44 protein-coding genes, 2 tRNA genes and 4 rRNA genes (1 of these 50 cut by a window edge) are annotated in these 57,469 nt (G+C 67.2%); 17 read left to right on the top strand and 33 right to left on the bottom strand.

Features of this window, described 5'->3' with window-relative positions:
* The 6 genes from AC3A6R_RS22085 to AC3A6R_RS22060 form a co-directional block, all read right to left on the bottom strand.
* Window positions 1–1,223 (bottom strand): 16S ribosomal RNA (locus AC3A6R_RS22085) (it extends 312 nt beyond the left edge of the window).
* A 553-nt stretch (window positions 1,224–1,776) separates the two neighbouring features.
* Window positions 1,777–1,889 (bottom strand): 5S ribosomal RNA (rrf, locus tag AC3A6R_RS22080).
* 127 nt (window positions 1,890–2,016) lie between these two features.
* Window positions 2,017–4,892, bottom strand: a 23S ribosomal RNA gene (locus AC3A6R_RS22075).
* A 321-nt stretch (window positions 4,893–5,213) separates the two neighbouring features.
* A tRNA-Ala gene (locus AC3A6R_RS22070) sits at window positions 5,214–5,289 on the bottom strand.
* Between the two features lie 28 nt (window positions 5,290–5,317).
* Window positions 5,318–5,394: transfer RNA gene (locus AC3A6R_RS22065), tRNA-Ile, on the bottom strand.
* Window positions 5,395–5,473: 79 nt separating this feature from the next.
* A 16S ribosomal RNA gene (locus AC3A6R_RS22060) occupies window positions 5,474–7,008 on the bottom strand.
* Together the 16S, 23S and 5S rRNA genes with 2 tRNA genes alongside form the textbook arrangement of a ribosomal RNA operon.
* A 588-nt stretch (window positions 7,009–7,596) precedes the next feature.
* Here AC3A6R_RS22060 and AC3A6R_RS22055 point away from each other — a divergent pair.
* Window positions 7,597–9,498 (top strand): ATP-binding cassette domain-containing protein, encoded by a 1,902-nt coding sequence (locus tag AC3A6R_RS22055; RefSeq protein WP_487865633.1) that lies wholly within the window; start codon window positions 7,597–7,599, stop codon window positions 9,496–9,498.
* Between the two features lie 84 nt (window positions 9,499–9,582).
* Window positions 9,583–11,331 (top strand): phospholipase D family protein, encoded by a 1,749-nt coding sequence (locus tag AC3A6R_RS22050; RefSeq protein ID WP_487865588.1) that lies wholly within the window; start codon window positions 9,583–9,585, stop codon window positions 11,329–11,331.
* 7 nt (window positions 11,332–11,338) lie between these two features.
* On the opposite strand, the gene AC3A6R_RS22045 is transcribed toward AC3A6R_RS22050, so the two are convergent.
* The 3 genes from AC3A6R_RS22045 to AC3A6R_RS22035 all read right to left on the bottom strand — a co-directional run bounded on the left by AC3A6R_RS22045 (window position 11,339) and on the right by AC3A6R_RS22035 (window position 13,979).
* Window positions 11,339–12,241 carry a copper chaperone PCu(A)C domain-containing protein gene (locus AC3A6R_RS22045; RefSeq protein WP_487865587.1) on the bottom strand — a complete coding sequence of 301 codons (903 nt, stop codon included), beginning with the start codon at window positions 12,239–12,241 and terminating at the stop codon, window positions 11,339–11,341.
* Between the two features lie 134 nt (window positions 12,242–12,375).
* Complete coding sequence (locus AC3A6R_RS22040) at window positions 12,376–12,741, bottom strand: DUF2946 family protein (RefSeq protein ID WP_487865586.1); 366 nt, start codon at window positions 12,739–12,741, stop codon at window positions 12,376–12,378.
* Between the two features lie 11 nt (window positions 12,742–12,752).
* On the bottom strand, window positions 12,753–13,979 hold the full coding sequence (locus AC3A6R_RS22035) for a TraB/GumN family protein (RefSeq protein WP_487865585.1): 1,227 nt from the start codon (window positions 13,977–13,979) through the stop codon (window positions 12,753–12,755).
* 94 nt (window positions 13,980–14,073) lie between these two features.
* Between AC3A6R_RS22035 and AC3A6R_RS22030 the strand changes: the two genes are divergently transcribed.
* A complete protein-coding gene (locus tag AC3A6R_RS22030) occupies window positions 14,074–14,487 on the top strand; it encodes a VOC family protein (protein WP_487863242.1) in 414 nt (137 codons plus the stop codon).
* Window positions 14,484–15,671, top strand: a complete 1,188-nt coding sequence (locus AC3A6R_RS22025) for a toxin-antitoxin system YwqK family antitoxin (protein WP_487865584.1) — start codon at window positions 14,484–14,486, stop codon at window positions 15,669–15,671. Before AC3A6R_RS22030 ends, AC3A6R_RS22025 begins: the two co-directional genes overlap by 4 nt.
* A 22-nt stretch (window positions 15,672–15,693) precedes the next feature.
* On the opposite strand, the gene AC3A6R_RS22020 is transcribed toward AC3A6R_RS22025, so the two are convergent.
* Genes AC3A6R_RS22020 through AC3A6R_RS22010 form a run of 3 tightly spaced genes read right to left on the bottom strand, consistent with a single transcriptional unit; the run spans window position 15,694 to window position 18,635 of the window.
* Window positions 15,694–16,668 carry a Bug family tripartite tricarboxylate transporter substrate binding protein gene (locus AC3A6R_RS22020; RefSeq protein ID WP_487865583.1) on the bottom strand — a complete coding sequence of 325 codons (975 nt, stop codon included), beginning with the start codon at window positions 16,666–16,668 and terminating at the stop codon, window positions 15,694–15,696.
* Between the two features lie 24 nt (window positions 16,669–16,692).
* Complete coding sequence (locus AC3A6R_RS22015) at window positions 16,693–16,926, bottom strand: hypothetical protein (protein WP_487865582.1); 234 nt, start codon at window positions 16,924–16,926, stop codon at window positions 16,693–16,695.
* The gene (locus AC3A6R_RS22010; protein ID WP_487865581.1) at window positions 16,923–18,635 is read right to left on the bottom strand and encodes an FAD-dependent monooxygenase; all 1,713 of its coding nucleotides are present in this window, start codon (window positions 18,633–18,635) and stop codon (window positions 16,923–16,925) included. The genes AC3A6R_RS22015 and AC3A6R_RS22010 overlap by 4 nt, the downstream gene beginning before the upstream one ends.
* A gap of 83 nt (window positions 18,636–18,718) precedes the next feature.
* On the opposite strand from AC3A6R_RS22010, the gene AC3A6R_RS22005 reads away from it, so the two are divergent.
* Window positions 18,719–19,510, top strand: a complete 792-nt coding sequence (locus tag AC3A6R_RS22005) for a helix-turn-helix transcriptional regulator (protein WP_487865580.1) — start codon at window positions 18,719–18,721, stop codon at window positions 19,508–19,510.
* Between the two features lie 18 nt (window positions 19,511–19,528).
* Here the strand turns inward: AC3A6R_RS22005 and loiP are convergent, their stop codons facing one another.
* Entirely contained in the window at window positions 19,529–20,293 is a 765-nt protein-coding gene (gene loiP, locus AC3A6R_RS22000) for a metalloprotease LoiP (RefSeq protein WP_487862543.1), read from the bottom strand.
* Window positions 20,294–20,385: 92 nt separating this feature from the next.
* Window positions 20,386–21,456 carry a fumarylacetoacetate hydrolase family protein gene (locus AC3A6R_RS21995; RefSeq protein WP_487865579.1) on the bottom strand — a complete coding sequence of 357 codons (1,071 nt, stop codon included), beginning with the start codon at window positions 21,454–21,456 and terminating at the stop codon, window positions 20,386–20,388.
* A 123-nt stretch (window positions 21,457–21,579) separates the two neighbouring features.
* Here AC3A6R_RS21995 and AC3A6R_RS21990 point away from each other — a divergent pair, with 123 nt between their 5' ends.
* Together AC3A6R_RS21990 and AC3A6R_RS21985 are read left to right on the top strand one after the other, a co-directional pair.
* Window positions 21,580–22,782 carry a DUF3108 domain-containing protein gene (locus tag AC3A6R_RS21990; RefSeq protein WP_487865578.1) on the top strand — a complete coding sequence of 401 codons (1,203 nt, stop codon included), beginning with the start codon at window positions 21,580–21,582 and terminating at the stop codon, window positions 22,780–22,782.
* 141 nt (window positions 22,783–22,923) lie between these two features.
* A complete protein-coding gene (locus tag AC3A6R_RS21985; protein WP_487862555.1) occupies window positions 22,924–23,202 on the top strand; it encodes a BTH_I0359 family protein in 279 nt (92 codons plus the stop codon).
* Between the two features lie 67 nt (window positions 23,203–23,269).
* On the opposite strand, the gene AC3A6R_RS21980 is transcribed toward AC3A6R_RS21985, so the two are convergent.
* Window positions 23,270–24,334, bottom strand: a complete 1,065-nt coding sequence (locus tag AC3A6R_RS21980; protein ID WP_487865577.1) for an AbrB family transcriptional regulator — start codon at window positions 24,332–24,334, stop codon at window positions 23,270–23,272.
* 58 nt (window positions 24,335–24,392) lie between these two features.
* Between AC3A6R_RS21980 and AC3A6R_RS21975 the strand changes: the two genes are divergently transcribed.
* On the top strand, window positions 24,393–25,238 hold the full coding sequence (locus AC3A6R_RS21975; RefSeq protein WP_487865576.1) for a ChaN family lipoprotein: 846 nt from the start codon (window positions 24,393–24,395) through the stop codon (window positions 25,236–25,238).
* 16 nt (window positions 25,239–25,254) lie between these two features.
* On the opposite strand, the gene aptA is transcribed toward AC3A6R_RS21975, so the two are convergent.
* Window positions 25,255–26,589, bottom strand: coding sequence for an omega-aminotransferase AptA (gene aptA / locus AC3A6R_RS21970; protein ID WP_487865575.1), 1,335 nt, complete (start codon window positions 26,587–26,589; stop codon window positions 25,255–25,257).
* A 70-nt stretch (window positions 26,590–26,659) separates the two neighbouring features.
* On the opposite strand from aptA, the gene purU reads away from it, so the two are divergent.
* Window positions 26,660–27,535: a formyltetrahydrofolate deformylase gene (purU, locus tag AC3A6R_RS21965; protein WP_487865574.1), complete on the top strand. Its 876-nt coding sequence runs from the start codon at window positions 26,660–26,662 to the stop codon at window positions 27,533–27,535.
* A gap of 24 nt (window positions 27,536–27,559) precedes the next feature.
* On the opposite strand, the gene AC3A6R_RS21960 is transcribed toward purU, so the two are convergent.
* From AC3A6R_RS21960 to AC3A6R_RS21945, 4 genes are all read right to left on the bottom strand, one after another.
* Window positions 27,560–27,937, bottom strand: a complete 378-nt coding sequence (locus tag AC3A6R_RS21960; protein ID WP_487865573.1) for a YXWGXW repeat-containing protein — start codon at window positions 27,935–27,937, stop codon at window positions 27,560–27,562.
* 119 nt (window positions 27,938–28,056) lie between these two features.
* The gene (locus AC3A6R_RS21955) at window positions 28,057–29,328 is read right to left on the bottom strand and encodes an SGNH/GDSL hydrolase family protein (RefSeq protein ID WP_487865572.1); all 1,272 of its coding nucleotides are present in this window, start codon (window positions 29,326–29,328) and stop codon (window positions 28,057–28,059) included.
* 125 nt (window positions 29,329–29,453) lie between these two features.
* The gene (locus AC3A6R_RS21950; protein WP_487865571.1) at window positions 29,454–32,759 is read right to left on the bottom strand and encodes an acetyl-CoA carboxylase family protein; all 3,306 of its coding nucleotides are present in this window, start codon (window positions 32,757–32,759) and stop codon (window positions 29,454–29,456) included.
* Window positions 32,760–32,770: 11 nt separating this feature from the next.
* Complete coding sequence (locus tag AC3A6R_RS21945; protein WP_487865632.1) at window positions 32,771–34,384, bottom strand: AMP-binding protein; 1,614 nt, start codon at window positions 34,382–34,384, stop codon at window positions 32,771–32,773.
* 118 nt (window positions 34,385–34,502) lie between these two features.
* Between AC3A6R_RS21945 and AC3A6R_RS21940 the strand changes: the two genes are divergently transcribed.
* The 4 genes from AC3A6R_RS21940 to rocF all read left to right on the top strand — a co-directional run bounded on the left by AC3A6R_RS21940 (window position 34,503) and on the right by rocF (window position 39,579).
* Window positions 34,503–35,216, top strand: coding sequence for a TetR/AcrR family transcriptional regulator (locus AC3A6R_RS21940; protein WP_487862534.1), 714 nt, complete (start codon window positions 34,503–34,505; stop codon window positions 35,214–35,216).
* 65 nt (window positions 35,217–35,281) lie between these two features.
* Window positions 35,282–36,544, top strand: a complete 1,263-nt coding sequence (locus tag AC3A6R_RS21935; RefSeq protein ID WP_487862533.1) for a branched-chain amino acid ABC transporter substrate-binding protein — start codon at window positions 35,282–35,284, stop codon at window positions 36,542–36,544.
* Window positions 36,545–36,592: 48 nt separating this feature from the next.
* Entirely contained in the window at window positions 36,593–38,650 is a 2,058-nt protein-coding gene (locus AC3A6R_RS21930) for a prolyl oligopeptidase family serine peptidase (RefSeq protein ID WP_487862532.1), read from the top strand.
* Window positions 38,647–39,579 (top strand): arginase, encoded by a 933-nt coding sequence (gene rocF, locus AC3A6R_RS21925; protein WP_487862531.1) that lies wholly within the window; start codon window positions 38,647–38,649, stop codon window positions 39,577–39,579. Before AC3A6R_RS21930 ends, rocF begins: the two co-directional genes overlap by 4 nt.
* A 12-nt stretch (window positions 39,580–39,591) precedes the next feature.
* Here rocF and AC3A6R_RS21920 read toward each other — a convergent pair whose 3' ends face one another.
* The 12 genes from AC3A6R_RS21920 to AC3A6R_RS21865 form a co-directional block, all read right to left on the bottom strand.
* On the bottom strand, window positions 39,592–40,149 hold the full coding sequence (locus AC3A6R_RS21920; protein WP_487862530.1) for a DUF805 domain-containing protein: 558 nt from the start codon (window positions 40,147–40,149) through the stop codon (window positions 39,592–39,594).
* A gap of 44 nt (window positions 40,150–40,193) precedes the next feature.
* The gene (locus AC3A6R_RS21915) at window positions 40,194–41,558 is read right to left on the bottom strand and encodes a DUF58 domain-containing protein (RefSeq protein ID WP_487862529.1); all 1,365 of its coding nucleotides are present in this window, start codon (window positions 41,556–41,558) and stop codon (window positions 40,194–40,196) included.
* Between the two features lie 13 nt (window positions 41,559–41,571).
* Window positions 41,572–42,567: an AAA family ATPase gene (locus tag AC3A6R_RS21910; protein WP_487862528.1), complete on the bottom strand. Its 996-nt coding sequence runs from the start codon at window positions 42,565–42,567 to the stop codon at window positions 41,572–41,574.
* 19 nt (window positions 42,568–42,586) lie between these two features.
* Window positions 42,587–43,867, bottom strand: a complete 1,281-nt coding sequence (locus AC3A6R_RS21905; RefSeq protein ID WP_487865570.1) for a DUF4350 domain-containing protein — start codon at window positions 43,865–43,867, stop codon at window positions 42,587–42,589.
* Window positions 43,864–44,658, bottom strand: coding sequence for a DUF4129 domain-containing protein (locus tag AC3A6R_RS21900; RefSeq protein WP_487865569.1), 795 nt, complete (start codon window positions 44,656–44,658; stop codon window positions 43,864–43,866). The genes AC3A6R_RS21905 and AC3A6R_RS21900 overlap by 4 nt, the downstream gene beginning before the upstream one ends.
* Window positions 44,645–45,376, bottom strand: a complete 732-nt coding sequence (locus AC3A6R_RS21895) for a hypothetical protein (RefSeq protein ID WP_487865568.1) — start codon at window positions 45,374–45,376, stop codon at window positions 44,645–44,647. The genes AC3A6R_RS21900 and AC3A6R_RS21895 overlap by 14 nt, the downstream gene beginning before the upstream one ends.
* Complete coding sequence (locus tag AC3A6R_RS21890; RefSeq protein WP_487865567.1) at window positions 45,366–46,355, bottom strand: stage II sporulation protein M; 990 nt, start codon at window positions 46,353–46,355, stop codon at window positions 45,366–45,368. The genes AC3A6R_RS21895 and AC3A6R_RS21890 overlap by 11 nt, the downstream gene beginning before the upstream one ends.
* Entirely contained in the window at window positions 46,352–47,062 is a 711-nt protein-coding gene (locus tag AC3A6R_RS21885) for an RDD family protein (protein WP_487862523.1), read from the bottom strand. Before AC3A6R_RS21885 ends, AC3A6R_RS21890 begins: the two co-directional genes overlap by 4 nt.
* A gap of 9 nt (window positions 47,063–47,071) precedes the next feature.
* Window positions 47,072–47,590 carry an RDD family protein gene (locus AC3A6R_RS21880; RefSeq protein ID WP_487862522.1) on the bottom strand — a complete coding sequence of 173 codons (519 nt, stop codon included), beginning with the start codon at window positions 47,588–47,590 and terminating at the stop codon, window positions 47,072–47,074.
* Between the two features lie 85 nt (window positions 47,591–47,675).
* Entirely contained in the window at window positions 47,676–48,362 is a 687-nt protein-coding gene (locus AC3A6R_RS21875) for a DUF2242 domain-containing protein (RefSeq protein ID WP_487862521.1), read from the bottom strand.
* Window positions 48,363–48,504: 142 nt separating this feature from the next.
* On the bottom strand, window positions 48,505–49,779 hold the full coding sequence (locus AC3A6R_RS21870; RefSeq protein WP_487865566.1) for a Glu/Leu/Phe/Val family dehydrogenase: 1,275 nt from the start codon (window positions 49,777–49,779) through the stop codon (window positions 48,505–48,507).
* A gap of 109 nt (window positions 49,780–49,888) precedes the next feature.
* Complete coding sequence (locus AC3A6R_RS21865; RefSeq protein ID WP_487865565.1) at window positions 49,889–52,879, bottom strand: L-glutamate gamma-semialdehyde dehydrogenase; 2,991 nt, start codon at window positions 52,877–52,879, stop codon at window positions 49,889–49,891.
* Between the two features lie 88 nt (window positions 52,880–52,967).
* Here AC3A6R_RS21865 and AC3A6R_RS21860 point away from each other — a divergent pair, with 88 nt between their 5' ends.
* Window positions 52,968–53,435 (top strand): Lrp/AsnC ligand binding domain-containing protein, encoded by a 468-nt coding sequence (locus tag AC3A6R_RS21860; protein WP_487862518.1) that lies wholly within the window; start codon window positions 52,968–52,970, stop codon window positions 53,433–53,435.
* Between the two features lie 13 nt (window positions 53,436–53,448).
* On the opposite strand, the gene AC3A6R_RS21855 is transcribed toward AC3A6R_RS21860, so the two are convergent.
* A complete protein-coding gene (locus AC3A6R_RS21855) occupies window positions 53,449–54,150 on the bottom strand; it encodes a YggS family pyridoxal phosphate-dependent enzyme (RefSeq protein ID WP_487865564.1) in 702 nt (233 codons plus the stop codon).
* Between the two features lie 53 nt (window positions 54,151–54,203).
* On the opposite strand from AC3A6R_RS21855, the gene AC3A6R_RS21850 reads away from it, so the two are divergent.
* The 3 genes from AC3A6R_RS21850 to AC3A6R_RS21840 are packed head-to-tail and all read left to right on the top strand — an operon-like array spanning window position 54,204 to window position 57,357.
* Complete coding sequence (locus AC3A6R_RS21850; protein ID WP_487862516.1) at window positions 54,204–55,247, top strand: type IV pilus twitching motility protein PilT; 1,044 nt, start codon at window positions 54,204–54,206, stop codon at window positions 55,245–55,247.
* A 14-nt stretch (window positions 55,248–55,261) separates the two neighbouring features.
* Window positions 55,262–56,398: a PilT/PilU family type 4a pilus ATPase gene (locus AC3A6R_RS21845; protein ID WP_487862515.1), complete on the top strand. Its 1,137-nt coding sequence runs from the start codon at window positions 55,262–55,264 to the stop codon at window positions 56,396–56,398.
* A 50-nt stretch (window positions 56,399–56,448) separates the two neighbouring features.
* A complete protein-coding gene (locus AC3A6R_RS21840; RefSeq protein ID WP_487865563.1) occupies window positions 56,449–57,357 on the top strand; it encodes an NAD(P)-dependent oxidoreductase in 909 nt (302 codons plus the stop codon).
* Window positions 57,358–57,469 lie beyond the last annotated feature (112 nt).

Genomic DNA, 57,469 nt, shown 5'->3' with positions numbered 1-57,469 from the left:
GTGTGTAGCCCCACCTATAAGGGCCATGAGGACTTGACGTCATCCCCACCTTCCTCCGGTTTGTCACCGGCAGTCTCATTAGAGTGCCCAACTAAATGTAGCAACTAATGACAAGGGTTGCGCTCGTTGCGGGACTTAACCCAACATCTCACGACACGAGCTGACGACAGCCATGCAGCACCTGTGTTACGGTTCTCTTTCGAGCACCCCTCTATCTCTAAAGGATTCCGTACATGTCAAAGGTGGGTAAGGTTTTTCGCGTTGCATCGAATTAAACCACATCATCCACCGCTTGTGCGGGTCCCCGTCAATTCCTTTGAGTTTCAACCTTGCGGCCGTACTCCCCAGGCGGTCAACTTCACGCGTTAGCTTCGTTACTGAGTCAGTGAAGACCCAACAACCAGTTGACATCGTTTAGGGCGTGGACTACCAGGGTATCTAATCCTGTTTGCTCCCCACGCTTTCGTGCATGAGCGTCAGTGCAGGCCCAGGGGATTGCCTTCGCCATCGGTGTTCCTCCGCATATCTACGCATTTCACTGCTACACGCGGAATTCCATCCCCCTCTGCCGCACTCCAGCGATGCAGTCACAGATGCAGTTCCCAGGTTGAGCCCGGGGATTTCACAACTGTCTTACATCACCGCCTGCGCACGCTTTACGCCCAGTAATTCCGATTAACGCTTGCACCCTACGTATTACCGCGGCTGCTGGCACGTAGTTAGCCGGTGCTTATTCTTACGGTACCGTCATTAGCCCTCTGTATTAGAAAGAGCCGTTTCGTTCCGTACAAAAGCAGTTTACAACCCGAAGGCCTTCATCCTGCACGCGGCATGGCTGGATCAGGCTTTCGCCCATTGTCCAAAATTCCCCACTGCTGCCTCCCGTAGGAGTCTGGGCCGTGTCTCAGTCCCAGTGTGGCTGGTCGTCCTCTCAGACCAGCTACAGATCGAAGGCTTGGTGAGCCTTTACCCCACCAACTACCTAATCTGCCATCGGCCGCTCCATTCGCGCAAGGTCTTGCGATCCCCTGCTTTCATCCGTAGATCTTATGCGGTATTAGCACAGCTTTCGCTGCGTTATCCCCCACGATTGGGCACGTTCCGATGTATTACTCACCCGTTCGCCACTCGCCGCCAGGATTGCTCCCGCGCTGCCGTTCGACTTGCATGTGTAAGGCATGCCGCCAGCGTTCAATCTCAGCCAGGATCAAACTCTATAGTTCGATCTTGATTTGCGCCTGATCTCGCGACCAGGCAAAACTCACAAAAACGGAATTGAAGTGAACTTCACTTCTATTCTCATGAGCGTTTTTAAGTCTTGCGACTTGTTCCGAAGAACTTACGCAATTACCTTCAAACGCCCACGCTTATCGGCTGTAGATTTTTAATGAACCCCGAAGCAACTTATCGTTTACTTCGTCTTGCTTTGCTGCGATCAGCGAAGCCTTGTAGTCTAACACGGTTTTTGAAGAACCGTCAAACTTTTTTCGCTGCCACTTCTTCTTTTCCGCACTCCGCAACTTCTGTCACAGGGCGCTGAAGTCGTTCAGCGAAGCCTTCGATTATGCACTGCTTTTTCAAACCGCGTCAACTTCGAAGGAAGTTTTTTCTTGGGGCTTTCAAGGCACTCACTCGCAGAGAGCGAATGCCTCGAAGCTTGCTCGCAGCGCCTCGAGAGACACTGTTTGCTTGCCCTTTTGTGTGAGCACCTTCTGGGTGCTCACACAAAAAGGAAAGCCCAACCCTTTCGGGGCTGGGCTTTTCTTGGCTGTAAGAGCCTGACGATGACCTACTTTCACACGGGAACCCGCACTATCATCGGCGCTGACGCGTTTCACTGTCCTGTTCGGGATGGGAAGGAGTGGTACCACGTCGCTATGGTCATCAGGCATAACTTGTTGTCGTACTGATCACATGATCAATACAACGAATTCATAGAGTTTGGAATCAGCTTTGGCGAATTATTTTGAATGCGTCAACTTGGCATAACACCTTGATCTGACCGATCAAAGTTATAGGGTCAAGCCGCACGAGCAATTAGTATCAGTTAGCTTAACGCATTACTGCGCTTCCACACCTGACCTATCAACGTCCTGGTCTTGAACGACTCTTTAGGGGGCTCAAGGCCCCGGCAGATCTCATCTTGAAACGAGTTTCCCGCTTAGATGCTTTCAGCGGTTATCTCTTCCACACTTAGCTACGCGGCAATGCCACTGGCGTGACAACCGATACACCAGAGGTGTGTCCACTCCGGTCCTCTCGTACTAGGAGCAGGCTTCCTCAAATCTGCAGCGCCCACGGAAGATAGGGACCAAACTGTCTCACGACGTTTTAAACCCAGCTCACGTACCTCTTTAAATGGCGAACAGCCATACCCTTGGGACCGGCTACAGCCCCAGGATGAGATGAGCCGACATCGAGGTGCCAAACACCGCCGTCGATATGAACTCTTGGGCGGTATCAGCCTGTTATCCCCAGAGTACCTTTTATCCGTTGAGCGATGGCCCTTCCATACAGAACCACCGGATCACTATGTCCTGCTTTCGCATCTGCTCGACTTGTCAGTCTCGCAGTTAAGCACGCTTATGCCATTGCACTATCGTCACGATGTCCGACCGTAACTAGCGTACCTTCGAACTCCTCCGTTACGCTTTGGGAGGAGACCGCCCCAGTCAAACTGCCTACCATGCACTGTCCCCGATCCAGATAATGGACCTAGGTTAGAACCTCAAACACACCAGGGTGGTATTTCAACGTTGGCTCCACAAGATCTAGCGACCCTGCTTCAAAGCCTCCCACCTATCCTACACAGATCTGTTCAAAGTCCAATACAAAGCTACAGTAAAGGTTCATGGGGTCTTTCCGTCTTTCCGCGGGGAGATTGCATCATCACAAACATTTCAACTTCGCTGAGTCTCAGGAGGAGACAGTGTGGCCATCGTTACGCCATTCGTGCAGGTCGGAACTTACCCGACAAGGAATTTCGCTACCTTAGGACCGTTATAGTTACGGCCGCCGTTTACTGGGACTTCAATCAAGAGCTTGCACCCCATCATTTAATCTTCCAGCACCGGGCAGGCGTCACACCCTATACGTCCACTTTCGTGTTTGCAGAGTGCTGTGTTTTTAATAAACAGTCGCAGCCACCGATTTTTTGCAACCCATTCATGCTTCGTTGTTCACTACACACTAATAGGGCACACCTTCTTCCGAAGTTACGGTGTCAATTTGCCGAGTTCCTTCTCCTGAGTTCTCTCAAGCGCCTTAGAATACTCATCTCGCGCACCAGTGTCGGTTTGCGGTACGGTCGTTGTTAGCTGAAGCTTAGTGGCTTTTCCTGGAACCTCGTTCAGTCACTTCACGGACAAGTCCGCTCGATCGTTGGCCTCGGTATATGTGCACCGGATTTGCCTAATGCACGCCTACATCCAACTAAACCAGAATAATCCAATAACTGGATGACCTATTAAGATCCGTCCCCACATCGCACTAACAATCGGTACAGGAATATTGACCTGTTTCCCATCAGCTACGCATCTCTGCCTCGCCTTAGGGGCCGACTCACTCTACGCCGATGAACGTTGCGTAGAAAACCTTGCGCTTACGGCGAGGGGGCTTTTCACCCCCTTTAACGCTACTCATGTCAGCATTCGCACTTCTGATACCTCCAGCACGCTTTACAACGCACCTTCACAGGCTTACAGAACGCTCTCCTACCACTTGCAATAAATTGCAAATCCGCAGCTTCGGTAACTGGCTTAGCCCCGTTACATCTTCCGCGCAGGACGACTCGATCAGTGAGCTATTACGCTTTCTTTAAATGATGGCTGCTTCTAAGCCAACATCCTGACTGTTTTAGCCTTCCCACTTCGTTTCCCACTTAGCCAATTTTAGGGACCTTAGCTGGCGGTCTGGGTTGTTTCCCTCTTGAGTCCGGACGTTAGCACCCGGTGCTCTGTCTCCCAAGCTGTACTCATCGGTATTCGGAGTTTGCCTTGGTTTGGTAAGTCGCCATGACCCCCTAGCCAAAACAGTGCTCTACCCCCGATGGTAATACTTGAGGCACTACCTAAATAGTTTTCGGAGAGAACCAGCTATTTCCAAGTTTGTTTAGCCTTTCACCCCTATCCACAGCTCATCCGCTAGTTTTGCAACACTAGTCGGTTCGGACCTCCAGTACCTGTTACGGCACCTTCATCCTGGCCATGGATAGATCACTTGGTTTCGGGTCTACACCCAGCGACTGATCGCCCTATTCGGACTCGATTTCTCTACGGCTTCCCTATTCGGTTAACCTTGCCACTGAATGTAAGTCGCTGACCCATTATACAAAAGGTACGCAGTCACCCCTTACGAGGCTCCTACTTTTTGTAAGCACGCGGTTTCAGGATCTATTTCACTCCCCTCCCGGGGTTCTTTTCGCCTTTCCCTCACGGTACTAGTTCACTATCGGTCAATGATGAGTATTTAGCCTTGGAGGATGGTCCCCCCATATTCAGACAGGATTTCTCGTGTCCCGCCCTACTTGTCGTTAGCTCAGTACCACACAGGTCATTTCACGTACGGGGCTATCACCCGCTATGGCCAGTCTTTCCAAACTGTTCCGTTATGTCTTGTGCTATCACTAACAGGCTCTTCCGATTTCGCTCGCCACTACTTTCGGAATCTCGGTTGATGTCTTTTCCTCGAGCTACTGAGATGTTTCAGTTCACCCGGTTCGCCTCGCATGACTATGTATTCATCATGCGATACCTTTGCAGGTGGGTTTCCCCATTCGGAAATCTCCGGATCAAAGCTAATTTGCCAGCTCCCCGAAGCTTATCGCAGGCTATCACGTCCTTCGTCGCCTATCATTGCCAAGGCATCCACCACGTGCTCTTATTCACTTGACCCTATAACTTTGATGTCTCTTGCGAAACTACAAAATCATTTCAAGGAATATGTCAGGTCTTTCACCTGACGCGTTATGCCGTACATTCAATTCGATTTGATTCGAAATTGAAGTTTCTTTTGACGCAATCAAAAATTCTATGTTGCTGATGGCACGGTCTGCACTAAACCTTTACGAATGTGCAGTTTCCATCAGCAACGCTGATTCGACTCTATGAATTTTTAAAGAACAGCCGATTGATCAAGAGATCTCGATCAACAACAAAGAAGCCTCATGCTCGCGCACAAAGCTGCTTTGGTGTTGAATTTAAGTATCGATTTATTGGTGGAGGATGACGGGATCGAACCGACGACCCCCTGCTTGCAAAGCAGGTGCTCTCCCAGCTGAGCTAATCCCCCAAACTCTCACACGAGAAATCAGAAGATTTGGTGGGTCTAGTTGGGCTCGAACCAACGACCCCCGCCTTATCAAGACGGTGCTCTAACCAGCTGAGCTACAGACCCAATCGAGAATCAATGAAGATTTCGACTTCTTCCAACAACCGATAAGTGTGGGCGTTTAAATTAAATTGCTTGTTTCCAGAAAGGAGGTGATCCAGCCGCACCTTCCGATACGGCTACCTTGTTACGACTTCACCCCAGTCACGAACCCTGCCGTGGTAATCGCCCTCCTTGCGGTTAGGCTAACTACTTCTGGCAGAACCCGCTCCCATGGTGTGACGGGCGGTGTGTACAAGACCCGGGAACGTATTCACCGTGACATTCTGATCCACGATTACTAGCGATTCCGACTTCACGCAGTCGAGTTGCAGACTGCGATCCGGACTACGACTGGTTTTATGGGATTAGCTCCCCCTCGCGGGTTGGCAACCCTTTGTACCAGCCATTGTATGACGTGTGTAGCCCCACCTATAAGGGCCATGAGGACTTGACGTCATCCCCACCTTCCTCCGGTTTGTCACCGGCAGTCTCATTAGAGTGCCCAACTAAATGTAGCAACTAATGACAAGGGTTGCGCTCGTTGCGGGACTTAACCCAACATCTCACGACACGAGCTGACGACAGCCATGCAGCACCTGTGTTACGGTTCTCTTTCGAGCACCCCTCTATCTCTAAAGGATTCCGTACATGTCAAAGGTGGGTAAGGTTTTTCGCGTTGCATCGAATTAAACCACATCATCCACCGCTTGTGCGGGTCCCCGTCAATTCCTTTGAGTTTCAACCTTGCGGCCGTACTCCCCAGGCGGTCAACTTCACGCGTTAGCTTCGTTACTGAGTCAGTGAAGACCCAACAACCAGTTGACATCGTTTAGGGCGTGGACTACCAGGGTATCTAATCCTGTTTGCTCCCCACGCTTTCGTGCATGAGCGTCAGTGCAGGCCCAGGGGATTGCCTTCGCCATCGGTGTTCCTCCGCATATCTACGCATTTCACTGCTACACGCGGAATTCCATCCCCCTCTGCCGCACTCCAGCGATGCAGTCACAGATGCAGTTCCCAGGTTGAGCCCGGGGATTTCACAACTGTCTTACATCACCGCCTGCGCACGCTTTACGCCCAGTAATTCCGATTAACGCTTGCACCCTACGTATTACCGCGGCTGCTGGCACGTAGTTAGCCGGTGCTTATTCTTACGGTACCGTCATTAGCCCTCTGTATTAGAAAGAGCCGTTTCGTTCCGTACAAAAGCAGTTTACAACCCGAAGGCCTTCATCCTGCACGCGGCATGGCTGGATCAGGCTTTCGCCCATTGTCCAAAATTCCCCACTGCTGCCTCCCGTAGGAGTCTGGGCCGTGTCTCAGTCCCAGTGTGGCTGGTCGTCCTCTCAGACCAGCTACAGATCGAAGGCTTGGTGAGCCTTTACCCCACCAACTACCTAATCTGCCATCGGCCGCTCCATTCGCGCAAGGTCTTGCGATCCCCTGCTTTCATCCGTAGATCTTATGCGGTATTAGCACAGCTTTCGCTGCGTTATCCCCCACGATTGGGCACGTTCCGATGTATTACTCACCCGTTCGCCACTCGCCGCCAGGATTGCTCCCGCGCTGCCGTTCGACTTGCATGTGTAAGGCATGCCGCCAGCGTTCAATCTGAGCCAGGATCAAACTCTATAGTTCGATCTTGATTTGCGCCTGATCTCGCGACCAGGCAAAACTCACAAAAACGGAATTGAAGTGAACTTCACTTCTATTCTCATGAGCGTTTTTAAGTCTTGCGACTTGTTCCGAAGAACTTACGCAATTACCTTCAAACGCCCACGCTTATCGGCTGTAGATTTTTAATGAACCCCGAAGCAACTTATCGTTTACTTCGTCTTGCTTTGCTGCGATCAGCGAAGCCTTGTAGTCTAACACGGTTTTTGAAGAACCGTCAAACTTTTTTCGCTGCCACTTCTTCTTTTCCGCACTCCGCAACTTCTGTCACAGGGCGCTGAAGTCGTTCAGCGAAGCCTTCGATTATGCACTGCTTTTTCAAACCGCGTCAACTTCGAAGGAAGTTTTTTTCGACCTCTACCTTCTTGCCGCCACCCCTTGAGGGCAGTCGCTTGAAGTGCCGTGAGGCAGTATCAGTCGAGCCCACGAGTATATGCCAAATCTTGTGTGTTGCAAGACTGCCGCCAACAAAATCACCGCAGGCTTTCCGTACCGGGCAGCGCTGCGCGCTGCCCGGTACGGAAAGGAGGCTGCTCCGATAATCCGTGCCACATGGCACTCATCACACTCCTTGACGCCCAACTCGCGTTCGGCCACGTTCCGCTGCTCGACCATGCGGACTTCTCTCTTCTGGAATCTGAACGCATCGGCCTGATCGGCCGCAATGGTGCAGGCAAGTCGTCCCTGCTCAAGATACTGGGCGGGCTCGAGAAAACCGACGACGGCACGCTGCAACTGCAGCAAAACCTGCGGATCGCCTATGTGGCCCAGGAGCCGCAGCTCGATCCGGAGGCCGACGTCTTTACCGCCGCCAGCCAAGGGCTGGCATCTGTCATTGCCGTGCGCGATCTCTATTTGTCGGGCGCCGAGGGTCTCGACCTGGACGCGCTGCAGTCGCAGATCGAGGCCTTTGACGCCTGGAACTGGGAACAGCGCGTCGAGGAAACGCTGCACCGGCTCCACCTGGACCGCGATGCGCGCGTCGGCTCGCTCTCCGGCGGTACGCGCAAACGCGTGGCCCTGGCGCAGGCACTGGTCGCCGCACCGGACGTGCTCCTGTTGGATGAGCCGACCAATCACCTTGACCTGGATTCCATTGAATGGCTGGAGCAGTTGCTGATCGATTTCAAGGGAAGCGTGGTCACCGTCACCCATGACCGCAGCTTCCTGAACCGTGTCGCCACCCGCATCGTGGAGCTGGACCGTGGCAAGCTGCATTCCTATCCAGGCAACTTCGAACAGTACCTGCTGCAAAAAGAGGAACAGCTCGCCCAGGAAGCGGTGATCAACGCCAAGGCCGACAAGCTGCTGGCCCAGGAGGAAATCTGGATCCGCAAGGGGGTGGAAGCTCGCCGAACGCGCAGCCAGAGCCGCATCAGCCGGCTCGAAACACTGCGGGCAAGCCGCGGGGCACGCCGCGACGTGCAAGGCAGCGTCAACATGGACGTGGCGGCGGGCCAATCGAGCGGAAAGATCGTCGCCGAACTCACCGAAGCCAGCAAATCCTTCGGCGACAAGACGATCGTGCGGAAATTCACCGGCACCATCCTGCGCGGCGACAAGGTGGGCCTGTTGGGCCCCAACGGCGCCGGCAAGACCACGTTGCTCAAGCTCATCCTGGGTGAACTCGAACCCGACAGCGGCAAGATCCGCCGCGGCACCAACCTGCAGGTGGCGTACTTCGACCAGATGCGCGACAAGCTCGACCTCGACGCCACGCTCGAGGACTTCATCAGTCCCGGCAGCGAATGGATCGAGATCGGCAGCCAACGCAAGCACGTGAAGAGCTACCTTTCCGACTTCCTGTTCTCGCCGGCGCGGGCCAACTCGCCGGTCCGCTCGCTCAGCGGCGGTGAACGCAACCGCCTGCTGCTGGCCCGGCTGTTCGCGCGGCCCGCCAACGTGCTGGTGCTGGACGAACCGACCAACGACCTCGACATCGACACACTGGAACTGCTCGAAGGCCTGCTGCAGGACTACGACGGCACCGTGTTCCTGGTCAGCCATGACCGCACCTTCCTCGACAACGTGGTGACCAGCACGATCGCCTTCGAAGGCGATGGCCACTGGCGCGAGTACGAGGGCAGCGTGCAGGACTGGCTTATCCAGTCGAAGCGTGCGCGGGAGATCGCCGAGCAGCGCCAGCCCACGAGCCCCGCCGCGCCAGCACCCGCCGCTGCGTCGGCGCCGGCATCCACGCCCTCCCCTGTGCCCACCGCTGCGCGCAAGAAACTCAGCTACAAGGAACAGCGCGAGCTCGACGCACTGCCGGCGCAGATCCAAGCGCTCGAGGCGGAGCAGAAGCGCATCGCCGAAATGCTGGCACTCGATGGCGGCGCGATCTACGCCACCGACGCGTCGCGCGCCGCCGAGCTGAGCCAGCGCCATGCCCAGATCGACGACGAACTGCTGGCGGCGCTGGAGCGCCAGGAAGAGCTCACGGTCAAGCGATAGCACCCTACCGGCCGCTCCCGCTGTCCGACGCGGGTCTACTGCAGAGTAGGCTATATATGCAGTTTCCAAGCTCCGGGAAGCAGCATGCCATCCATTTACACGTTCGTCGGCCGGTCCATCGCTCTGCTGATGCTGGTGCTGCAAGGCGCCTGCGCAGAGCTGCCGAAGCACGTGGAGCGTCCGGTTTCGACGGCGATCGCCTCGCCAGGCGGCACAGCGCTCGAGGCCCTGGTCCAGCAGCGGCGCAAGGCCGATGGCGCGCGCTTTGAATCGGGCTTCCTGTTGCTGGGCGGCCCGCCCGCGGCCTACGGCAGCCGGCTGGCCTTGATCCAGGGCGCGCAGAAGACGCTTGACCTGCAGTACTACGCCATCCACGCCGACGCGAGCACCGCGCGCCTGCTGCGCGGCATCCGGTCGGCGGCCGAGCGAGGGGTGCGGGTGCGCATCCTGCTCGACGATTTCCACAGCACCGGCAAGGACGCGCTGGTCCTGGGCCTGGCCTTCGTTCCCAACATCGAGATGCGGCTGTTCAACCCGCTGGCCGGAAAGCGCGACTCGTCGCTCGCGCGCATGGTCAACTCGATCGGCGATGTCTCGCGCATCCAGCAGCGGATGCACAACAAGCTCTTCCTGGCCGACAACGTGCTCGGCGTGACCGGCGGGCGCAACCTCGGCGACGCGTATTTCGGCAACGCGCTCAACGGCAACTTCATCGATCTCGACATCCTTGCGGCGGGACCGATCGTGCGCGACCTTTCGCGCAGCTTCGACAGCTACTGGAACAACGAGCGCGCCTACCCCGTCCAATCGCTGATCCAGCGCGAAGAACTGCAGGCCATCCGCGCGCGCGCCGAGAAGGCGGAGCGGGAGCTGACCGAAGAGAAGGCGGCCTCCGCGGAGAACACAGCGCCGGCACCAGCCCCGGCACCGCCCAATGGCGAACAGAAACCCGGCGCCGCGCCCACGCCCGCGCAGCTGGCCCGCGCCTGGGACGAAAAGCCGCTCGACCTCAGAACCGCGCGCTTCGTCTGGGCGCCCGCGGTGATGCTCGCCGACCAGCCGGAAAAGATCCCCGCCGAACGCGGCGCCGACAAGGCGCCGGGCCTCGTAGTGAGCCAACCGGGCGATGCGGCCGGATCGTCACGGCGCGCCGCGTCACTCGAGGCCTCGTCCGACATAGCGGCCGGCAGCGAGACCGTGGTCGAGGGCCTGCTTCAGCTGATCGGCCAGGCGCGCAGCGATCTGCTCATCATCTCGCCCTATTTCGTGCCCGGTCCGGACATGAAGCAGGCATTCGCCGCCGCCAAGCAGCGCGGGGTGCGCATCCGCGTGCTGACCAACTCGCTGGCATCGAACGACGCGCCGGTAGCGCACGTCGGCTACGCGCGGCACCGCGAGGATTTGCTCAGGATCGGTGTCGAGCTCTTCGAACTGCGCAGCGAGCAGGCAACGGTCAGCAACGCCTTCGGCTCGTCGGGCAGCGGCGCCCCCGGGGCATCGCGTTCGATGCTGCATTCGAAGGTGCTGGTGATGGACGGCCAGTTGCTCGTGGTGGGCTCCATGAACCTCGACCTGCGCTCGCAACTGCAGAACACCGAGATCGCGCTCCTGGTGCGAAGCGGCGAACTCTCGCGCGCGGCCTCGGCGCAGATCGAGCGCGGCATGCGCGAAGGCTCGTGGCGCGTCGAACTCGACAAGGACAAGCGCTCGCTGGTCTGGCACGCGCCCGAAGGCAGCGGCCTCAAGGACACCTCGACCGAGCCCGATGCGAGCCTCACGCTGCGCCTGCTGCTGAAGCTGTTCGGCCCGCTGGCGCCCGACGCGTTGCTGTAAGCGGCGTTCAGTGCTTGTGCTGGTGGGCCGGTGCTGCGGTGCCCGCCGGCGCGCCCACCGGCAGCTTCAGCTCGAGCGAGGTCTTCTGGCCCTTCGCGTCCTCGAACTTCAGCGTGACCGGCACGGTCGCTCCTTTCGCGAGCGCCTGCTTCAGATCCATCATCATCACGTGGTAGCCGCCGGGCTTGAGTTCCACGGTCTGCCCCGGCGGCAGCTCGAGGCCGCGCGGCAGCTCTCGCATCCGCATGGTGTCGCCTTCCATCTTCATTTCGTGGATCTCGGCGACGCCCGCGGCCGGCGTCGAGATGCCGACCAGCCTGCCGCCAGCCGGTGCGGTCAGCTTCATGAAGGCGCCGGTGCCGCTCTGTCCCGGCACCGACGGCCGCACCCAGGCATCGCGCACATCGACCGTGGCGACGCCCTGCGCCACCACCTCGAGCCTGGCCGCTGGGCTCTTGAGCCCGGCAGTCGACGTGCCCGACGCCGGCACCTCGGCCCAGTCGATGCTGCCGACGTCGCAGGTCTGCTGCACCTTGAACCACAGCGTCCCCGGCGTGCTCGGCACCTTGCCGCGCAGCACGAACTCGGCGCGTTCGCCGGCTGGCAGCGCCGCCTGCGGGTTTTCGGCGGTCCAGCGCACTTCGCCGTCGCCAGTGTTCTTCTGTACGTCGAGCTTCCAGCCCTTGCGTGCCTGCGCGTCGCTCAGGATGAAGCCCTTGGGCAGGCGGACCGCCAGGCCCGTCGTGGCCTTGGCGCCCTCGCAGGCATGGCCGACACGGAAGGCGGCGTTGTAGTCGCTGCCGACCGTCGCGCCGCCGCCCGGCAGCGTGACGTGGGCACAGGCGGCTGCCGCGCCGGCGAGCAACGCAGCGGCCGCGGCCGCCTTGCGTGGAAGGTGCAGTGGGTTCATGGGAACTCCTAGAAAGGAAGGCAAAAAATGGTTCGCCGCCCGCGGTCGCATTCGGACGCGCAGGGCAGCAGGCGGACAGGCAATTTGCGCCGGGTGCGGCACTGGGGCACTGCGTGCGCCCCGGGGCGGCGGCGTCAGGCGGCTGGAGGCCCGCGTGCCGGAAGCGGTGCCGCGCTGGCGGCGGCAGTGCGCGAAGGCGCCGACCGGAGCGCGCGCTCCGGCGGCAACGCAAAGGCCGAGGCCTGCGCCACCCGCGACGGCGGCGGCGCCCCCGTCAGCACGCACAGCGGGCAGTCCAGGTGCGCGGCGCCCAGTTCCTGCACACCGTCGTCGGTCTGGACCACGGCCTTGACCGCGCCGGCGCTGGAGCACACCAGTTCCACGGCCTGCGGATGGACCAGCGGCGAGGCCGCTGCCGCGCCGAGCGAGAGCACGAACCACAGCAGCACCCCGCGGCCGAGAAGGCCGAAGAAGCGGGAGCGGTTTCGCAGCAGTTGCATGGCGCTGGTGATTATCGGCGCTGTTTGCCCTTGGCCGCCGGGGCGGCCCGCGTCGCGGGCTTGGCGCTCGCCGCCTTGCGGCTGCCGGTCTTCGCGGCGGTCTTTGCGCCCGACGATCTGGTCGTGGCCGTCTTGCCACCCCGCGCAGCGCGAGACGATGGCGCGGCCCGTGCGCCGCGTGCACTGCGTGCGGCCGGTTCCGCACGGGCCGCCTTGGGGGCCGGCGCGGCCGGCAAGGCCGCCGCCGGCTGGGCCACCAGCGGCACCGCCGTCACCTTGAACCCGCGCGATGCCAGGATCGCCGGCAGGCTCTGCGGCCCGACCATGTGCAGCGCGCCGACCGCCGCGAACACGCGTTTGCCCCCGACGTGCATGCGCTCGATGCCGTCCGCGAGGCCCGGGTTGCGGTCGTCCAGCAAGCGCTTCATGAGCCGCTGCTCGGCGGGCGTGTTGAGGCAGTTGCACCACTCCGGGTAGCGGCCGAGCTTTTCGGCATCGCCGCGTGACCAGATGTCGGCGAGCTCCTTCATCTGCGCTCGCAGCTGGCCCGATTCGAGTTCGCCGAGCGCGGCGTCGATCTGCTCGGCCTGCTCGGCTTCGGAGCCGCCGGTCAGCGCGTTCAGCTGCGCGGCGGCGGTCTCGAGCGCGAACACCGGGGTGCCGTTGTTCCGGGCCGCAACCGCCATCGACTCGTCCACGCCGAATTCGGGATACAGCCCGTCGGCGCGGGCCACCAGCCCGGCCAACGCCATCACCTGCAGGATCGGCTGCAGCCCGGCCGTCTTTCCCGGCTCCATGCAGGCGGCCTCGTTCTGGCGCGCGAGCCGGCGGGCGCGCTCGCCGTTGAGAATGCGCCCGACCACGGCGGGGTCCGCAGGCTGCGTCAGTGGGCGCATCGCGGCCTGGTCGCGCACGTCCAGCTCAAGCGCGAGCGCATCGCTTTGCTCGAGCGCCTTCTGCACCGTCGGCCCGGGCCGCACCCACTCGGCGCGGCCAACGTGGAGGGTGCCGTAGAGCCAGGAGGTCCGGCCGTCGCGATCGGCGCGCCACAGCAGCCCGCGGTCCACGGCATTCCACTGGCCGACGGCCCCGCCCTTGCCGAGGCTCGCAATGGCCGAAGGCGGGCAGGCCGCGTGCGCCGCGACCGCCAGCACGGCACAGGCGCCCGCCAGCAGCAGGCGCGGTAGCCCGAAGAAAAAGGAGGGGCGCAGGCGCCGCTGGTGATCGGTGTCGCGCATCCGCGCAACCAGGATCCGGAGTATCCGCAAGGCTTGCTCCATAAATGTAAACAAGTCCGGCATTCTCACAGCACCGCTCTCCATAATCCGGAACATGCACAGCATCTTCCATCTCGCCTTCCACGTCCGAGATCTCGACGCGGCGCGCCGTTTCTATGGCGACGTCCTGGGCTGCGCCGAAGGCCGCAGCACCGACACCTGGGTCGATTTCGACTTCTTCGGCCACCAGATCTCGTTGCACCTCGGCGAGCCCTTCGCCACCACGCGCACCGGCCAGGTGGGCAGCGCGCTGGTGCCCATGCCGCATTTCGGTGTCGTGCTCGAACTGCCCGACTGGCAGGCGCTGGCCGCGCGGCTCGAGGCAGCGGCCACCGAGTTCGTGCTGCGGCCGCAGGTGCGCTTCGAGGGCGAGCCCGGAGAGCAATGGACCATGTTCTTCCTCGATCCGTTCGGCAATCCGATCGAGGCCAAGGGCTTCCGGTCGCTCGCCTCGCTTTACGACAAATGAGCCTGCTGCGCCGCGCCACCTCGCGAGCCGGTGCGGTCGCGGCCGCAATCGCCCTGGCGTTGCTTTGTTGGGGCGGCGCGGCGCATGCCGCCGTGCTCGACTGTGAGCTCAACGGCCGCAGCGTGAACCCGTCGGACGGCGGCAGCACGGCGGGCAAGACCGGCCTCATGCGCTGCAAGCACCGCGACAGCGGCGAACTCCAGCGCGAGCAGCAACTGCAGAACGGCGTCTTCATGGGCCTGGTGCGCTTCTACGAGAAGGGCAAGCTCGCGCGGGAGCACATCCTCAACGCCGCGGGCAACATCCACGGCCTGGCGCGTGAGTTCGCGCCCAACGGGCAGGTGTTGCGCGAAGCGGTCTACGACGACGGCCAGGAGCGCGGGCTGGTGCGCAGCTTCCATCCAGGAGGCCAACTGCGCCGCGCCACCTTCTATCCGACCATCGGCACCGACCGGGCTTTCGCCGAATTCACCGAGCGCGGGCAGTTGTCGGCGCTGCGCTGCGGCGAAACCCCGATGCTCGCGCCGGCCGTGGACGACGCCAAGCTCTGCGGCTTTATCGGCGGGCCGTCGCAGGTCGAGCTCTTCGATGCGCGCGGGGTGCTGCGCTCGCGGCTGTCGTTTGCCATGGGCAAGCGGGTGCGTTCACAGAGCTTCTACGACAACGGCAAGCCCGCAGTGCTGGACGAGACCATCGGCAACCAGCGCATCGAGCGCCAGTTCTCGTCCGAAGGCGTGAAGCGGCGTGAAACCGCCTGGCTGCTGCTCGAGCGGAGCGCGGTCAAGCAGCGCGAGCAGGCGTTCTCCGAGAAAGGCACGCTGATCCGCGACCAGCGCTGGAACAGCGCGGGCGTGCCGATCGGGGACGACAGCTACTACCTCAACGGCCAGCCGCGGGGCCGCTCGGCCTTCAGCGGCAGCGGCGAGGCACGCACCGTCGAGATCACCGAGTTCTACGACACCGGCCAGCGCGCTGCCCAGGGCCGCTTCAAGGCGGCGGTTCGCGGGCGACAGGTGCCGATCGGCACGCACCGCCGCTTCAGCGAAACCGGCGTCCTGCTCGCCGAATCGAGCTTCGATGCCAAGGGCCGCGTGACGCGCGAGCGCAGCTGGGACGAGAACGGCGAGCCGCTTTCCGACGACGAGGTCTTCGAGGACGGCTCGCGCAAGGCCTACGCGCGCTGAAACACGCGCGGCATCTAGTCATCTAGTCCAGCTTGATGCCGGCCTGCTTGATGATCGGCCCCCAGCGCCGCGATTCGGCGCGCGACAGCGCCGCGAACTGCTCGGGCGTGCCGGGCATCGCCTCCATGCCGAAATCGTCGAAGCGCTTCTGCACCTGGGGCTGGCTGAAGGCGCGGTTGAGCTCGCTGTTGAGTCTGGCCACCACCGCTGCAGGCATGCCGGCCGGCCCGAGCACGCCCTGGAAGGCGAACACCTCCGAATTGGAGACACCCACCTCGGCCAGCGTCGGCACCTCGGGCAGCTGCTTGCTGCGCGCGCCCGAACCGATCGCCATCACGCGCACCTTGTTGCCCTTCATGATCGGCAGGCCCGAGGCCAGGTCGAGGAACATGCACGGCACCTGGCCGCCCATCACGTCGGCCATGGCCGGCGCGGCGCCGCGGTAGGGAATGTGGGTGATGAAGGTGCCGGTGCGCACCTTGAACATTTCCATCGCCAGGTGGTGCGGCGAGCCGTTGCCGGGCGACGCGTAGTTGACCTTGCCCGGATTGGCCTTCACGTAGGCAAGGAACTCCTTGAAGTTCTTGGCCGGAAAGTCCGGGTGCACCACCAGCGCGAGCGGAAACTTGCCGATCGCGCCGATGTAGCTGAAGTCCTTCTCCGGGCTGAACGGCAGCTTGCCGAACAGGTGCTCGTTGAACGCCAGCACGGCGTTGTCGGCCGACAGCACGGTGTAGCCGTCGGGCTTGCTCTTGGCGACCAGGTCGGCGCCGATGTTGGTCGATGCGCCGGGCCGGTTGTCGACCACGATCTGCTGGCCCAGCGCCGGGCGCATGGCCTCGGCGAGCGAGCGCGCGATCACGTCGGTGCCGCCGCCCGCCGGGTAGGGAACGACCCAGCGGATCAGTTGCGAGGGATAGTCCTGCGCGCGGGCGAGCGGCGCGGCGGCCACGGCGGCGCCCGAGGCGAGCGTGGCAAGAAGGGTACGGCGGTCCATGAAGGTCATCTCCAGGTTTGTTATTTATTCGGGCGCGGACAGCGATGGTACGGGCAGTGCATGCAATGCGTCGGCCAGCGCGGTGCGGCAGCGCGCCTCGTCGCCGACCTGCTCGAACAGCAGCAGCGCCAGCCGCGCCAAAAACAGCGATTCGCGCTCGGGGCCCGCCTCGCTGATCGCGCGCGCGCACTCGGCATAGAGCCGGTCGCGGGCCTCGGGCGGCAGTGATGCGGGGATGGGCGTCGTCGTCGTGGTCATGCGGTGGTTTCCTTCGAAAGAGCGGCAGCGGCGCGTGCGAGCGCCTGCGCCAGCGCGCCGGCCGGCAGGCGAGGCCAGCGCGCGGCCACATGGCCGTCGGGGCGCAGCAGGTAGACGGCGCCGCCGCCAGCGCCGAGCGCCTCGAACACGGCCGGGCCCGCCTGCGCATCGGCGCCCTCGACGGCCATTCCGCCGATGGTGCGAACCACGAACGGCCAGGCGCCTTGGCGGCTCGCCTGCGCGAGCTCGTTCGCCGGCGGCGCATCCGCTGCGCCGTCGGGCCGCAGCACGAGCAGCGTGAAAGCCGGGCCGATCCAGTCGGTCAGGTGGCCCTGGGCGAGCGGCTGTTCGGGCATCACCTCGCCGGCAAGCGGCCCTGCCGGCAGCGCATCGCCCTCGCTCGACAGCGGCGAATCGGCATAGCGCACCGCCTGCGTCTGGCGCGGATTGATCAGCTGCGCAATGCCGCGATGCCGCTGCGACAGCGACAGCGCCGCCTCGCGCAGCAGGTCGAAGCCGCGCGACGGCGGCGACATGAACTCGGTGCTGCGCATCGCGTTTTCGGCATTCACGTGGAAGGCGCCGATGCGCTCTTGCGAGTACGAATCCATCAGCGCGGCATCCGACCATCCGCGCGCCACGAAGGCCAGCTTCCAGGCCAGGTTGTCCGCATCGTCGAAACCCGAGTTGAGGCCGCGCACACCGAAGATCGGCATCGCATGCGCCGCATTGCCGGCGAACAGCACGCGGCCGTGGCGGTAGTTCGCCAGCGTCATCGCACCGGCGCGGTAGACCGAGGTCCAGACCGTCTTCCACGGCAGGTGGCCTTCGCCGATCGCGTCGAGGTGGCGCTGCACGAACGTGGCCACCGCCGCCGGCTCGAGCGCCTCCTCGGTGCTCTGCCCCGCGCGGAGCTGGTAGTCGATGCGCCAGATGTCGTCGGGCTGGCGGTGCATCAGCACGGTCGAGCCCGGATTCCACGGCGGGTCGAACCACGCGCGGCGCTCGGTCGGGTGCGTGCTGTGCAGTTCGATGTCGATGATGACGTAGCGCCCCTCGTAGGCCGTGCCCTCCAGCGCGAGCCCCAGCGCCTTGCGCACGAAGCTCTGGCCGCCGTCGCAGGCCGCGAGCCATTGCGCCTGCAGCCGGTAGCTGCCTTCGGGATGGCGCACGTCGAGCAGCACGCCTTCGGCGTCCTCGGCCAGTCCGGTCAGCTCGGTGGCCCAGCGCAGGTCGATGAGGCCCGGCGTCGCCGCGTTGCGGCGCTCGATCTCGTCCAGCAGGTACTGCTCGATGTAGTACTGCTCGAGATTGATCATCGGCGGCAGCTTCTGCCGCTCGTCATGCGGCATCTCGAAGCGGAACACTTCCTCGGTCTTGTAGAAGCTGCGCCCGCCGGTCCATGCCAGCCCCTTGGCCAGGAAGGCCGGCAGCACGCCGAGCCGTTCCATGATCTCCAGGCTGCGGCGCGAGATGCAGGCAGCGCGGCTGCCCACGCAGACCGTGTCGTCGGCCTCGAGGATCACGCTGCGCACGCCGTGGTTGGCGAGCCCCAGCGCGAGCGCCATGCCGACCGGCCCGCCGCCCGCGATCACCACGGGATGGCGGCCCGGCTCGATGCCTTCGGGGTCGAGCGCCGGCCATCGCGCGGCATGGCGCGTGTAGTGAAAGGCGCCGACCGAGGCCGGCAGTTCGGAAGGATTCGTCATGCAGCGGGATTGTCCCGATGGCTGGCGACGCCCGTTGTCGTAACTTCGTATGAAGTGAATACCCTTGGACTTCAGAACGCCGGATGAAGCGCTGGCGCATCCACCCCACCGCCGACGAGCCGCTGTCGGCCGCCATCGTCGGCGACGTGCTCGCGGGCATCGGCACGCCGCACCTCGCGGCAAGCTGCCTTGCGGCCATGCACCGCGTGATGCCGGTGACCTTCTGCACCGTGTTCGCGGTCGACGTGGCCGGCCGCATCGAGGCGGTCTCGGCCGCGAGCAGCTACGGCACCACGGCCGAACGCACCGCCGAGCGCTACGTGGCGCAGCGCTTCGACCAGCTCGATGCCAACATGGCCTGGCTCGCGACGCGCAAGCTGCCGAAGCAGCGGGCGCAGCTCTGGCTCGGCCACCAGCATGCCGACGAAGTGGCCGACCCGGCCTACCGCGCGGCCTGCTACGGCGACGTGGGCATCCGTGAACGCGCCTCGGTGCTGCTGCTCACGCCGGCGGGCCAGCGCGTGGCAGTGAGCTTCTACCGCAGCCTCGCGCAGGCCGAATTCGGTGAGAGAGATTTTTTGGCCATCGCCCGCCACGCCACGCTGCTGGCCGACGCCACCGTGGCCCATGGCCGCAGCACGGTGGCCGCGCGCGAGGCGGTGGCGCCCGGCTTCACCGCGAGGCTGCTGGGCTTGAGCCTGCGCGAGCGCGAGGTCATCGGCCAGCTGATGGCCGGCCACACGGCCAAGGAGGCCGCACGCGCGCTCGGCGTCGAGCTCACGACCGTTCGAACGCACCAGTACCGCGCGTTTCGGCGCCTCGGCATCCGCTCGCAAAAAGAGCTGCTGCTGCGCGCCGGGGAGGCGCGCCCGTAGCGCGCGAGCCTCTCTCTGTTACTTGGCCCCGTCGAGGCGCTTCTGCATGCGTGCCGAGCGCTCGGCCGACGGCGGATGCGAGCTCATCAGCGAACTGCCGGAGGCGCCGCTGCTCAGCTTGGCGAGCTTGTCGAAAGCGGTGACCAGGCCCTTGCGCTCGAGCTTGCGCTCGGTGAGCAGGTCGAAGGAGTAGTTGTCGGCTGCGCTTTCGTTCGCCTGTGAGAACTGGGCGTTGACGAACTTCTCGCCCAGCTCGCCCGCCTGCGACTGCGACAGCTGCGCCGCCACGCCGCCCGCAGCACCGGCCAGCCCGCGCAGCGCGGAGGCGGCGTAGGCGGTCTGCATGCGCGACTTCGAATGGCCGAGCGCCACATGGCCGATCTCGTGGCCGATCACGCCGCGCAGTTCGTCGTCGTTCATCAGGTCCATGAGGCCGCTGTACACGCGGATGCAGCCGTTGGCCATGGCCCAGGCATTCACGTCCTTGGTCATGTAGACCTTGTAGTTCGCGGCCTTGCCGTTGACCGTGTTCGGCATCTGCTTGACGACCTGCGCCAGGCGCGTGGCGTAGCGGCTGCCGGCCGGCGCGATCTGGTTCTTCTGGTCCATGGCGGCGCACGACTGGTCGGACATGGTGGTGATCTCGCCGTCGGTCAGCGACATGGCCTTGAAGGCCGAGCCGCCGGCCTGGGCCAGCGCGCCGGTGTCGACTTTCTGGAGGGTTTCGCAGCCGACCAGGGCGGTGGCGGCAATGACAGCGGCAGCAAGTGGCAAATAACGCATCGGAAACAACTCCTCTTTTTTCTCAGTTGTGGATGGGGCGCGGATTCGCCCCGGTTGCACCGCTGGGGCCGATGGCCCTGGCGGCATCGGAATCAATCTTCGGCCAGGTCCGCGGCTGGGCGGTCCACGAGCGACACCGGCGCCTCCTTCGGCCGCCCGTTCATCGACACGATTTCCTGGTCGATCGCACCGAACAGCGAACGGCCGTCGAGGCCCTTCATCTCGATACGGATGGTGTCGCCGAACTTCATGAATTCGGTCGCTGGCGCGCCGTCCTGGATCGTCTCGATGCAGCGCTTCTCGGCAATGCACGAATAGCCCTTGGGCCACTCCATGCGGCCGTTCTTCTCGACGCCCTTGTTGCTCACGGTGCCGCTGCCGACGATGCTGCCGGCGCGCACGTTGCGCGTCTTGGCGACGTGGGCGATGAGCTGACCGAAATGGAAGGTCATCTCGGTACCGGCATCGCAGAGGCCGACCTTGCGACCGTTCCAGCTGCTCTGCAGCTGCAGGTGCACGCGGCCGTCCTGCCAGGCTTCGCCGAGCTCGTCGAGCGTCACGGCCACGGGGCTGAAGGCGGTGGCCGGCTTGCTCTGGAAGAAGCCGAAACCCTTGGCCAGCTCGGCCGGGACCAGGTTGCGCAGGCTGACGTCGTTGGCCAGCATCACGAGCCGGATGCCGTCGAGCGCCTGCTCGGGCGTGGCGCCCATCCGCACGTCGCCGGTGACCACCGCGATCTCGGCCTCGAAGTCGATGCCCATGGCCTCGCTCGGCACCACCACGTCGTCGGTGGGGCCGAGAAAGTCGTCGCTCGCGCCCTGGTACATCAGCGGGTCTTGGTAGAAGCTTTCGGGCACCTCGGCGTTGCGCGCCTTGCGCACCAATTCGACGTGGTTCAGGTAGGCCGAGCCGTCGGCCCACTGGTAGGCGCGCGGCAGCGGCGCCATGCACATCGCGGGGTCGAACGGAAAGGAATGGCGTGCGCGGCCGGTGTTGACCGCGTCGTACAGGTCCTGCAGCTGCGGGCTCATGAAGCCCCAGTCGTCCAGCACCTGCTGCAGCCGGCTGGCGATGCCCGTGGCGTAGTGGGCGAGCGTGAGGTCGCGCGAGACGACGACGAGCTGGCCGTCGCGCGAGCCGTCCTTCAGGGTGGCGAGTTTCATGATGGCAATGCGTGGGCAGGGGCCCGGCAGCGGCGCCGCGCCCCCACTAAACTGGGTGATTGGCCGGCAGTGTACCGAGGTGTTCCGGGTGAACCTCCGCGCCGCACGGCCACTCCACACCCCATGCCGACGCTCGCCGCCGCCTCCCTGCCGCCGCCCGCCGCGCCGCCGCCGGCGCGGCCGTCCTGGCGCGCGCTCGCCGGGCTGACGCTGGCGGTGGCGCTGGCGCACCTGCTGCTGCTCGGGCTCGCGCCCACGGCCATGGGGCCCGATCCGTCGCCGCTCGCGAGCCGGTTCAGCACGCGGACCATCGTCATCGCGCCGCCAGCCCCGCCCCCGGCACCGCCTGCGGCCGCGGCGCCTGCCGAGGCCCGGCCGGCACCGCCAACCAAACCGAGGCGGCCGCGCGAGGCGAGTCCGCTGCGGCCACGGCCGGCCGTTGCACCTGCGCCCGCGCCGGCACCCCGGGTTTCGGCGCCGCCGCCGCCCGAGGCGCCGGCGCCCGCGGTAGAGGCCGCGATCGACCCCGGCGCCACCCCCGCCGAACAAGCCGCCAGTGCACCAAGCGGCGCGGCCACCGCCGCCGCAGCCGGCGCCGGCAACGCCGCGCCCAACGGCGACGGTGCCGGTGCGGCCGGCGCCAACCAGGGTCAGGTCGTCGGCTCCGAATCGCTGCGCATCCCGGGCTCGGTGAAGCTGGCCTTCGCCGTCACCGGGCAACAGGGCACCTCGCCGATGCAGGGCGTCTTCGGCGACCTGGTCTGGCTGCAGGACGGCAGCAGCTACGACGCACGCCTGTCGCTCAAATTCCTGTTCCGCACCATCCGCAGCCAGCACAGCACCGGCCACATCGGCCCGACCGGCATCGAGCCGGCGCAGTTCTCCGAAAGCCGCAAGGGCGAGGTGGCCTCGCACTTCCTGCGCGACCAGGGCCAGGTGATGTTCAGCAACAACGCGCCGCCGGTGCCGCTCCAGCCCGGCGCGCAAGACCGGCTCAGCGTGGTGATGCAGCTCGGCGGCATGTTGGCGGGCGATCCGGGGCGCTACCCGCCCGGCAGCCGCATCGCGGTCCAGACCGTCGGCCCGCGCGACGCCGGTGTCTGGGTCTTCGTCGTCGAAGGGGAGGAACAGATGAGCGTTCCGGCCGGCAGCTATGCGGTGCGCAAGCTCACGCGCAGCCCGCGACGCGAAGGCGACGACAAGATCGAGATCTGGCTCGCGCCGGCGCTCGGCTACCTGCCGGTACGGATGAAACAGACACAACCCGACGGCGACTTTGCCGACATGCAGTTGCGCGAATCCCTTCCCGCCGGGCCTGCTAACTGACGCGAAGGTGAAGACATCAAACCACAGGAAGCATAGGAATTAATGCGTTTTCGCTACTTCGCGGACAACCCGCCTTGAAACTGGCGCGTTGATTGCTATGTACACCCAATGAACGCCATCGACATCCTCACAGGCCCGGCAATGAACATGCTCTACGACTCGGAGTCCTTCGTCGTCGTGCACGTGCAGCCGAACGACAGCGACACCCCGGCGCTTGCGAATGTGCCGGTGCTCGAACGCCACGGCTTCGAGATCGTGGACAAGCGCTCCGGCAAGGAGGTCTACCTCGACGGTTCCTGGGCCGAGCTGTTCCAGCAGCAGATCGCCGCGTGGCAGCTCAACACCCCCACCCAGGAAGAGGTCGAGGACACGCTCGAGGGCTACGCCGAACTGGCGCACACGCCGGTGCTCGTCCACTGAGACCGTCCGCCTGCGGCCACCGAGAAAAGCGCCCGATCGGGCGCTTTTTCGTTGGCGCCGCCGCCGGTCACTTGCGCAGGTAGATCCAGCGGTACATCGGCCCCACGAGCAGCAGCACCGCGACCAGCCGGCAGACCTGGAACGCCGTGACCACGGGCACGCCGAGCTGCAGCACCTTGGCGGTGATCGACATCTCGGCGATGCCGCCCGGCGAGGTGCTGAGGATCATGGTGGCCGGATGCAGCCCCGTGGCCCAGGCCAGCAGCCAAGCCGCCCCGGCGCAGAGCCCCAGCATCGCGACCGTGCCCAGCGCCACCGCGCCGAGCCAGCGCGGCGCCGTGTAGAGAAATTCGCGGCTGAAGCGCACGCCCAGGCTCACCGCAATGACGAGTTGTGCGGTGTTCGACAGCCACGTCGGCACCGCCGACAGCGACAGGCCCGCCACGGTCAGCCCCATCGCCACCAGCAGCGCACCCATGAACCATGGATTGGTGCGGCCCAGCGCACGCATCGCGAGCCCGCCGATGCCGGTGGCAACCGCCAGCAGGGCGAGCCCGCCGGCATTCACCTCGCGCAGGGCGGCCAGGTTGGTCTCGAGCCCGTGCAGCCCGCTCCATTGCATCGCGAACGGAATGGCGATGGTCACCACCACCAGCCGCAGGCTGTGCGCAGCGGCCACGAGGTCGGTGCGCGCCCCGGCCGATTCGGACAGCAGCGTCATCTCCGATGCGCCGCCGATCGCACCCGCGAAGTAAGTGGTGGCTCTCATCGATTTCGGCGGCACATGCGGCATCCGCTTGGCTTGCAGGGCATGCAACCAGTGGCCGAAGCCCCAGCCGAGCAGCAGGGCCCAGGCGATCGCGAGCGCAATGGCCCACCAGATGCCTGCCACCAGCGCCACCACCTGCGGCGTGAAATAAAGCCCGAGCACCGTGCCGATGGTCCACTGGCCCGCGTTGCGCAGCGGCGTGAAGCTCGCGGTCGGCGCGCCGGCGATGGAGGCCACCGACACCGCGAGCAGCGGACCGATCATCCAGGGCAGGGGCGTGTGCAGCGCCAGGCAGACCTCCGCCGCGGCGAGTGCAAGCAACAGCGTGGCCAGCACGCGAACCAGAAAGCGGAAAGACGGCACGGGAAAAAAGCGGAAATGGACGGCACGGCGTGCACATGCCAACGCATAGTATGGCGCGATGCAACGCCTCCCTTCCCCTGCGCGGGCTTCCCGCATCCTCGGACTCCTGCTTGCCGCCGTGGCGCTTTCCGCCTGCACGACGGGCCTGCAGCACAAGCCCGATGCCCCCATCGCGCAGCGCGCCGCCGCGCTGCTGCCGGCCGACGTGCTGATCCTCGGCGAGCAGCACGACGCGCCTGCGCACCATGCGATCGAGCGCGAGACCGTCGAGGCGCTGGCCGGCCAGGGCCGGCTGGCGGCGCTGGTGCTCGAGATGGCCGAGGAAGGCACCGGCGCCGTCTCGCTCGGCCCGAAGGCCACCGAGGCGCAGGTGCGGGCTTCGCTCGCCTGGAACGACAAGGCCTGGCCCTGGGCGCACTACGGGCCGACCGTGATGGCGGCGGTGCGCGCCAGCGTGCCCGTGATCGGCGGCAACCTGCCGCGTGCGCGCATGAAGAACGCCATGGCCGACGTCTCCCTCGACGCGCAGCTCGCCGGCGAGGCCTACCGGGCGCAGCAGGACGCGGTGCGCGAAGGCCACTGCGGGCTGCTGCCCGAATCACAGATCGGCCCCATGACGCGCATCCAGGTGGGCCGCGACCGCGCGATGGCCCAGGCGGTCGTCAAGGCACGCCAGCCCGGCAAGACGGTGTTGCTGATCGCCGGTGCCGGCCATGCCACCAAGGCGCTCGGCGTGCCGCAGCACCTGCCGACGGACGTGACGGTCAAGGCCGCCCGGCTCCAGGCCGGCGAGTCGCCCGACCCCAACCAAGCGGCCCGGACCCGGTCGGAATACGACGCCGTCTGGTTGACGCCCCCGCTGCCGCCGAAGGACTACTGCGCCGCGCTGCGCGGCCGGCCGTAGCGCAGCGGCCGTCGCCTCAGGCCGACTTCCTGATCGAATCGGCCAGCGTGTTGACCAACGTGTCGATGTGCTGCTTCTCGACGATGTACGGCGGCGCGATCACCAGCACGTCGCCTGCGGGCCGCACCAGCGCCCCGTTGCGGAAGCAGTCCAGGAAGATGTCGTAGGCGCGCTTGCCCGGCGCGCCCGCGATCGGCGCGAGCTCCACCGCCGCGGCGAGGCCGAGGCTGCGGATGCCGATCACGTTGGGCAGGCCCTTGAAGGCGCTGTGGAACGCATCGCCGAGCACCGTGCCCATCTCGCCGGCGCGTGCGAACAGCTTTTCCTCTTCGAACAGCTCGAGCGTCGCGATGGCCGCGGCGCAGGCTACCGGATGGCCCGAATAGGTGTAGCCGTGAAAGAACTCGACCACGTGCTCGGGCGCGTCGGTCTTCATCATCGCGTCGTAGAGCTTGTCGCGGCAGACCACGCCGCCGAGCGGGATCACGCCGTTGGTCACGCACTTGGCGAAGTTCAGCATGTCGGGCACCACGCCGAAGTAGTCGGACGCGAAGTTGGTGCCCATGCGGCCGAAGCCGGTGATGACCTCGTCGAAGATCAACAGGATGCCGTGCTTGTCGCAGATCTCGCGCAGCCGCTTAAGGTAGCCCTTGGGCGGCAGGTACCAGCCCGCCGAACCGGCCACCGGCTCGACGATGATCGCGGCCACGTTGCTCGGGTCGTGCAGCGGCAGGATGCGCGTCTCCAACTCGATCAGCGGGTCTTCCGCCCACACCGGCTCCTCGTTGTGGATGTAGGCATGGTTCACCGGGTCGTGGATGAAGCGCATGTGGTCCACGCGCGGCAGGAAGGCCGAGCCGAACACCTTGCGGTTGCCCGGGATGCCGCCCACCGACATGCCGCCGAAGCCCACGCCGTGGTAGCCGCGCTCGCGGCCGATGAACACGTTGCGGTGGCCCTCGCCGCGCGCGCGGTGGTAGGCCAGCGCCACCTTCATCGAGGTGTCGGCCGCCTCCGAGCCCGAATTGCAGAACAGCACCTTGTTGAGGTCGCCCGGCGCGAGCGAGGCGATCATCTCGGCCGCCTTGAACGCGCGGTCGTTGCTGATCTGGAACGCGGTCGCGTAGTCGAGCGTGTCGAGCTGCTTCTTGATCGCCTCGTTGATCGGCTTCCTGTTGTGGCCAGCGCCCACGCACCACAGTGACGAGATGCCGTCGATCACCTTCTTGCCGTCGTGCGTGGTGAACTCCATGCCGTCGGCCGCGACGAACACCCGCGGCTCCTTCTGGAAGTGGCGGTTGGGCGTGAAGGGCAGCCACTGGTTGCCCATGTTGAAGTCCTGGTAGGCCATGTCTCGCTCCTGCGGTTATATCTGCGGGGAAAATCGCGATTCTGGCACCCCTGCGACAATCACGCCCCTCATGACGACCCCAACGCCCCCCGTGTCCGCCACGCCCGCCTACATCCTGAACCTTTCGTGCCCCGACCGGACGGGCATCGTGCATGCCGTCTCGGGCTTCCTGCTGGAACGCGGCGGCAACATCGAGGAGGCAGCCCAGTACAACGACCACGGCACCGGCCTGTTCTTCATGCGCGTGCGCTTCGCCTGCAGCGAGCATTCGGAGGCGGCGCTGCGCGAGCAGCTCGCGAGCTTCGGTGCGGGCTTCGGCATGAACCTGCAGCTGCATGCCGCGGCCGAGCCCATGAAGACCGTGATCCTGGTCAGCAAGGAAGGCCACTGCCTGAACGACCTGCTGTTCCGCTGGAAGAGCGGCCTGCTCGCGATCGACGTGCGCGCGATCATCTCGAACCACCGCGACTTCTACCAGCTCGCGGCCAGCTACAACGTGCCGTTCCACCACATTCCGGTGACGGCCGCGACCAAGGCGCAGGCCGAGGCGAAGCAGCTGGAAATCATCGAGGCCGAGGGCGCCAAGCTGGTGGTGCTGGCGCGCTACATGCAGATCCTGAGCAACGACCTGTGCAACAGCCTGGCCGGGCGGGCGATCAACATCCACCATTCGTTCCTGCCGAGCTTCAAGGGCGCCAAGCCCTACTACCAGGCGCACGACCGCGGCGTGAAGCTCATCGGCGCCACCGCGCACTACGTCACGGCCGACCTCGACGAGGGCCCGATCATCGAACAGGACGTGGCGCGCGCCGACCACACCGACACCGTCGAAGACCTCACGGCCCGCGGCCGCGACACCGAGAGCCAGGTGCTCGCGCGCGCGGTGATGTGGCACAGCGAGCACCGGGTGCTGCTGAACGGGCACAGGACGGTCGTTTTCCGCTGACGCAGCGCCCGCTTCCGGCCCGCCTCAGTTGCGGTTCGGATTGTTCGGACGGCGGTCATGCCGGTTCGGCACGCCGTCGCCGTCGCGGTCCCAGCCACCGCGGCGGTATTCCCAGCGGCCGTCACGCTGGTCCCAGCGCGGCGCGCGGTAGGCATGGCCCGGACGTGCGCGCACATGGGTTCCGCGCACCCACACATGTCGTCCGCCGCGCCACTCGTAGTGCCCCGGCGACCACACGTAGCCGCGGCGCGGCGGTGGCACGCGCTCATAGCGCGGCGGCGGCGGCGGCACCTGGATGGTGACCACGGGCTGTGCCTGCGCAGTCGTGGGAAGCATCAGCGCCCCGCCCGCGGAAAAGAGCGAAGCGGCGCCGATGGAAAGAGTGATTGCGAGTTTTTTCATGGGGAGCCCTCATGAAGTTGTTGGAACCTTCATGCTGCAGGGCCCATGTGTACCGCCTGTAAGCGTTGCCCGAGATCTTGTGTAGAGGTGTATCGCGAAAACTGGCGCTTCGTTGGCGCTCACTCCTGCAATTCGCGCAGGTCGATCGCCGTGGCCATGGCGGCATGGCCGGCCCTGTTGGGGTGCAGGTGGTCGCCGTTGTCGTAGGCAGGGTTCAGCGCCAGCGGGTTGCCGGGGTCGCGCAGCACGGCATCGAAATCGACCACGCCATCCACATCCTGGCGGCTGCGGATCCATCGATTGACCTCGGCGCGCATGGCCTCCGAACGCTCGGTCCAATAGGGTGTGTTGCCGAACGGCGGCACGGTGCCGATCATCACCTTCACTCCCTTGGCGCGGGCCTGCCTGATCAGTTGCTGCAAGCCTTCGGTGATGCGCTCGGCCGTCGCCACCTCGTGCGCGGGCGTGGGCCGTCCCGGCATGCCGGGAAACACGCTGCGGCCGATGTCGTTGGTGCCGAGCAGCACGATCGCATGCGTCACGCCGGTCTGTCCGAGCGCGTCGCGCGCAAAGCGCGAAAGCCCATTCGGCCCGACCCCATCGACCAAAAGCCGGTTGCCGCCGATGCCGAGGTTCAGCACCGACACCGGCGCCGCGGCCGCAGGGCTGCCGCGCAGCCGCGTGGCCAGCATCTCGGGGTACGAACCGTCGCCCGCCTCTGCGCCACCCGCCGTGATTGAATCGCCGAAGGCCGCCACCACGCGCACGGGCTGCGAGGTCATCACGTCGAGGCCGGTCACGAGGTGATTGAGCGGCAGGGGCGCGACGTCGTCGGGTTTGGCCACCGCCACCGCGTTGCCGCCCACCACCCAGCTCGTGTCAGGCGCCTGCAGGTGGACCGTCGCGAACGGGGCTGCACGGTCGAAGAACACACTGACCGCCACGGCCTGCCCGGCCTCGACCTTCAGCGCCACGCCGTCGCTCCATGCCTCCGCGCCCGGCGCGACGACGGTGCCCGTGCGCCCGCCGAAGCGCAGCATGCGCAGCGACGCCGGCGACACGGCCCCTGCGCCCGTGCCGTGCGCCACGCTGCCCGCCGCGATGTGCAGCGGCGCCTTGCCGAAGCGGTTCGAGAAACGGATGCGAACGCGTTCGCCGGCCAGCGACGATGCAAACTGCTGCCGCAGCGTCTGACCCTGGAAGGCGTCGCCACCGGGGCGCGGCGCGGCGGCCTTGACCAGGGGATTGGCGCTGAGTTCGCGAAAGTCGACCGGCGCCACGGCCCAGGCGGCCACCCAGTGCGCCTCGACGGGCTGCCGCACGCGCGCATCGGGCTGCGCCGCCTGCGCGGCCACTGCGCCGACAAGCAGCAGCACGCCCGCCGCAGCCATCCCATGCCGCATAACGAACTGGCGCAGAGCGGAAGAAAGCCGACGAAGACCCAGTGTCATGTGCGCAAAGCGGTCCAGTTTACGGAGCCGCCGTGACAGCGCGCCTTACAGGGTCTGGTTCATGGTTACCAAGTGTCGACGTAAGGCCGCGGCGCTTCGGCCGAGGTCCGTGCCGACGCCAATCCGCGCACCAGCCATGTGCGCGTTTCGGCGGGGTCGATCACCGCGTCGATCTCGAGCGTCTGCGCCATGTGGATCGCCTCGCCGTTGGCGTACTGCTCGGCCACGAGCTTCTTGAAGAGCGCATCGCGCTCGTCGCCTTCGGGCACCGCCGAAAGCTCCTTGCGGTAGCCGAGCCGCACCGCGCCCTCGAGCCCCATCGCGCCGAACTCTCCGGTCGGCCAGGCCACCGTGAACACCGGCGCGTCGAAGCCGCCGGCCGTCATGGCCTGCGCGCCGAGCCCGTAGCCCTTGCGCAGCACCACCGCGAAGAACGGCACGCGCAGGTGCGAAGCCACCATGAACATGCGGCAGACATGGCGCACCTGCGCCTGGGCCTCGATCTCCGGTCCGACCATGAAGCCCGGTGTGTCGCACAACGAGACGATCGGCAGCCCGTGCGCATTGCACAGCTGCATGAAGCGCGCCGATTTGTCGGCGGCCTCCACGTCGATGGCGCCGCCCAGGTGGTGCGGGTTGTTCGCCATGAGCCCGACCGGCCTCCCTTCGATGCGCGCGAGCGCGGTCACGATGCCCGCGCCGAAGCCCGCGCGCAGTTCGAGCAGCGAGCCGCTGTCGGCCACGCCGCGCATCGCGGCGCGCACGTCGTACACGCGCAGCCGGTTCTCGGGCACCACGTGGCGCAGCCCGCGCGGGTCGGCGCATTGCCAGTCGTCGACCGGCCCCTGGAAGTACGACAGGTACTGCTTCGCGGCCGCCACCGCGGCGGCCTCGTCGTCGACCAGGATGTCGATCACGCCGTTGCGCGACTGCACGCTGCTCGGCCCGATCTGCTCGGGCGCGAAGGTGCCCAGGCCACCGCCCTCGATCATCGCGGGGCCGCTCATGCCGATGTTGCTGGCGCGCGTGGCAATGATCACGTCGGCGCAGCCCAGGAGCGCCGCATTGCCCGCGAAGCACCGCCCGTGCACGATGCCGACCACCGGCACCTTGCCCGAGAGCGCGGCGAACTGGCTGAAGGTGTGGTTGTTCAGGCCCGCGACGATCGGCATGTCGGTGTCGCCCGGCCGTCCGCCCCCGCCTTCGGCGAACAGCACCACGGGCAGGCCGAGCTGGTGCGCCACCGCGAGCAGCCGGTCGGTCTTGTGGTGGTTGCGCATGCCCTGCGTGCCCGCGAGCACCGTGTAGTCGTAGGCCAGCACGGCACAGCGCGAACGCTCGGGGCCGAACTGCCTGGCATTGATGCTGCCGAGGCCCGTGACCATGCCGTCGGCGGGCGTGTTGGCGATCAGGTCCTCGAGCGTGCGGCGGCGGGTCTGCGCCGCCACGGCGAGCGCGCCGTATTCGATGAAGTTGGCCGGATCGTCTGCCGTGTCGCACAGGTCCGCGATGTTCTCGCGCGCGGTGCGCCCGCCCTGCGCATGCCGCTTCGCGACGGCCGCACCGCGGTTCGCGTCGAGCGTGAAAGCATGGCGGTCGATGACCTTCTGCAGGTCGGGCCGAATCGCATCGAGGTCGCGCGCCTCGCCCGCCTCGGCTTCGGCGGCGTGCGCATCGACGGCCTCGAGCCGCACCAGCGACTGGCCCTCGACGAGGTAGTCGCCCGGCTCGGCCAGCAGCGCGACCACGCGGCCCGCCACCGGCGCATGCAGCAGGTGCTCCATCTTCATCGCCTCGAGCACGCCGAGCTGCGCGCCGGCCGGCAGCACGTCGCCCACGGCCACCTCGAACTGCACGAGCTTGGCGGGCATGGGCGCCTTCACGGTCAACCCGTCGTCGGCCGCTTCCGCGGGCGGCGGTGCGCTGGACGAAGGGACCTTCGGCCGCTGCCGGCGCACGTCGTTCTTCTCCAGCGCCGCGGCGGCGGCCAGCAGATCGCCCAGGTGGTCCTCGACGAAACGCGTGTGCACCGCCTGGCTTGCGAACTCGGTCCGTGCCGCGATGGCGCGCAGCAGCGACAGGTTGGTGGCGACGCCGTCGATGTGGCATTCGCCGAGCGCGCGCGATGAGCGGCGCAGCACGTCGGCGAACTGCGCCGAAGGCGAATGCACGATCAGCTTGGCAAGCAGGGTGTCGTAGTGCGGCGATGGCGCAAGGCCCGCATAGCCGTGCGTGTCGACACGCACACCCGGCCCCGCGGGCAGGTCGAAGCGCGCGAGCACGCCGCCCGAGGGACGGGCGTGGCCTTGCGCGTCGAGCGTCTCGGCATTGATGCGCCACTGCACCGCGAAGCCGCGCTGCGGTGCCGTGCGGCCGGACGCCACGCCCAGCGCCTCCAGGCGCTGGCCCGCGGCCACAGCCACCTGCAGCTGCACGAGGTCGAGGCCGGTGACCGCCTCGGTCACCGTGTGCTCGACCTGCAGGCGCGCATTGGCTTCGATGAAGACGAACGGAAGCGTCGGCGAAGCGGCATCGACCAGGAACTCGAAGGTGCCGAGGCCGCGGTAGCCGACGGCCTCGGCCAAGCGCAGCGCGGCCTGCGTGAGCGCGGCGCGCAGCGGCTCGGCGAGCGAGGGACTGGGCGCGATCTCGACGAGCTTCTGGAAGCGCCGCTGCAGCGTGCACTCGCGCTCGCCGAGGCTCGCCACGGCCGCGCCGTCGCCGAGCACCTGCACCTCGATGTGGCGCGCATGGCGCATCAGCCGCTCGACGTACACGCCCTCGACGCCGAAGGCGGCCCTGGCCTCCGACATGCAGCGCGCATGCGCCTCGGGCAGTTCGTCCGCCCGAAGCACCGCGCGCATGCCACGCCCGCCACCGCCGCCGATCGCCTTGATCATCACGCCCTCGGCGCCCTCGGCCTGCTGCTCGGCGAAGAAGGCCTCTGCCTCGGCGAGCGTCACCGCGCCGGTGCTGCCGGGCATCACCGGCACGTCGCACTGCGTGGCCAGCGCGCGCGCCTTCGCCTTGTCGCCGAACAGCGCGAGCTGCGCGGGCGTCGGGCCGATGAAGACGAGCCCAGCCGCTTCACAGGCCTCTGCGAAATCGGCACGCTCGCTGAGGAAGCCGTAGCCGGGATGCACCGCATCGCAGCCTTGCGCCCGCGCGACGGCCACCAGCGCTGCGATGTCGAGGTAGGCCGAGGGCCCGGTGGCATCGAGCGCCACGGCCGCATCGGCGAGCTGTGCATGCAGCGCCTCGGCATCGTCGCGCGCATGTACCGCCACGCTCGCGATGCCGAGATCGCCGAGCGCGCGCACCAGCCGGACCGCGATCTCGCCGCGGTTGGCAATCAGGACTTTGGAGAACACGAAGAAGCCTTTCAGGTCTGGTCTTTGAGCAGGCGCCGCAGCACCTTGCCCGCGCCGGTGGTCGGCAGCGCATCGATGAAGCTCACCGCACGCGGCGCCTTGTAGCTCGCCATGTTCTCGCGCGACCACGCGATCAAAGCACCGGCCTCGAGCGCGGCACCGGGCTTCTTCACGATGAAGGCCTTGACCACCTCGCCCTTCTCGGGGTCGGGCTGCGCGATCACCGCCGCCTGCGCCACTGCGGGATGCTTGATGAGGATGGTCTCGACCTCTTCGGGGAACACGCTGTAGCCCGAGACCTTGATCATTTCCTTGAAGCGCCCGATGAAGGTCAGGTAGCCGTCGGCGTCGATCTTGCCCATGTCGCCCGTGTGGACCCAGCCGTTGCGCAGCGTGGCGGCCGTGGCCTCGGGCTTGTTCCAGTAGCCCTTGAAGGTGCCGGGACTGGTCAGCACGATCTCCCCGACCTCGCCGGTGGGCATGTCGGCGCCGGTGTCGGCATCGGCGATGCGGATCGACACGCCCGGCACCGGAATGCCCTGCGTGCCCCAGCGCGGCGCATGGTGCGGCGTGTAGGTGTCGCAGGTGTGCGTTTCGCTCAGGCCGTAGGCGGCTTCGAACGATGTGCAGTTCGGCGCATGCGTGCGCCACTGCGCGGCGAGCGGCTCGGTGAAGGCGATGCCGAAGCTCGTGACCGGATTGCGCCGGAGGCTCGAGAGATCGAAGCCTGCGATGTCGGGCACCTGCATGCAGGCCACGTTCATCGGCGCGATGCTGTACCACCAGCTCACCCGGTACGCCGCGACCGCCTGCAGCGCGGCGCGCGGGTCGAAGCGGTGCAGCAGCACCGACGCCGCGCCCGTGAGCACCGGCACGTTCACGCCCATCAGCATGCCCGCGATGTGATAGAGCGGTGCGATCGACAGCAGCACGTCCTGGTCCGTCACGCCGTTGCAGTCGGCCGCGGCGCGCGTCTTGAAAAGCGCATTGCCGTAGCTCAGCATCGCGCCCTTCGGCAGCCCCGTGGTGCCCGAGGTGTAGGTCATGAGCGCGACGTCGTCGAGATCGACGACCACGGGCTGCGGCACCGCACCGCTGCGCATCACTGCAAAAAAGTCTTCGCACCCGGCGGGCACGCTGCGCGCGATGCCGCGCTCCGCCGCAAGTTCGGCCGGCAGCGCGGGCGTGGGCTCGGCCGGCAGCAAGTCGGCGTAGTGCACCACGAACACGTGCGCGAGCGCACTGTCGGGCTGCACCTTGCGAACCACCGGCAGCAGCGACGCGGCCGCAACGATCACGCGGGCCTTCAGGTCGCTGACCTGGTAGGCGAGCTCGTGCTCCTTGTTGAGCGGCCCGCTCGGGCAGACGATGGCGCCGATCTTCTGGATGCCGAAGTGCGCGACAAGGTATTGCGGACAGTTGTTAAGAAAGAGCACCACCGGCTCGCCCTTCTTCACGCCGATGGCCTGCAGCCGCGCCGCGAAGGCATCGCTTGCGCGGTCAAGCTCGGCCCAGGTCATGGTGTGGCCGTACCAGATGCAGGCCGCACGCTCGCCGCGCTCGCGCGCATGGGTGTGCAGGTACGCGTGCAGTGGCTGTTGCAGCCGAGGCGGCAGTTCGCTCATCGGGCGTGGCGTGGCCGTTGCTGTTGTCTCCATGGCGTCACTTCCTCAGGGTTATCGATAGCCGCCTGTGCAGGGCAGGCGCTTGCCAATGGTGCATGGTGCACGAACAATCCTACCCATGGGTATAACTTCGGCGACACGGCACAAACCCTCTGCACGCGGCCAGGCCGCTGCGGCGGCAAGGCAGCCCATCATGCGAACCGACCTGCCGCAGGGCACCGGGCGGCAGCGGGCTGCCACGCAGGGCACCGACGTGCAGCGCGAGCGCATCCTGCAGGCTGCGGCAGGGCTCTTCGCCGCGCAGGGCTACGCCAACACCACGATGGCGCAGATCGTGCGCGCACTCGGCGTGACGAAGCCCTTCGTGTACTACTACTTCCGCGACAAGCAGGAGATCTTCGAGGTGCTGTCGTGGCGCCCCACGGTCGACTGCTTCACCGCGCTCGACTTCGCCGCCAACGATCCGCGCCGCGCCAGCGAGAAGGTGCTCGAAGGCATCGAGCGGCTGATCCGCGCAACCGTGGCACACCACCCCTGCGCCTTCTTTCCGTACCGCGAACCGCAGGTGTACCGGCCCGAGTACCTGGCGGCGGCCAAGAAGCTCGCCAACCACTTCTACGAACTGCTCTGCCCGCTGCTCGAGGAAGCGCGGCGCGACGGCGACCTCGATTTCACCGAAACCAAGATCACCGCGCTGGCGGCTTTGAGCCTGCCCGGTTTTCTCTACACCTGGTACCGCCCGAATGGCCGACTCTCGCCCGACGAGGTGACGGCCGAACTCACCCGGCTCGCCACCCGGGTGATCGGCCTTCGCACGCCGGCGCCGCGCTGAAGGCGCGGAGGCCGCCGGCTTTGCCGCGAAGTGTTTTTCTTGACAACCATGGGAGACAAACAGCAATGACACCGAAGACCGCACGCCTCGCCCCTGTCGCATTCGCCACATTGATGGCCCTCGCCGGCACGACCCAGGCGCAGGACGCCACCTACAAGGTCGCCTACATCGATCCGCTGTCTGGGCCCTTCGCCAACGTCGGCGAACTGATGCTGACGCACATCCAGTTCGCCGTGGAAGAGATCAACGCCAAGGGCGGCGTGCTCGGCGGCACCAAGCTGCAACTGCTGCAGTTCGACAGCAAGCTCTCGGCGCAGGAGAGCCAGAGCGCGCTGCAGGCCGCGATCGACCAGGGCGCCAAGGCCATCATCACGGGCGGCTCGGGGTCGTCTGTGGTCGCCGCGCTCGTGCAGTCGGCGAACCGCTGGAACCAGCGCAACCCGGGCAAGGAACTGATCGTGCTGAACCACTCGTCGGTCGATCCCGAGATGACCGGCAAGAACTGCAGCTTCTGGCACTTCCAGACCGAGGCCAACACCGCGATGAAGATGAAGGCGCTGGCCAACTACATCAAGAAGACGCCCGACGTCCAGAAGATCTACCTGCTGAACCAGGACTACGCCCACGGCAAGCAGTGGGCCAGCTACGGCCGCCAGATGGTGGGCCTGGCGCGGCCCGACGTGAAGTTCGTCGGCGAGACCCTGCACCCGATCGGCCGTGTGAAGGACTTCTCGCCCTACATCGCGAACATTCGCCAGAGCGGCGCCGATTCGGTGATCACCGGCAACTGGGGCCAGGACATGACCCTGCTGCTGAAGGCCGCGGGCGACGCAGGCTACAACCTGCGCTACTTCAACCACAGCGCGGGCTCGGTGCCCGGCACGGTGCTCGCAGTGTCGCAGGCCAAGACAGGGCAGCTCACCTGGGTCGCGGAATGGCACCCGGGCCAGGCCGACACGCCGCGCGCCGAAGCGCTCGCCAAGGCCTACAAGGCCAAGACCGGCAAGGACTTTCTCGCGCCGCGCATCGACCTCACGCCGCGCATGCTGGCCGCCGCCATCAACAAGGCCCGCAGCACCGACAGCGTGAAGGTGGCGAGCGCGCTCGAGGACATGACTTTCGATTCGGTGGTGGGCCCGGTGCGCATGCGCGCCGAAGACCATCAGCTGCTGCTGCCGCAGGTGGTCAACACCATCGCACCGGTCGACGGCAAGGCCGTGAAGGTGGGCTGGGAAGGCACCGACTACGGCTTCCGCACCGACGCGGTCTACACCGGCAACGAACTGGCGCAGGGCACCGACTGCAAGATGGTGCGCCCCGGACGCTGAAAACCCGCGCAAGGCATGGTCTTGGCGCAGGCTTCGTACACTGCGCGCATGACCTCTCCCGTTTCGCCCGCGCCATCCGACCCGTACCTCTGGCTCGAGGACATCGACGGCCACGAGCCGCTCGAATGGGCCCGCCAGCACAACGCGGCCACCGTGCAGCGCTATGCGGCATCGCCGGAATTCGAGCGCATGGCCGAGGGCATCCTCGAGGTGCTCGATGCCGACGACCGCATTCCGATGGTGCGCAAGATCGGGCCCTTCTTCTACAACTTCTGGCGCGACCGCAAGCACCCCAAGGGGCTTTGGCGCCGCACCACGCTGGACGAATACCGCAAGCCGCAGCCCGCGTGGGAGACCGTGCTCGATCTCGATGCGCTCGCGGCGACCGAGAACGAGAACTGGGTCTGGCACGGCGCCGACACCCTGCAGCCCGGCTACCGGCGCTGCCTGCTGTCGCTCTCGCGCGGCGGCGCCGATGCCGACGTGGTGCGCGAGTTCGATCTCGAAGACAAGCAGTTCGTGGCCGGCGGCTTCGAACTGCCCGAGGCCAAGAGCAGCGTCGCGTGGAAGGACATCGACCATCTCTACGTGGCCACCGATTTCGGCCCGGGCTCGATGACCACCTCGAGCTATCCCCGCATCGTGAAGGAATGGCGCCGCGGCACGCCGCTGGCCAGCGCCCAGACCGTCTACGAGGCCGGCACTGACGACATGACGGCCAGTGCCTGGCGCGACACCACGCCCGGCTTCGAGCGCGACTTCGTCTCGCGCCAGATGGATTTCTACGACAGCGAGACCTGGCTTCGCACGCGCGACGGCCGGCTCGTGAAGATCGACGTGCCCGACGACGCGAACACCGATATCACGCGCGAGTGGATGCTCGTGGAGCCGCGCAGCCCCTGGACCGTGGGCAGCACCACCCATGCACCCGGCTCGCTGCTGGCCGCGCGCTTCGACGACTGGATGGCGGGCCGGCGCGAGCTCACGGTGCTGTTCGAGCCCGGCGAGACCACCGCACTCGACGACTATTCGTGGACCCGCCACCACCTGATCCTCAACGTGATGCACGACGTGGTGAACAAGCTCGAGGTGCTCACGCCGCAACCGGGCCAAACGCCGTGGCGGCGCGAGCCGCTGGGCGGTGCGCCGGCGCTGTCGACCATCGCGGCCGGCGGCATCGACGAAGACGAGAACGACGACTACTTCCTCACGGTGAGCGGCTTCCTGCAACCAACCACGCTCTACATCGGCACCGTCGGCGGCGGCGAGCCCGCGCCGCTGAAGCACAGCCCCGCCTTCTTCGACGCGGAGCGCTTCTGCGTGAGCCAGCATTTCGCCACCTCGAAGGACGGCACCCGCGTGCCCTACTTCGAGATCGCGCCGAAGAACCTGCAGGCCAACGGCCGCAACCCGACGCTGCAGTACGCCTACGGCGGCTTCGAGATCTCGCTGCAGCCGAGCTACAGCGGCAGCATCGGACGTGCATGGCTCGAACGCGGCGGCGTCTACGTGGTCGCGAACATCCGCGGCGGCGGCGAGTACGGCCCGCGCTGGCACCAGGCCGCGCTGCAGCAGAACCGGCTTCGCACCTGCGAGGATTTCGCGGCCGTGTCCGAGCACCTGATCGCACGCAACATCACCTCGCCGGCGCACCTCGGCGCCATGGGCGGCAGCAACGGCGGGCTCTTGATGGGCAACATGCTCACGCTGTACCCGCAGTTCTACGGCGCCATCGTGAGCGAAGTGGCGCTGCTCGACATGCGGCGCTACACGCAGCTGTCGGCCGGCGCTTCGTGGATCGCCGAGTACGGCGACCCCGACGACCCCGCCGAATGGGCCTGGCTCCAGGCCCTCTCGCCCTACGAGAACGCGAAGCCCGGCGCGAAGTACCCGCCCGCGCTCTTCACCACCTCGACGCGCGACGATCGCGTGGGCCCGGTCCATGCGCGAAAGATGCACGCGAAGCTCGCGGCCATGGGCCACCAGACCGCGTTCTACGAGAACATGGAAGGCGGCCACAGCGCGGCGGCCGACAACAAGGCCGCGGCCTTCATGGATGCGCTGGGCTACGCCTTTCTCTGGCAGCACATCGGGCGATCGGCATGACGAGCAGCAACAGCAGCGGCGCCACCGTACTCGAACTGATCGGCGCACCGACCGACGTGGGCGCCAGCGTGCGCGGTGCCGGCATGGGTCCCGATGCGCTGCGCGTGGCGGGCCTGCCCGAGGCGCTTTCCGCGCAGGGCTTCGAGCTGATCGATCGCGGCAACCTCGCGGGCCCGGCCACGCCGTGGACGCTGCCGGCCAACGGTCTGCGGCACCTCGACGAGGTGATCGCCTGGAACCGCTCGGTGTACGCCGCCATCGACACCGCACTCGGTGCCGGCCACGTGCCGCTCATGCTGGGCGGCGACCACTGCCTCGCGATCGGCTCGATCAGCGCCGTCGCGTGGCATGCGCGCAAGCGCGGACGCAAACTGCGCGTGCTGTGGCTCGACGCGCACTCCGACGTCAACACCGAGACCACCAGCCCGAGCGGCAACCTGCATGGCATGCCGGTGTCGTGCCTGCTGGGGCACGGCCCGGCTGCGCTCACCGGCTGGAGCGGCGAGCGCGCGGCGGTCGAGCACGACGCGATCCGCTTCATCGGCATCCGCAGCGTCGATGCCGACGAGAAGGAAGCAATCCGCACGCTCGGCCTGCATGTGTTCGACATGCGCCACATCGACGAGCACGGCATGCGCACCACCATGACCGAGGCGCTGCAGGACGTGGACGAGGACACCCACCTGCATGTGAGCTTCGACCTCGACTGCCTCGACCCCGGCATCGCGCCCGGCGTGGGCACGGGCGTGCGCGGCGGCCCGACCTACCGCGAGATGCAGCTGTGCATGGAAATGATCGCCGACACCGGCCGCCTCGGCTCTGCCGACATCGTCGAACTCAATCCCGCGCTCGATGTGCGCAACCAGACCGCCGAGGTCGCGGTCGAGCTGCTGCAGAGCCTGTTCGGCAAGTCGACGCTGGTGCGCTGAGGCCGGTGCGCGTCAGGGCCGCTGCTCAACCTGCGAAGTGACTGCCCGGTTGGCGTATTGCTGGTAGGCCGGCAGCGCGATCGCGGCCAGGATGCCGAGGACGACGAGGATCGGCAGCAGCCATGCGCCGATGAGCACGCTGGTGGTGTTGGGCGGCGGCGGCGCGCCGAAGCGGTTGCTGCCCTGGGTGCCCGACTTGAAGACCCAGATGAGTGCCACCAGCGGGATCAGCGCCAGCAGCAGCATCCAGCCGGACCAGTCCATGTCGTGCGAGCGCTGGATGCCGATCAGCACGTAGAACACGAAATAGGGAATGGAAATCACCAGGGTCATGAGCCCGATGGCGCCTTCGGACTCGCCGGCGCCCGCGAACCCGATGACCGCGCCGAACGCGAAGGCCGCCGCAATGAACAGAAGGTACGAATAGAAGGTGTACGCGAGAAAACGCGCGCGCCCGATGCGGCCCTTGGCGGACCACAGCTTGACGGGCTGCACGCCAGGGTCGCCGTCGTAGACGTCGGCCACCGCGGCGCGCGGGGCGGCATACGGATTGACTGCTGGTTCGGACATGGTTCTTCTCCTCTTGGTTGATGAAAACGTTGTGCCTGGGCACGCTACAGAAGGCCCGCCCGCTTGACCGCGTGGTAGCGGTTGACCAATGCGACCGCCAGCCCGGCCGGCTCGACATCGACCGACAGCGGATCGTTGCCGACCACGCGCGCAAAGGCGTCGCGGCGCGATTGCTCGAACAGGTGGGCCGCGGCCACTTCGACCGCATCCTGCGGCCGCGCGATCGGCTGGCCCGCGATGCGCCCGAGCACCCGCTCGCGCAGGCTCGCGACCAGCACCAGGTGCTGGCGGCGCAACAGCCGGACCGCGGGGCGCAGCTCGGCGGCATCTTCGTCGCGGAAGTTGGTCAGCACGATGACCAGCGCGCGCCGCCGCTGCACGGCGAGCAGCTGCTGCGCCGCGAGCAGGTAGTCCGAATGCGTGGCGCCGGGCTGAATATCGTGCAGCCGGTTCATCAGCGCATTGAGCGTGGCCGTGCCCTTGCGCGGCGCGAAGTCGCGCCGCTCGGCGGGCGCGCAGCCGAAAGTCATGGCGCCGACCTCGTCGCCCTCCTTCAGCGCCACGTAGCTCAGCAGCATCAGCGCATTCAGCGCCTCGTCGAAATGGCTGCCGGCCTGCGCCGCGGTGCCGGTCTCGTCGGCCCGCATGCGGCGGCCGCAGTCGAGCAGGAAGAACACGCACTGGTCGCGGTCGTCCTGGAATTCGCGCACGATCGGCCGGCGATGGCGCAGCGTGGCCTTCCAGTCGATGTGGCGCAGCGAATCGCCGGTGCGGTAGTCGGCGAGCTGGCGGAAGTCGGTGCCGAGACCGCGCTGCGCATAGGTCTTGATGCCGATCTGCGCCAGGCGCCGGTCGCCCGAAAGCCAGGCGTAGCGCGCGAGCGCCGCGAAGTTGGGATACACCCGCACGCGCCGCGGCTCGCCGAGCGCCTGCCGCATTTCGAACGCGCCGGCGCGCGTGCGCCAGCGAAGCTGCGTGGCACCGAACTGCGCCACGCCGCGCAGCGTGGCGGTGGCCGTGTAGCGCAGCGTCACGCGCGCGGCCGGCGGCACGGTCACCGTCTGCGGCAGCCCTTCGAACGCGAAATGCACGTCCACCTCGTCGAACACCGACACCTGCCAGCCATGCGTACCGTCATTGACGAGCGTCAGGGTCAACACCGTGGGCACGCCGATCGAGAAGGCGCCCGGCAGCGTGCGCTCGACGCGCAATGGCGCCGCGCGCCACAGGCGCCAGCTGCGCCAGAGATCGATGCCCACGCCCAGCGCGCCGGCCCCCAGCAGCAAACCGGCCGCCGTGGCGACCCCGTCGATCGGCATGCCGAGCAGCAGGGCCAGCGCCGCGGCCACGGCCGCGCCGCCGAGCACCCAGACGAGGGCGCGCGCGGGGATCGGGACGGCACGCGTCATGGTGTCCGGTGGTTCACAGCCTCGGGGCTTCTACGCTATCGCGCGCCGCGCGGAGCAGCGCATCGACGCTGGTGCCCTCAAGCTGCGCATCGGGCGAGATCGTCACGCGGTGCCTGAGCGCCGGCAGCGCCTGGCGCGCCAAGTCGTCGGGCGTGATGAAGTCGCGCCCGGCCATCAGCGCGGCGGCGCGCGCGGCACGCACCAGCGCCATGGTGCCGCGCGGCCCGGCGCCCGACGACAGGCCGGGCCAGTCGCGCGTGGCGCGCGCGATGCGCACCGCATAGTCGATCACGCGCTCGTCGGCCTGCACCAGGCACGCGAGCCGCTGCAGCTCGAGCACCTGCGCCTCGTCGAGGCAGGGTGTCACCGCATCGAGCGGAAACTGGTTGCCCGCGCGCTGCAGTGTGGTGAGCTGCACGATCGCGTTCTCTTCGCCGTGGCTCGGATAGCCGATGTCGATCTTCAGCAGGAAGCGGTCGAGCTGCGCCTCGGGCAGCGGATAGGTGCCTTCGGTGTCGATCGGGTTCTGCGTGGCCAACACCATGAAGGGCCGCGGCAGCGGCATGGCCCGGCCTTCGAGCGTGACCTGGTATTCCTGCATCACCTCGAGCAGCGCGCTCTGCGTCTTGGCCGGCGCGCGGTTGATCTCGTCGGCCAGCAGCAGATGGGTGAACACCGGCCCCTGGTGCACGCGCAGCCTCCCGATGCCGCCCTCGCCCGGCGCCGAGGGATCGAGCACCGAATGTCCCGTGATGTCCGAGGGCATCAGGTCGGGCGTGAACTGCACGCGCGCATAGCGCAGCGACATGGCCTGCGCGAGCGCACGCGCGAGCAGGGTCTTGCCGAGCCCGGGCACGCCTTCGATCAGCACGTGGCCCGAAGCCACGAGCGCCACCAGCACCTGGTCGACGGCCTCGATCTGGCCGACCACGGCGCGGCCGACCTCGGTGCGCAGCGCCTGCAGCCACTGGGTCGCGCGCGTCAGTTCTTCGGGGGAAATGGCTTGCATGGTTGCTCTCGGTTCGGGATCAGGGAAGGAAGGACGAAGAAGAAGTCGAAGTCGAAGTCGAAGTCGACGTGCGGGCGCCGGCTGCGTGCGCGTCGAGGCGGCGGCGCGCTTGCTCCAGCACTTCGAGGTCGAGCGCCATCGCGTCGGGGCCGCGCTCGCGCACCGCCATCGCGTGGCCGAGGCGGGCGGCATCGATGCCCGTGGCCGCGGCGATCGCTTCCGCACGCGCGGTGGCATCGCGCTGCGCATGCTGGCGCAGGTGGCGCCGGGCGGATTCGTCGAGCGCGCGCAGTTGCGCCGCATGCAGCGCGCCGTTGCCGTGCATGTGCAGGAACGCAGCCGTGCCGCGCACCTGCTCCGCCATCGAACGCCGGTGCGTGCCGGCCGCGGGCGCGAGCGGACCGAAGCGCACCGCGCCGCGCCAGAGTGCCACCGCCAACGCGAGCAGGCCCGCGACGAGCGCCACCCATCCCTTCTGCCAGAGCCACTTCAGGAACGGCTCGCGCGCCTCCTCGGTGACGAACCAGACCTGGCTGCCGGCGCCGGCCTGGAGCGCGGCTACTGCAACCAGTGCGTTGTCGGCCCGCAGCAGATGGCTGTTGTGCAGCAAGCCCCAGGGCAACACGGTGACGGACCCGCGGCCGACGCGCACGCGGATCGCCTCGGTGCCGCGCGGCGCCTGCACGGCCCACAGCGGCGGGTCGGCCGGGTCGGCCGCCACGAACTGCGCGCCGGTCCAGGCGGCGCAGATCCGAAAGCTGCGGCCGCCTTGGAACGTCGCGGGCACGCTGTGGGGTTCGATCACCGCGTGGCAATCGGCGTCTTTCGCGCGCCGGGCGCGGTCGGCGCGCGCGGCCCTGGACTGCTTCGCCGGCGCCGCGGCCTTCTCCGTCTTCTTCTCGTCGTCCGCGCGCTCGGGCCGGGCCCAGTCTTCCTCGGCGAGCGGTATCCAGTCCTCGAGCATCTCGTCGCGCACCAGGTGAGCGGGCATCACGAGGTGTCCGCCCTGCTCGACCCAGTCGCGCAGCCGTTCGGCGCGCTCGGGAAAGAGGTCCCAGTGGCTCGAACCGAGCAGCAGCCGCGCGTTCGCAGGCGGCATCGCGTCGAGGCTGTTGCGCTGGACGACGGTGGCGCCGAGCGCGCGCAGCAGGCCCTGCACCGCGTAGAGCGAGTTGGTCTTGGCCTCGCCTGTCGCGGGCGTCGGCACTTCGGTGTCGGCCCACTCGGTGGCGGACACCAGCCAGCCACCGAACAGCGCCAGCACCAGCACGGCCGCGATGCGCGCCATCCAGGGGTTCATCGGTGCGGCACCTCGCCGGGCGCCGGTGCCGCGGCATCCGCCCCGGCACCCAGATGGCGGTCGAACTCGCCGCACACGGCCAGCACCTGCGCGGTCGCGGGCAAGCGCCCGCCGTAGGCCGCGAGCTGCCAGGCATCGACCAGCCGCACCAGGAAGGCCTGCGCCGCGGCAGGCAGCCGCGCGGCCGCGAGCGCCACGCACTCGCCCTCGGTGCTGGCGGCGCGCACCGGCACGCCATGCACATGCACGAGGCGCGACAGGGCGCCGCGGTACAGCAGCGACAGCGCCGGCCGGTGCTGCCCGCGCTGCCAGAGCGCGGCCACGGCGCCGCCGATGTCGTCGGGCAGGCTCCGGGGCCGGATGTCGAGGCTACCGACATGGCTCGGCAAGGTGTCGCCGGGCAGCCGTCCGCCGGCCGCGCGCACTTGCGTCCAGCGCCGCAGCCGCAACACCAGCCAGGCCAGCGCGAGCGCACCCAGGCCCCACACGAGCCAGCGCGCGCCTTCGGCGACGGCCTTCGCGAAATCGCGCAGCCAGTCGATGCTGCCGTCATCGGCCTTTTCGTCTTCCTTGTCGTCTTCCTCGCCGCGGTCCTTGAAGCGCAGCTTCTTCTCGGTCTTCGTGCCGGGCAGGTTGGGGTCGGCGCGCAGCCGCTCGACGGCGGCGCCGACCTGCTCGCGCGTGGCGGCCGGTGCGGGTGCGGCGGCCACGGCGGGCAGAGGCATGGCGCATGCGCACAGCACGGCCAGCACGCCGGCACCGAGCCGCGGCCGGAGGTCAGCGAAAGCCATGCCGGAACTCCTGCTCGATGTCCCAGGCCTCGAGTTCCACGCGCCGGTTCAGGTACATCGCGAAACCGGCCGCGACGTAGAAAGGCTCGAGCACGCCGACCACCACCGCGTACGCGGCCGCGACCAGCAGGCTCTCGCCCGTACCGGCAGAATTCACGAGCCAGTCCATGACGTCCCTCGCATCGCCTTCGGGCGCGAACCACAGCAGCAGAGACAGAAGGCAGAAACAGAGCGCCATCTCCACATGGGCGAACACCAGCTGCATGCAGCCGGCTGTACCGCGCCGCGCATGCAGCAATTGGGCACGGCGCTTGCGGCGCGCGCTGCCGCGCTGCCCTTCGAGCTGGTCGACCGCCTGCGTGAACGAACGCCAGGGCGAGAAGCGCCGCCACAGGAGCGTGCGAAACCACTGGCCGCCCCAGACCTGCCCGCGCCGCGCCCAGAGGTCGGTCCAGCGCGTCTCCTGCCCGAACACCGCGCGCGAGAGCACGAACAGCAGGCTGCGGTCGAGCCAGGGCTTGAGCCAGAAGATGACGAGACTCGGCAGCCAGCCCGCGATCTCGACCGTGCAGAGCGCGAGCACCACCACCACCGCATACACCGGCAAGAAGGTGCCCCAGACCGAGCGCGCGTGGCGGCGCACGAGCGCGGCGCCGAGGTCCGACGCCTCGGCCATCGACCGGGGGCGCAGCATGATCGCGAGGCCGTCAACCTGCATCGCGGCTCCTTGGGGCGGCTTCCCTGCGCGGCCGGCCCTGCCAGCCGAAGTAGGCCAGCACGAGCGCCCAGCAGGCGGCGCCGACGCCGTACTTCACGGCCGGCGCGACCCACCGCGCCGAGGACCAGAAGGCCTCCACCGTCGCGGCGAGCAGCAGCAGTCCGAGCACGCCGTAGACCACGACCACCGCATCGCGCGCGGCCAGCCGCAGCGCTTCGAGCCGCGTGTGGCGCCCGGGGGCGAGCCACGAGTGGCCGAGCCGCAGGCCCGCCGCGCCGGCCAGCACGATCGCCGTGAGCTCGAAGGCCGAATGGGTGACGACGAAGGAAAGGAAGTTCCCGGCATGCCCGGCGCCGATCAGGTAGCCGCCGACCGCGCCGATCTGCGTGCCGTTGAACACCAGCACGAAGGCGCTGCCCACGCCCGCGAAGATGCCGGCCGCGAAGCAGCGAAAGCCGATGCCGATGTTGTTCATGACGTAGTAGCCGAACATCTGCCAGTCGTCGCCGGCGCCGCGCGTGCGCCCGAGCGCTTCGGCCTGCGTGCCGTACATCGCGTCGAACTCCTCGACGTCGCGCGCATCGAGCAGGTGCAGGATGAAGCCCGGGTCGCGCCAGGCCGCCCAGCCCGCCACCAGCAGCGGCACGAGGAACATCAGCATGGCCGCGAGCAGGTAGGCGTGGTGCGCGCGCACCGCCTGCGGAAGGTCGACCAGCGCGAGCCGGCCGAGCCGCGCGAGCCCGTAGTCGTGCCGGCGGTAGATGAGCCGGTGCGCGTCCTGCGTGAGGTTTTCGAGCCGCTCGGTCAGGTGAATCGGATAGGCCCGGGCCTGCGCCAGCGCGAGGTGCTCGCACACGCGGCGGTAGAGCGCGGCCAGGCGCGCGCCGTCGAACCGGCGCTTCTTGTCGGCCGTGGCGATGACGGCCTCGAGCTCGGCCCAGAGCGGCGCGTACGCGGCTTCGAAGTCGAGCGGCGTCATCGCCCGCCTCCGCGGCGTCCCATTACCCACTGCGCGACGCCGAGCAGCCGCTCGGACGCGCTGGCGCCGGCCGCGCCGGGCGCCAGCACGGGTTCGGCCACGCGCGCGAGCTCGTCCAGGCGCTCGGGCGTCAGCCGCGTGGCGCGCCCGGCCCAGGAGACCACCGCCAGCTGCTCGCGCGCCGACAGCGGCCGTGCCGGTGCCTGCGCTTCGGCAGCGGGCACTTCGCCATGCAGGCGCACCGGATCGCCGAACACCACCAGCGTGCCGGCAGCGAGGTCGCCGAGCCGCTTGCTGTCGGCGCGCCAGAGCATCGAGACGATGCCGGCGCCATAGAAAGACGGCACGAAGTCGGCCGCGCGCAGCAGGTTGCGCGTGAGCGCGGCGGCAGGCGTGACGGGCAGGCCGGAGTCCATCACCACGCGCAGGCCCATCACGCGCTTGCCGGGCGTCGCCGCCGCGCGCGTGAGCTCGAACACCACGGGGTAGAACCATTCGAGGCAGAAGTAGCTCACGAGCAGGATGCCGGCGCCCATCTTGCCGAGCAGGCCGACGGCCATGGCGATCGCCGCGAAGATGCCGAGCCGGATCGCGAAATCGATCAGGTAGGCGAGCCCGCGCGCCACCAGTCCGGCGGGCCGCAGCGACAGCGCGATGCCCTCGGGTGTTTCGGCGGTGTAGAGCGTGTCGAGTCGCACAGGCGGCACCCGACCTTCTCAGGCCTGGAGTACGACGGTATCGGCGATCTGGTCGTGCAGGCAGCGGCGCGATGCACGGAAGATGAAGAGGCAATCGACGATGACGAAGATCTGCCCGACCATCGGGATCACGGCCGTGAGGAACTGCAGGCTCTCGCGCAGGCCGAGGATGCGGCCCAGCGACGGCTTGCTGCCGTCGGGGCGTGCGATGCGGATCCGCAAAATCGCCTTGCCGATGGTCTGGCCGCGGGCCGCGAGCAGGTAGCCGTGCAGCGCGACGTAGGTCAGAAAGCCCACGAGGGCGCCGAAAAGCTGGGGTTCCCAGAGGCTGCTGCCGTCGTCGTCCCACACGTTGATCGGCGTGAGCACCGACAGCAGCCAGATCACGCCGACGGCGATGCCGCCGTCGAGCATGGCTGCGAGAAATCGCTTGCCGCGCGATGCAAGCTCACCCGGCTGCGCGTCGCCGGGCAGCACCACGTCCTCGACGTGCGACTGCGGCGGCGCGTAGCGCGCGTCCTCCGTCTGCCCTTCCATGGACCCCTCCAGAAAGCGGTTGAATACTTGCTTGTTTTCTTGTCTCAACGATTCTAGTGGGGCGATTTGACAGGCCGGAGCCGCGTCAGCCGCGGTTCGGGGATGGCGGCACGGGGAAGGTGGTGGCCGGGGCCGCCGGCGCCTCCGCGGGCCTGTCGCCGGACGGCAAATCGGGCGGCACGTCGGGGCCGCCGCCCTGCAGGAAGCGGTCGACCAGCGTGAAGAAGCGGTCGTAGAAGCGCTCGTCCGTCAGGGTTTCGCTCGCCACCTTGACCATCGCGTCGTCGCTGCCGCCGAACGGCAGCGAGAGCGAGCCGATGGCACCCACGCCGACGCTCGCCGAGTTGTTGACCTTCTTGATGCCGTAGCGGTCCTGCAGCGCGGTCGCGAACGCCACAGTGCTCTGCTGCCGCCCCGCGCGGCCGCCTTCGCGCGCGCAGACCACGCGGAACTCGACCTCGACGTGCACCTCGGGCGCCGGCTGGAAGCTCTTGCGCCCGGTCACGAGGTCGGCATTGGCCGCCAGCACCATGTAGCCCTGACTCAGGAGCGCGCGGCGCGCAGCCTCGCAGGTTTGCGCGTCGGTCGCGGGGTAGGTGCGCGTGTGGGTGGTGGTGGAGTCGAACTCCTCGGTCGCGTACGACGTGCGGCGCGACGCGCTGCTGCCGCAGCCCGCGACGAGCAGCGCGGCCAGCAGCCCCAGAACGAGCACCGGGCGGCGGAAGGCGCAGAAGGAAGCAACAGCGGAAGAACGGATGAGGGTGGTCGGCATGGGCCGCGAATCCTAACCGGGCCAGGCCACCAGCCTATCGAGAGGGCGTACCAGGAACACCGCGGAACCGGCTTTGCCGGGCCGCTGGTGTTGCCCCCTGAGGGGGAGGCGGCTACACGAAGTGAGCCGCTACGGGGGTGGGTCAAGGATAGAGTCCGCGTTCCTGGCGAGCCGTCAGGATGCGTTCGCAGGCCACCGCATAGGTTGCAGTGCGCAGCGTGATCTTGTGCTTGTCGGCCGTGTCCCAGATGTGGTTGAGCGCATTCATCATGATGCGGTCGAGGCGCACGTTGATCTCGTCCTCGTCCCAGAAGAAGGACGAGAAGTCCTGCACCCACTCGAAGTAACTCACGGTCACACCGCCGGCATTGCAGATCACGTCGGGCACCACGAGCACGCCGCGCTCGGCGAGGATGTCGTCGGCCATCGGGACCGTCGGGCCGTTGGCGCCTTCGAGCACGAGCTTGGCGGTGGTGGTCTTCGCGCGCTCGGCCGTGATCTGGCCCTCGAGCGCGGCCGGAATGAGGATGTCGCAGGCCACGCCCCAGAAGTCTTCGTTCGGCACGATGTCGCCGCCGGCCTGGAAGCCGACCACGCCGTCGGTGCGCGAGATCGGCACCAGTCGGGTCAGGTCGAGGCCGTTGGGGTTGACGATGGTGCCGGTGTGGTCTTGCACCGCCACGATCTTGGCGCCGGCTTCCGCGAAGAGTTCGGCCGCGACCGAGCCCACGTTGCCGAAGCCCTGCACCGCGATGCGCGCGCCGCGCAGGTCGAGGCCGAGGCGGCGCGCGGCTTCGCGGCCGGTGACGAACACGCCGCGGCCCGTGGCCTTGACGCGGCCGAGGGAGCCGCCCAGGTGCAGCGGCTTGCCGGTGACCACGCCGGTGGCGGTGCCGCCGACGTTCATGGAGTAGGTGTCCATCATCCACGCCATGATCTGCGCGTTGGTGTTCACGTCGGGCGCGGGGATGTCGGTGTGCGGGCCGATGATGATGCCGATCTCGCTGGTGTAGCGGCGCGTGATCTTCTCGAGTTCCTGCTGCGAGAGCTTCTTCGGGTCGACGCGGATGCCGCCCTTGGCACCGCCATAAGGCAGGTTGACTGCCGCGGTCTTGATGGTCATCCAGGCCGACAGGGCCATCACTTCCTCGAGCGTGACGTCGGGGTGGAAGCGGACGCCGCCCTTGCCCGGGCCGCGGCTCATGTTGTGCTGCACGCGGTAGCCCTCGAAGTGGGCGATGGTGCCGTCGTCCATCTCGATCGGCACGTCGACGATCAGTGCGCGCTTGGGGCGCTTGAGCGTCTCGACCCAGCGGGCCAGCGGGCCCAGGTACGGCACCACGCGGTCGACCTGCGAGAGGTACGTGCCCCAGGGGCTGTTGGCGGTCGGGCTGACGAAGGAGAGCTTTTCACTCATGAAGACACCTTGGTTGGAACGGATCCCGCCACGATAGACCTCCCGCGACCGCCGCGCCACGCCTTATGCGCGCGGCGAAAGCGGTTATGCAAGAGCGGTTTGGGCCGCCTCAGCTGGCGCCACTGAGCAGCGCGGCATTGCCCCCCGCGGCCGTGGTGTTGACGGTGACGGTCTGCTCGGCACAGAAACGGTACAGGTAGTGCGGCCCGCCGGCCTTGGGGCCGGTGCCGCTCAGGCCCTCGCCGCCGAAGGGCTGCACGCCCACGACCGCGCCGATGATGTTGCGGTTGACATAGACGTTGCCCACGTGCGCGCGCGCCGCCAGCGCCTGCGCGCGCGAGTCGATGCGGGTCTGGATGCCGAGCGTGAGGCCGTAGCCGAGCGCGTTGATTTGCTCGATCACCGCCGCGGGGTCCGCCAGCGCGCCGCTTCCCCAGCGCGCGATCTGCAGCACCGGGCCGAAGATCTCGCTGGTCACGCCGTCGATCGCCGGCACCTCGTAGGCATGCGGCACGATCAGGTTGCCGCACTCCCCCTCCGCCGCCTTCGCCGAGGACGCCGCGGGGTACAGGCGCCTGGCTTGCGCATCGAGGCGCGCCAGATGGCGGCGGATGTTGTCCGCGGCCTCGCCATCGATGACCGGGCCGACATCGGTCGACAGCAGCGCCGGATCGCCGGCCGCAAGTTCGCGCGCCGCGCCGCAGACCATCTCGATCACTGCATCCGCGATGCCTTCGTGCAGCACCAGAAGCCGCAGCGCCGAGCAGCGCTGGCCGGCCGAGCGGAACGCGCTCTGCACCACCGCGTCGGCCACCTGCTCGGGCAGCGCGCTCGAGTCGACCAGCATCGCATTGATGCCGCCGGTCTCCGCGATCAGCGGCACGATCGGGCCGTCCTTGGCGGCCAGCGCGCGGTGGATGGTGCGCGCCACCTGCGTCGAGCCGGTGAAGACCACGCCGGCCACCCCGGGCGCCGCCACCAGCGCAGCGCCCACCGTCTCGCCGGGCCCGTGCAGCAGCTGCAGCGCATCGGCCGGCACGCCCGCCGCATGCAGCAGCGCCACGGCTTCGCGCGCCACGGCGGGCGTCTGCTCGGCCGGCTTCGCGAGCACGGTGTTGCCGGTGGCGAGCGCGGCCGCGACCTGCCCCGTGAAGATCGCGAGCGGGAAATTCCACGGGCTGATGCACACCCATGGCCCGCGCGCGATGAGCCGCAGTTCGTTGCGCTCGCCCGTGGGCCCGGGCAGCACCACGGGTTGCATGATGCGTTCGGCCTCGTCGGCGTAATAGCGCAGGAAGTCGACCGCCTCGCGCACCTCGGAGACCGCGTCGCCCCAGGTCTTGAAGGCTTCCTTGACCAGCAGTGCGCAGAACCGCGGCAGCGCCTGCTGCAGCGCATCGGCCGCCTGCCGCAGCATCGCGGCACGCGCGGCCACGGGGGTCTGGCGCCAGTCGCGAAAGCACGCCGCGCTGGCGGCCACGGCCTGGGGCACGCGCGCGGGATCGTATTCGGCCACGCCGGGAACGCGGCATGTCGCCAGCGCTGCGCTCAGCGGCGCGCGCATCGAGGCCACCGCAAGATCGACGCCGTCGCTGTTGCGCCGGGCCGGCGGCGCACCGAAGAGCGCGGGCGGCAGCGGCAGCAGCGGGTTGTCGTGCGCGATGTGCAGCGGCGACATCAGCAGTTCGCCGACCGGCACCGCGTCGTCGCCGAGCTGGTTCACGAACGAGGAGTTGGCGCCGTTCTCGAGCAGGCGTCGCACCAGGTAGGCCAGCAGGTCGCGGTGCTGGCCCACCGGCGCGTACACGCGCACGGCGACGCCCGGGTGCTGCTTCATCACTTCGCGGTAGACGCCCTCGCCCATGCCGTGCAGGCGCTGCAGCTCGAAGGGCGCGCCCGCCGCTTCGGCCATCTGCAGGATCGCGGCGATGGTGCCCGCGTTGTGGGTCGCGAACTGCGGGTAGACCGCGTCGGGTGCCGCGAGCAGCGCGCGCGCGCAGGCCAGGTAGCTGATGTCGCTGTGGTGCTTGTGCGTGAAGACCGGGTAGTGCGGCAGGCCGAGCTCCTGCGCGCGCTTGATCTCGGCGTCCCAGTAGGCGCCTTTCACGAGCCGGCACATCAGGCGCAGCCCATGCCGGCGCGCCACCGCCGCGACATGCGCGACGAGTTCGAGCGCGCGCGTCTGGTACGCCTGCAGCGCCAGGCCGAAACCCTGCCACTGCAGGTGTGCGGACGCCACGCGCGCGGCGAGGGCCTCGAAGACGTCCAGTGAGAGTTCGAGCCGATCGACCTCTTCGGCATCGATCGTCAGGTTGAGGTTGGCCGCGGCCGCGAGTTCGCAGAGACGCCACACGCGCGGCACCAGCTCGTCGAGCACGCGCTCGCGCTGCGCCTCTTCGTAGCGCGGATGCAGCGCGCTGAGCTTGATCGAGATGCCGTCGTTGCGCTCGGGCGTGGCCGCGGCGTCGGTGCCGGCAGCAATCGCCGCGATGGCGCGGGCGTAGCTTTCGAGGTAGCGCAGCGCATCGGCGTCGGTGCGCGCGCCCTCGCCGAGCATGTCGTAGCTGAAGCGCAGGGCATCTTGCTTGCGGTGCGCGGCGCGTGCCTCGCCGAGCGCTTCGGCAATGGTCTGGCCGAGCACGAACTGCCGCCCGAGCAGCTGCACCGCACGCAGGGTGGCCGCCACCACGGTGCGCGACCCGAGCTTGGCCATGAGACCCGGTGGATGGTTGCCCTCGGGCAGGAACTTCTTCGACATGGCGATGGCCGCCGACGAAAGGCGCGAGAGCGTGGAGTCGGCCGCGCCCTCGAAATCGGCGCGGCCGAGCTGGTCGGCCGTGAGCGCGATCGCCGTGGCGGCATCGGGCACGCGCAGCAACGCCTCGGCCAGCCGCATCAGCGCCAGGCCCTCGGCGCTCGAGATCGGGTATTCGCGCAGCAGGCTTTCCATGGCCCAGAACGGCGGCGGATGGCGCCGCACCGCTTCGACCCAGGGCGTGGCCAAGGCCGCGGCGGCATGCCAGTCGAGCGCGTGTTCGAGGGCCGCGAGCCGGTCGGCGACGACCTCGGACTCGGGGCGGTAAGGGATGGGCAAGTGCATGGCGATTCCTTGAAGGTATCCCCTATAGTCTTTCGACATACGCCGAATCTTCTGCCAAAAAATAAGGTTTCAACCGGATAATTCTCGGATGCCAGACCTCGACCGCATCGATCTCCGCCTGCTGAAGATTCTTCAGCAGGATGGCCGCATCACCAACCTCAAGCTGGCCGAAGCGGTGGCGCTCTCGCCCACCGCGGTACTTGCGCGGGTGCAGCGGCTCACACGCGAGGGCTTCATCCAGGGCTACGAGGCCCGGCTCGACCCGCACAAGCTGGGCCGCGGCTTCACCGTGTTCGTCGAAGTGCTGCTCGACCGCACCACGCCCAACGTGTTCGACCAGTTCAAGGCCGCGGTGCAGGTGCGCGACGAGATCATGGAATGCCACATGGTCGCGGGCGGCTTCGACTACCTGCTCAAGACGCGCATGGCCGACATGGCCGCCTACCGCGAGTTCGCAGGCACCGTGCTGTGGCAGCTGCCCGGCGTGCGCGAGACCCGGACCTACGCGGTGATGGAAGAAGTGAAGAGCAGCGCGCGGTTGCCGCTGGCGGCGTAGTGGCGCTAGCGGCTCAGGCCGCCTTGCGCGCGCGGCCGCCGAAGATCGCAGTGCCGATGCGCACCATCGTGCTGCCTGCGCTCACCGCCGCCTCGAGGTCGGCGCTCATGCCGAGCGAGAGCGTGTCGAGCCCGATGCCCGCTGCGCGAAGGGCGTCGTAAACGGCACGGGCGCGCAGGCACAGTTCGCGCTGCGCGGCGACATCGCTTGCCGGTTCGGGAATGGCCATGAGCCCGCGCAGCCTCAGTTGTGGCAAGGCCGCCACAGCGTGCGCGAGCGGCAAGGCCTCGTCCGGCGCCACGCCCGACTTGTTGGCGCCACCGTCCACGTTCACCTGCAGGCAGACGTTCAGCGGCGGCAAATGCGCCGGACGCTGCGCAGAAAGCCGCTCGGCGATCTTCAGCCGGTCGATGCTGTGGACCCAGTCGAACTGCGCAGCCACGGGCCGCGTCTTGTTGCTCTGCAGGGGGCCGATGCAGTGCCATTCGAGCTCGGCGCGCAGGTCGGCCAGCGCCTCGATCTTGTCGAGCCCCTCCTGAACGTAGTTCTCGCCGAAGGCGCGCTGCCCGGCCGCGAAGGCCTCGCGCACGGCCTCGGGGCCGAAGGTCTTCGACACCGCCAGCAACCGGACCTCGGCCGCATCGCGCCCCTCGGCCGCGCATGCCCTTTCGATCCGGTTCCTTACTTGCTGGAGGTCGTCGCCAATCATCGTCATAATCGCCCAGGAAAAATCGTATCAAAACGTCACCGAACCCGACCGAGGACCCCGTGGACATCACCCAACTGCTGGCATTCAGCGTCAAGAACAAGGCCTCCGACCTGCACCTGTCCGCGGGTCTGCCGCCGATGATCCGCGTGCACGGCGACGTACGGCGCATCAACGTCGACGCGCTCGACCACAAGGCGGTGCACGCCATGGTGTACGACATCATGAGCGACACGCACCGCAAGCACTACGAAGAGTTCCTGGAGGTCGACTTCTCGTTCGAGATCGACGGCCTCGCGCGCTTCCGCGTGAACGCGTTCAACCAGGCGCGCGGCGCGGCGGCGGTGTTCCGGACCATTCCCTCGAAGATCCTGACGCTCGAGCAGCTCAATGCACCGAAGATTTTCGCGGATCTGGCGCTCAAGCCGCGCGGCCTGGTGCTGGTGACGGGGCCCACGGGTTCGGGCAAGTCGACCACGCTGGCCGCCATGGTCAACTACCTGAACGAAAACGAGTACGGCCACATCCTCACGGTGGAAGACCCGATCGAGTTCGTGCACGAATCCAAGAAGTGCCTGATCAACCAGCGCGAGGTCGGGCCGATGACGCTGTCGTTCGCCAACGCGCTGCGCTCGGCGCTGCGCGAGGACCCCGACGCGATCCTGGTGGGCGAGCTGCGCGACCTCGAGACCATCCGCCTCGCGATGACCGCGGCCGAGACCGGCCACCTGGTGTTCGGCACCCTGCACACCTCGTCGGCCGCCAAGACCATCGACCGGATCATCGACGTGTTCCCCGGCGAAGAGAAGGAAATGATCCGCGCGATGCTGTCGGAATCGCTGCAGGCCGTGATCTCGCAGACGCTGTGCAAGACCAAGGACGGCCAGGGCCGCGTGGCGGCGCACGAGATCATGCTCGGCACGCCGGCCATCCGCAACCTGATCCGCGAGGCCAAGGTGGCGCAGATGTATTCGGCGATCCAGACCGGCCAGGGCGCGGGCATGCAGACGCTGGACCAGAACCTGACCGACCTCGTGCGCCGCAATGCCATTTCGGCGGCCGAAGCGCGCAGCAAAGCGAAAATCCCCGAGAATTTCCCAGGTTAAGAGGCGCCCTCATCATGGAACGCGATCAAGCCAGCCAGTTCATCAACGACCTGCTCAAGCTCATGGTGAGCCGCAACGGCAGCGACCTGTTCATCACGGCCGACTTCCCGCCTGCGATCAAGGTCGACGGCAAGGTCACCAAGGTGTCGCAGCAGGCGCTGGGCGCGCAGCACACGCTGGCGCTCACGCGATCCATCATGAACGACCGCCAGACGGCGGAGTTCGAGCGCACCAAGGAATGCAACTTCGCGATCTCGCCGACCGGCATCGGCCGCTTCCGCGTGAACGCGTTCGTGCAGCAGGGCAAGGTCGGCATGGTGCTGCGGACCATCCCGGCCAAGCTGCCGACCATCGACGGCCTCGGCATGCCGCAGGTGCTCAAGGAAGTGTCGATGACCAAGCGCGGCCTCACCATCCTGGTGGGTGCCACGGGCTCGGGCAAGTCGACCACGCTGGCCGCCATGATCGACTGGCGCAACGAAAATTCGTACGGCCACATCGTGACGGTGGAAGACCCGGTCGAATTCGTGCATCCGCACAAGAACTGCGTGGTGACGCAGCGCGAGGTGGGCATCGACACCGACAGCTGGGAGGCCGCACTCAAGAACACGCTGCGCCAGGCACCCGACGTGATCCTGATGGGCGAGATCCGCGACCGCGAGACCATGGAGCATGCGGTGGCCTTCGCCGAAACCGGCCACCTCTGCATGGCCACGCTGCACGCCAACAGCGCCAACCAGGCGCTGGACCGGATCATCAACTTCTTCCCCGAGGAGCGCCGCGCGCAGCTCTTGATGGACCTGTCGCTGAACCTTCGGTCGCTGGTCTCACAGCGCCTCGTGCCCACCGAAGATGGCCAGGGCCGCGTGGCGGCCGTCGAGGTGCTGCTGAACACGCCGCTGATCTCCGACCTGATCTTCAAGGGCGAAGTGGGCGAGATCAAGGAGATCATGAAGAAGAGCCGCAACCTCGGCATGCAGACCTTCGACCAGGCGCTGTTCGACCTGTTCGAGAGCCACTCGATCAGCTTCGAGGACGCGATTCGCAACGCCGACTCGGCCAACGACCTGCGCCTGCAGATCAAGCTCAACAGCCAGCGCGCGCGCAGCACCGACCTGTCGGCCGGCACGGAGCACTTCGCGATTGTCTAGACGCCGCGCCCACGTGACGCAGCCGCTGCATTGGGCTTAAGCTCTCGCCCATGAGCAGCATCAACACCCGAACCTACGAATCCACCCCCGCGCAGACCGTGGCCTTTCTCGGCCTCGGCGTCATGGGCGGGCCAATGGCCGGCCACCTCGCGAAGGCCGGCCACACCGTCACGGTGTACAACCGCACGCCCGCCAAGGCCGAGGCCTGGGTGGCCGAATTCGGCGCGCCGGGCCGCCATGCCACCACGCCGCGCGAGGCGGTGGCTGGTGCCGACATCGTGTTCAGCTGCGTCGGCAACGACGACGACCTGCGCGCCGTGGTGCTTGGCCCGAACGGCGCTTTCGCAGGCATGAAGCAGGGCGCCGTGTTCGTCGATCACACCACCGCCTCGGCCGACGTGGCGCGCGAGCTCTCGAACGCCGCCCTGTCGCTAGGCGTGCAGTTCGTCGACGCGCCGGTCTCCGGCGGCCAGGCCGGCGCGCAGAACGGCGCGCTCACGGTGATGTGCGGCGGCGACAAGGCCGCTTTCGAACGCGCAAAGCCGGTGATCACCGCGTTCGCGCGCGCCGTGACGCACCTGGGCGCGAGCGGTGCCGGGCAGCTCGCGAAGATGGTCAACCAGATCGCCATCGCGGGCCTGGTGCAGGGCCTCTCCGAAGCCATCGCCTTCGGCCAGCGTGCGGGCCTGGACATGAAGCTGGTGCTCGACGTCATCGGCAAGGGCGCCGCCCAGAGCTGGCAGATGGACAACCGCGGCCAGACCATGATCGACGGCAAGTTCGACTACGGCTTTGCGGTCGACTGGATGCGCAAGGACCTCGGCCTGGTGCTCGACGAGGCCAAGCGCAACGGCGCGCGCCTGCCTGTGACCGCGCTGGTCGACCAGTTCTATGCCGACGTGCAGCAGGCCGGCGGCAAGCGCTGGGACACCTCGAGCCTGATCACCCGGCTGAAGTAAGAAAAGGCCGGATCCAATAAGAAAAGCCCGCACAACAGTCTGTGTAAATAGTCGGCGTTGAGTCCGCGAGAAGTGCCCTCCAGGCGTTGTCTGGAGGGCATTTTTCATTGGA

The organism is Variovorax sp. Soil_C_19, assembly GCF_057657255.1.
This window is presented reverse-complemented; position numbering and strand designations above follow the sequence as displayed.

Coding starts and splice junctions, on each gene's coding strand:
- AC3A6R_RS21915 (WP_487862529.1), bottom strand. CDS start 41,558: ATGACGCGTGCCGTCCCGATCCCCGCGCGCGCCCTCGTCTGGGTGCTC.
- rocF (WP_487862531.1), top strand. CDS start 38,647: ATGACGAGCAGCAACAGCAGCGGCGCCACCGTACTCGAACTGATCGGC.
- AC3A6R_RS21900 (WP_487865569.1), bottom strand. CDS start 44,658: ATGGCTTTCGCTGACCTCCGGCCGCGGCTCGGTGCCGGCGTGCTGGCC.
- AC3A6R_RS21955 (WP_487865572.1), bottom strand. CDS start 29,328: ATGGCTGCGGCGGGCGTGCTGCTGCTTGTCGGCGCAGTGGCCGCGCAG.
- AC3A6R_RS21905 (WP_487865570.1), bottom strand. CDS start 43,867: ATGAACCCCTGGATGGCGCGCATCGCGGCCGTGCTGGTGCTGGCGCTG.
- AC3A6R_RS22045 (WP_487865587.1), bottom strand. CDS start 12,241: ATGAACCCACTGCACCTTCCACGCAAGGCGGCCGCGGCCGCTGCGTTG.
- AC3A6R_RS21930 (WP_487862532.1), top strand. CDS start 36,593: ATGACCTCTCCCGTTTCGCCCGCGCCATCCGACCCGTACCTCTGGCTC.
- AC3A6R_RS21940 (WP_487862534.1), top strand. CDS start 34,503: ATGGGTATAACTTCGGCGACACGGCACAAACCCTCTGCACGCGGCCAG.
- AC3A6R_RS21975 (WP_487865576.1), top strand. CDS start 24,393: ATGCAACGCCTCCCTTCCCCTGCGCGGGCTTCCCGCATCCTCGGACTC.
- AC3A6R_RS22015 (WP_487865582.1), bottom strand. CDS start 16,926: ATGACCACGACGACGACGCCCATCCCCGCATCACTGCCGCCCGAGGCC.
- AC3A6R_RS21855 (WP_487865564.1), bottom strand. CDS start 54,150: ATGACGATGATTGGCGACGACCTCCAGCAAGTAAGGAACCGGATCGAA.
- AC3A6R_RS21910 (WP_487862528.1), bottom strand. CDS start 42,567: ATGCAAGCCATTTCCCCCGAAGAACTGACGCGCGCGACCCAGTGGCTG.
- AC3A6R_RS22030 (WP_487863242.1), top strand. CDS start 14,074: ATGCACAGCATCTTCCATCTCGCCTTCCACGTCCGAGATCTCGACGCG.
- AC3A6R_RS22020 (WP_487865583.1), bottom strand. CDS start 16,668: ATGGACCGCCGTACCCTTCTTGCCACGCTCGCCTCGGGCGCCGCCGTG.
- AC3A6R_RS21865 (WP_487865565.1), bottom strand. CDS start 52,879: ATGCACTTGCCCATCCCTTACCGCCCCGAGTCCGAGGTCGTCGCCGAC.
- loiP (WP_487862543.1), bottom strand. CDS start 20,293: ATGCGTTATTTGCCACTTGCTGCCGCTGTCATTGCCGCCACCGCCCTG.
- AC3A6R_RS21990 (WP_487865578.1), top strand. CDS start 21,580: ATGCCGACGCTCGCCGCCGCCTCCCTGCCGCCGCCCGCCGCGCCGCCG.
- aptA (WP_487865575.1), bottom strand. CDS start 26,589: ATGGCCTACCAGGACTTCAACATGGGCAACCAGTGGCTGCCCTTCACG.
- AC3A6R_RS21870 (WP_487865566.1), bottom strand. CDS start 49,779: ATGAGTGAAAAGCTCTCCTTCGTCAGCCCGACCGCCAACAGCCCCTGG.
- AC3A6R_RS22025 (WP_487865584.1), top strand. CDS start 14,484: ATGAGCCTGCTGCGCCGCGCCACCTCGCGAGCCGGTGCGGTCGCGGCC.
- AC3A6R_RS21995 (WP_487865579.1), bottom strand. CDS start 21,456: ATGAAACTCGCCACCCTGAAGGACGGCTCGCGCGACGGCCAGCTCGTC.
- purU (WP_487865574.1), top strand. CDS start 26,660: ATGACGACCCCAACGCCCCCCGTGTCCGCCACGCCCGCCTACATCCTG.
- AC3A6R_RS22035 (WP_487865585.1), bottom strand. CDS start 13,979: ATGCGCGACACCGATCACCAGCGGCGCCTGCGCCCCTCCTTTTTCTTC.
- AC3A6R_RS21985 (WP_487862555.1), top strand. CDS start 22,924: ATGAACATGCTCTACGACTCGGAGTCCTTCGTCGTCGTGCACGTGCAG.
- AC3A6R_RS21840 (WP_487865563.1), top strand. CDS start 56,449: ATGAGCAGCATCAACACCCGAACCTACGAATCCACCCCCGCGCAGACC.
- AC3A6R_RS21935 (WP_487862533.1), top strand. CDS start 35,282: ATGACACCGAAGACCGCACGCCTCGCCCCTGTCGCATTCGCCACATTG.
- AC3A6R_RS21860 (WP_487862518.1), top strand. CDS start 52,968: ATGCCAGACCTCGACCGCATCGATCTCCGCCTGCTGAAGATTCTTCAG.
- AC3A6R_RS22040 (WP_487865586.1), bottom strand. CDS start 12,741: ATGCAACTGCTGCGAAACCGCTCCCGCTTCTTCGGCCTTCTCGGCCGC.
- AC3A6R_RS21920 (WP_487862530.1), bottom strand. CDS start 40,149: ATGTCCGAACCAGCAGTCAATCCGTATGCCGCCCCGCGCGCCGCGGTG.
- AC3A6R_RS22010 (WP_487865581.1), bottom strand. CDS start 18,635: ATGACGAATCCTTCCGAACTGCCGGCCTCGGTCGGCGCCTTTCACTAC.
- AC3A6R_RS21945 (WP_487865632.1), bottom strand. CDS start 34,384: ATGAGCGAACTGCCGCCTCGGCTGCAACAGCCACTGCACGCGTACCTG.
- AC3A6R_RS21960 (WP_487865573.1), bottom strand. CDS start 27,937: ATGAAAAAACTCGCAATCACTCTTTCCATCGGCGCCGCTTCGCTCTTT.
- AC3A6R_RS21890 (WP_487865567.1), bottom strand. CDS start 46,355: ATGACGCCGCTCGACTTCGAAGCCGCGTACGCGCCGCTCTGGGCCGAG.
- AC3A6R_RS21875 (WP_487862521.1), bottom strand. CDS start 48,362: ATGCCGACCACCCTCATCCGTTCTTCCGCTGTTGCTTCCTTCTGCGCC.
- AC3A6R_RS21845 (WP_487862515.1), top strand. CDS start 55,262: ATGGAACGCGATCAAGCCAGCCAGTTCATCAACGACCTGCTCAAGCTC.
- AC3A6R_RS22050 (WP_487865588.1), top strand. CDS start 9,583: ATGCCATCCATTTACACGTTCGTCGGCCGGTCCATCGCTCTGCTGATG.
- AC3A6R_RS22005 (WP_487865580.1), top strand. CDS start 18,719: ATGAAGCGCTGGCGCATCCACCCCACCGCCGACGAGCCGCTGTCGGCC.
- AC3A6R_RS22055 (WP_487865633.1), top strand. CDS start 7,597: ATGGCACTCATCACACTCCTTGACGCCCAACTCGCGTTCGGCCACGTT.
- AC3A6R_RS21880 (WP_487862522.1), bottom strand. CDS start 47,590: ATGGAAGGGCAGACGGAGGACGCGCGCTACGCGCCGCCGCAGTCGCAC.
- AC3A6R_RS21895 (WP_487865568.1), bottom strand. CDS start 45,376: ATGCAGGTTGACGGCCTCGCGATCATGCTGCGCCCCCGGTCGATGGCC.